Raw genomic sequence first — 44,063 nt, forward strand, 5'->3', positions numbered from 1 at the left:
TTGTACATATCTGAAAGATCTTATGGTACTCCCGCTTTGAAGTGTATACATTCGCCAAATTTTTTTTATTTTCAAGGTAGCCTTCCATATACTCAATATGTAGCAATAGTGATTCACCTTTTTTTATATAGTGGATTGCTTTTTCTACTTCATTTTTTTTGATATATATATTAGATATTTTATTTGCACAATCAACTTGAAGTTTTTCTTCCACTGTTTTTTTTGAATATTTATATATTTTTTTATAAGTATCTAATGCACCTGATAAGTTACCCATATCTGAGTAAATATCTCCTATTTTAAGAATAACCTCTACTTTTTTATTTTGATCTTCTTCATCGGATAAGATGTATAATGCTTTTTCATACTTAGAAATGGCTTCATCCATTATTCTAAGTGATTTCATTTTTTCTGCAAGTTCAATACAATATTTCACAAGCCTATCCTTATCCCTAGCTTTTTCTAAATGATATATAAGCTCTTCTTTATTTTCTCTTCCTTCTGCTTGAAATAAATTTTCAAGCACTGAAGCTGCAAACTCGTGTTTCACTTTCCGCTGCTGCTCACTTAATCTATTATATATTAGATTTTTAAGCACTTTATTGTAAAAATCAAATACAAAACCCATATCCTCAATTTTTTTAATTAAAATTCCTTTAGAGCATAATTCATCAATGTAAAGCTCTATGCTTTTTTCAGTACCGATGAAAAGATTTTCAATTACTCTTATTGAAACTGCAGTGTTAAAAATAGCTATAGTACTTAGAATTTCATAGCTGTCTTTATTAATTTCCTTAATTTGATTAAGTAATGCTTGTTCCATTGTTGATGCAATGGGCAATTCATCAACAGTTTCAAAGGGAACATGCCATCTAGCATTATTCTCGTTTATACAAAGGATTTTTTTAGCCATAAAATCTTTTAGTGTTTCCTCAACAAATAGAGGATTTCCATAGGTTTTTCCATAGACTTTTTCTCCAAAGTCACTAGGTACTCTAGGCATACTTAGTATTTCTTGAATCATTATAGCAGTTTCTTCATTATCTAAATTGTTTAAATAAAGATTCAAATTATTAGAATTTTTATTTAATAATTGCTGAAGTTTATTATTTGTAGTATATTCACTATTATTATAAGATAACATAATCATTATATTTTGCGCATTATTGTTTTGTAAGTTTATATACTCTAAAAGTTCCAGTGAAAATTCATCCAAACACTGAGCATTATCAATGATAAACACCGTAGGTTTATTATACATTGACTCTTCAATAAAGCTATACACTCTACTAATTAGCCTGAATTTTTCTTTTTCCCCTACTAAAGTTTCTGAAGCCACAATATTATTTCCCGAACCAAGTTCCGGGATGAATTTTATTAATTCACTTTGATACCTTTTTACTGTTTCCTCATCACACAATGATACTATTTTCTTTAATATATCTACAAAAGCCTTATTACTTTTACTTTGGCAATTTTCTATGGCGAAGCTAGCATATACATTAGCTTTTTTCATATAAAGTAAATGTTCAATTTCTTTTAAGAGTCTTGTTTTTCCAATGCCCTGTTCACCATGAACAAGGATAATTTTGCTTAATGCATTAGGCTTAGTTAAATTGTCATAGGCACTAAGTATTTCTTTAATTTCAGCATCTCTACCTACTATTTTTGTTTTAAAATTTAATTTCTCTATTTCATCAATTATATAGGCCACATACTCTTTATTGAAAATTTTATTAATATCCTTCACTATCATATTTATATTATTATATCGCTTGGTTAAATCTTGATGCGTCATTTTCCTAACAATGATTATTATTTTTTTGTAAAAATCTGTCATTTCATTGCTTTCGCTATATTGATTTTTAGCTTTATTCTCTAAATTTACAATAATTTGATGTATGTTTGAATTTTGAGGTAATTCAATTTTACATAAGAAGAGTAATACTACTCCCAATGAATATATGTCTGCTGCTATTGCTTTTTTATTATCTATAAGGTACTCAGGTGATTTAAATTTAAGTTGTCCTATTATATTAGGACCATAGTCTTGATTTTGAATTTCTATAGTTGGTAAATCCACAAGAGTAACTTTATATTTATTGTTTTGATGTGAAATCATTATATTATTACTATTTAATTCCCCATAAATAAAGCCTCTGATATGCAAATAATTTAAAGCCCTACAGATTTGCATAAATATATCTGAAATTTCGTTTTCATTTATATTAGTAGTTAATTCCTTTAGTTCTATAGTATCCTTGATATAATCATTTGTATAAAAGTATTCACTGCTGGTTACTTTTTTATTATCAATGGTGTGAACCAACCCAAAGTCAAATACTTTACTTATATTTGCATGATTTATAGTTGCTAGTGTTGTAAATTCATTTACATAAAAATCTATCAAATTTTCTGATGAAAATTCAGAATTAATAATATTTAATTGTATTTTTTTATGATTATTAATAACATCAGAAACAAGATAGGATGATTTCATCCTATCTTGGCTTAAATTTGTAATTATTCTATATCTGTTGTTTATTAGATTCATTATCCAACACTTCCTTACGAGCAAATATACTATTATTGACATTATAACATATGATTTGTATATACTATAGTGACCTAATGGATTTTTTAAAATATTTTCCATAAACTTTATAAGTTTAATGATTTTTTCTATTTATAGTTATTAATAGGAACTATAATTTTATCAAATAAATCACTATTTTCTTTGATTTTAATTTCGCTACCAACCACACAATGTGAATCTTGTTTTATTACGGCTTCTAGCACTTGTGCAAAGTTTCTTATATCCTCTGCCGTAGTAGATAGAACTTCATCTCGTAGCTTTTGGATATCATCTTGAGTATTTCCTGTAAAATACATATTATCTCCTAGTAACCCTTTATAGTATGGTCCTGATAAAGAATCTATACTTCCTATTGTTCCTATTATATAGTTATCCATTTCTTTCTCACTGGCTTTAAAGTTTTTTAAAAAATTCACAGCCCCATCAAAGGTTTTTAAAGTTTCCTTTAAATTGGGATCTCGGTAGGAATAGAATAAGACCTCGTTATTTGTAAAACTCATAGCGCCACCATAGGCACCACCTTTAACTCTAAGTTCCTTCCATAAATAATCACTATTTAAAACATTTTCAACAACCTTCATTTTGCCATTATAGTTAACACCTTCACTTTTAAAACTTCCAGCCTTCACCACATATTGTACTTGTGACTGAGTGATAAAAGCCTCATTTTTCTTTGAAAAATCAAATTTATATTCCTGCATTGGAAATGTTTTTTCGTTAATTTTCTCTGCCAAACAAGTAAGACCGCTTGCAAAGTTACTATAATATTTCTCATCACCTGTATAACTTACAACTAATCCTTCTTTGTTAAATACAAAATCTTTTACAAGGTGTAAATTCTTCACTATATCATCAAATTTAGTCTCAAAATTCTTGTCTAAATCACATATAAAATTATAATAAGGTAGATATCCCAAATCATTGTATTTACCACTATCTGATAAGTAAGATAGAGTACGCTCTATTGCAAGGCTATTGCCTCCATTAACAAACATGGATTCATAATTTGCCTTTGAAGAACTAATTAAACTCTTTATACGTTTCTTATCTTCAAATTTACTATTACTCATTATTTCTTCTAGAAGTTCCAAGGCTTTTGGTAAGGTACTATTAAGAGCATTTACTGAAATACTCATTTTAGGATAGTATTTATTACTGTCCTTATAGTCTTTAAATTGTGTTGAACTAAAAGTAATACCTCCAGTAACCGACCTTATTTTATTTGAAAGTTCTTTGAAATCATATTTTTCCGTGCTAACATTTCCTAAAACATTAGCTAGCAATTTTAAGTATAATATTTTATTTTGAGGTACCTTTGAACTATCAAAATATAAATTAGAATAAATAATTCCATCAGTAAATACAGGATGACACAATACTTTTATGCCACCTTCAATTTTCTCTAATGTTATTATTTTTTCTGATTTTAAGTTTAAATCGCCTCGATCTAGTGTTGGTATTCTAGATAAATTTTCACTGGTATCCCCTGTATCTTGCCACTTTTTCAACTCTTCTGCATCTTTTTTAATTTTAGCTAGCTCAATTTCGGATAATGATGCCTTATAAGCTGCAAGTTTGTTTTTTGTGAGTTCTTCACTCTTTTCATTTAATCCATTAATAGGCTTTAACACAACTAATGAATTATGCTTATTTTCCAATAAATACTTTTGGATTAATTTTTCAAAATATCTATGAGATATCTTAGATTTTATTTTGTTAAGTGAGGGAGTTGTCTCCAGATATTCTGTAGGGCACACATCATTATTCCAGGAGTTTAGGGTAGCAGACATGTAATTCATGCCTCTACTGGCCTCAGAATTTTCACTGTGCAAACTGAATTCTACAGCCGTAAATACAGATCTTATTAACTCTTCATCAAAACCCTCTTTTACTATTTGCTTTAGAGTAGTCTCTACAACATTTTTGAATTTATACTTTTCTGATTCATTTGCATTTGTTGCAATTATACTGAAAATCGGTTGTTTTGTCGAAGTATTAAAACTTGCATAGCTATTAGCCCCAATACCACTACTTAATAGTGCCTTCCTTAGAGGTGAATCTTCAGTATTCAAAAGAATGGCCTGTAACATTTCAAACCCTAAAACAGTTTCTACGTCAGAAACTTTATCTATTACATAGTTAGTTGATAAGTAAGTCATTTTTGCTGCCTTCGCATCCTTAGCTATTGGATAAAATCCTTTTGTTTCAACATTTTTTTCGTAGTTTTTTTGTAATTTAATTTCACTATCCACAGTTTTATTCTTTATTTTACTAAGATAATTATCATCTATAAATTTTAATGTATTTTCAATATTCAATTTCCCATATAAATATATAGAACTATTTGATGGGACATAATATTTTTTATAAGTTTCAATAAATTTTTCATAGCTTAGTTCAGGGATATTTTCCGGATTACCACCAGATTCAAAACTATATGAAGTGTCTTTAAAAAGCGATTTATTAATAGTATTTGAAAGTCTTACCTGTGGTGAGGAGTAAGCACCTTTCATTTCGTTATATACTATACCATTATAGTTTAGTTCACCTGACTCTTTATTAACTTCATAATGCCAACCTTCTTGTTTAAGTATTCTTGGATCTTTAGAAATGTTCGGATAAAACACTGCATCCAAATACACACTCATCAAATTCTCAAAATCCTTGTCATTCTTACTTGCCACTGGATACATTGTAAAGTCTGGTCCTGTAAACGCATTTATAAATGTGCTCAATGATTGCTTAGTCATAATTAAAAATGGATCTTTAACAGGATATTTCTGGGAACCACACAAAACTGAATGCTCAATTATATGATTAACACCAGTGTTATCATGTACTGGTGTGCGGAAACTTATTGAAAATACCTTGTTTTCATCCTGGTTTTGTAAGTAAATTAGTTTAGCTCCACTTTTTACATGTTTAAATATCATAGCAGTAGAGTGTATATCTTCAATCCATTTTTTAGACTCTAACTTAAAGCCTGATAGGTTTTTATCTGTTTTAAAGATATTCACAGCACTTGTAGTGGATGTATAATTACTTAATTGTACCTGTTTACCTTGTACAAGGCTAATGGAGCTATTTAGTAATAATCCAATTACCACTACTATAGAAGTTATTTTTGTGAGCTTTTTCATTTTATTCCCCCTCAAATATATATTTTTTGCTGCTATGTTTTTCATTATATAACTAGTATGTTTTATTTTAGATTAACTATTCAGTTACTATTTTAAACATTCCATAAAGGCAAGCTCAAAAAAAACACCTTACATTTAAATACACTATGTATATGAATGTAAGGTGTTAACTTAATCCAATAGAATAAAAAAATCCAGTAGAATAAATCTTCTACTGGATTTTTTTTTTGCACACTTATTGTTTAACAATTAATTAAACGGATTCTCCATTTAACATATTCAGCATATCTTGTTTTTCTTTTGTAAACCTATTGTATACACTTTGTTTTACCGCTTGCGAACTACTTCTAAAATAAACATCAACCTTTTGACGTTCATTATATAAATCGTTTATGACATTACCATCATTATTATTCAAATTCAGCTTTGAGAAAACAGATAAAGTTCCACCTACCCCATGTTGAACTACTGTAGACAGTAGACTTTCCTTTAATGCATCGCCTTTTTTACTTATATCAAAACCATATTTCGACTTTAAAGCTTGCGCCGCTGTATCGTAATAATTTTCTTTAATACAATTTTGTTGAAGTTTCAAAAATTTATCTCTATCAGATAGTGCAATACTAATCCATGCAGTATCAAAGTTTGTACCATATCTATTGCCATCTTTTGCTTTTGCTTGTGAAAGTTTTGAATAAATTTCATTTTCTTTTGTTTGTAGTGATCCGATAAAAGAATCTAAAGATCCTGTTTTAGAAGAAAACTGCCAAGCACCATAGGACTTTCCGCCATAATCTCCAGGTGTGTTACTTATCGTCCCTGGATTCGCATTAGATTCATATTTAGCAGATATATTACCCAAGCCGGTAAATTTATTATCTACGCTTTGGCCATCATTATTTAATAATGACTGCGATGCGCCCCTCATATTTGAATTGAAATTACTCATTGAACCTAATGAATCATTTAAATTTAAAGAATCTTGATTTGATAATGCAGTAGACATAAACTCTGCCATCATTGAATTACCTGTACTTTCCATAATTTGGATAAGCATTGTTTGAAAAGCTGCTTCCTGCATTGCTTTTTCATCCTCAAAATTTTTTGTGCTTTTATCAGAAATTTTATTATTGTTTTTTATTTGCTCTGCATATTGCTTTAATAGTGTATTATTAATTATATTTGTAGATAATGCCATGCTTATCACCCGTTTTACATAAATTATTTCCCTACATTATCTATATCGTATATTATAAAAAAAACTTTACATACTTTATTTAAAAAAATCACTGTATTACATAGAATGTTATGAAGTAAAGTACTAGAATAGAAAAAATAAAATTACACATAATAAAGAAATCAATTATTTTTGTTAAAATTGATGCTTTTACAAAATATTTCCAATGTATAATATGAATTGTGTGCAGTGGGCTTATTTATATATTGAAGGTTTTTATGTAGAATTATATAGGGTTATTAATATATAAGGTTATAGAGGATGGGTAATATGAATAATGAAATTAATTACGTAGAAATTGGAAACCGAATAAGGTTGGAACGAGAAAAATTTGATATGACCAGAGAAAAATTAGCAGAGATCTTAAACCTTTCCCCCTACTTTCTAGGACAAATTGAAAGAGGCGAGAGGAAAATGAGCATTAGTACATTAATAAATATTTCTGAATGTTTACACATTTCAATAGATTATTTGTTTTTTGAACAAGTAAACATAAATACTAATAATGATGTTTTGCATTCATTAATTGACAAATGTTCAGAAAAGGAAGTTAATGTAATTGAAGGTCTTATAAAGTTATTATTACCACACCTTGCAAGGTAATAAGTATTGATAACCCAAGTTTTATATCTTAAATAAAAAATATGCTAACAATATTTATAGGCTGTTAGCATATTTTTTATTTGCTTTTATTAATATATAATAAATTATGGATAATACTACATTTTATGAAGTTACTAATCTCATAAAATGGATTGAGAGGGTGTTTATGGAGGAAGCAATAGTTAGGAGTTTATATGAAGATAAACTTGAAACCTGCATTGATACATTGAGAGACGTTCTAAATGAAATGTGTTGTACCCTTGATGAGCATGAAATGAGTATAGAAAAGTTAATTGTAAGCAGGAAACTGGATAAACTTATAGTTGAATATATGGTACTTAAAAAAAATAAATATACTGACGAGGTAGAAATTATAACACATAAGCCTTTTACTATATAGTAAAAGGCTTTTTAATTTCAACTTGACACTTGTAACGCTAGAAGTTCTTAAGATAGCTTGTACCCCTTATGTTCTTAACTTAACTTGCCACCTGCCATGTGGATGGCACTTTACTTGAATTCTCTTAAAATAGTATTAATCTTAGTATTAAATAAAATTCTAGAGCATGTCCTACTTAATCTTAATCTCAAATCTAATTCAAATTCTTCGAATAGACACTCCATTTTTTGTTTGATTCTATTATGCAGAACGTCATGAGTATAGTCCAAATCATCATAAGGAATATTATCTATAAGAAGAAACTCCAACTCTTCTCCTGCAACACCTTTAAGTTGAAAATGGCTAGCCATTTTATTAATCAAGAACCATTTTTTTATATTTTCATACTCTTGTATCATTTTTTCTAAGGACATATTATATAGGGCTTCTTCCAAAAATGGGATCTCTTGCAAACAATTCACATTCATAACACTTTCTTCGATGTCTTTCACGAAATAAAACATTTACTTTCGCCTCCAAAACTGTAATTATATTTATTTATGTATTCTTTTTCACAACTTTAAATTTCATAAATATTATAACAAATTTTCATTGTATTTTCTATTAATAACTAGACCCAATTGTTGCAAATATTGCTAATAAATATTTGTTTTCCCTCTTGCAAAGTGATATTATTAAAGTATATATATATCGTATGAAAGGAGAGTTAAAATGAACACAATGAAAGAATTTATTTTTGAACCTCGTTTTCTCAGTTTAGCTGTAATAAAAGACATAAATGTAGGAAATAAACTACTAAATGAGCTTATTATAGATGATGAAAGTTGCTTAGGTCACAGACAAGTAGGTACTAGAAGTTATCATATCTTTTATTTCAAGAATGAGCGTTTTTCAGTTTATTATCATAAAGGTGGTACAGACGCAATGTACTCCTCTAATTCACTAGATGTAGTTTTAGATTATGTGAATGCTTTAAAACCAGAGGATTTTGAATAACTAAATAAAATGAAGTACCCTTGGAGATGAAATAATGGCAATAACAAATATTACAACACTAGCGGATACAAAATATTTAAAACTTTATAATGCAGAATATATCAATAAAAACGGGAAACCTAAAGATTGGACCATAGCTTCTAGAAAAGATTTAGATACATTAAAAAGTAATTACTTTAATGGAACAGAAGACAATATTGATGCTGTTATAATAGTAGCTACGCACGTAGATAAAGCTACACATGTAGATAAAGCTACCCATGCATATGAGGATAAATTAGTGGTTATAAAGCAATTTAGGGTTCCTCTTAATGATTATGTTTATGAAATTCCTGCTGGACTTATAGATGCGGGTGAAGACTTTGAAACTACAGTTAAGCGTGAACTAAAGGAAGAAACAGGACTTGATTTGATTAAAATTGATTATAATAAGACCAAATCTAAGGCGTACATATCTACAGGTATGACAGATGAATCTGCAGCCTTAGTTTATTGCACTTGCCAGGGTGAAATATCAAAAGCCTATTTAGAACCAGATGAAGATATTGAGATTATGCTATTATCAAAGCAAGAAGCTAAAAGTTTGATCACTTCTAAGGAAAAAATAGATATTAAAGCATTTCTTGCCATACAAAACTTTATAGGTTAGAATGTTACACCTTGAGCACAATACCCTATGGAGTAGAACCTAAAAGAAAGTCTACTCCATAGGGTATTTAAATTTCAGTGAAATTCTATAAGTCCAACGTCCTATTCTTTACTATTCATTATAATAAATTTCCTATTTCAAAATATTTTTTTATTCTACAAAAATTAATTGTCCGAATTTTTCTGGCATATGAAAGTTAATTTCACCTGTTACTGACCAAGCTGAGTATTCCACCACCTTATCTTCTTTTCTATCAATTCTATAGAAATTTATACCCCAAACGTCACCTGTTAGAGGTGGATTATTTACTGCAGTTATAAATTCTTCCATGGGTATAGCAATTTCAGTATGCCATTCCTGTATATCTTCATAATAAATTGTAGCAGTTTCTAAAGTTTTATATACCTTAGCATATAAAAATTTTTCACCCTTTAAATTATTATTAACAATATAATGCAATACTGTATTCAATGGATTTACCTCAATTTCTACATAAGTTTTCAAATCCCTATTATCATCAATAAACACTTCCACTACATCCTCTTCATATAACTTGTCATTATATTCTGTCATAGTAGCTTTAATATAATCGTCTTTGCATTTAAATGAGATGTACAAATAGTTTTCATTCCATAAAGCTTTACACTCTGACTTGAGCTTAGCCTCTCTTCCACTTTCAGTTTCCACTAAAAAATCTCCTTGAGCCTCTTGCCAAGCTTGCTTGTTCAAATTTCCGTCGATTTTAATACTTGCAGGAGTTTTTTTGCAATAATATTGTTTAGACATACATGTACCTCCAATTAATTAACTATACTTTTGAACAATAGCCTTCATTTCATCAGCCTTCCCTTCCATATCTGCAACCATTTTAAACTGAGTTCTCGCTCTATCTAAATTATGGTTTTCTCTATGAATTTTAAAATAAGTGTCCCCATTTATATGATCTGTTAAAAATCTTATTCCACATTCAAAGGTCATAATCTTAGCCGCAAAAGGTAAATATTCTAATTCGGCTTGGGTTAAAGAATGATTAGTTCCATCTAGAAAGCCATGAGTAAAATACTCATAAAGCTCTAAATCCATGCAAACCTTGGATAAATCTTTTTCATCCTCCTCTGCTGGATTAGCACCTGAGCGAATAGAATCACCAAAGTCATATAGGGACAGCCCCGGCATAATTGTATCTAAATCTATAACACAAATGCCCTCTCCAGTTTCATCATCTATCATAACATTGTTAAATTTTGTATCATTATGAGTAACTCTAAGTGGTAGCTTACCTTCCTTTAGAAGATTTATTAAAATAGAAGTTTCCTTCTCACGTGACAACACAAAATCTATTTCCATTTGAACATCCTTAGCTCTATTCATTACGTTCACAGATAAAGCTTCTAAAAATGCTTCATACCTTTTTCTTGTATTATGAAAATCAGGTATAGTTTCATGTAATTTTTCTGCTGGAAAATCAGCTAATAATTGTTGAAAGCTTCCTACAGCCTTTCCTGCATTGTAAAAATGTCTTAAGCTTTCAACTACCTGATATGTTTGAGCTCCCTCAATAAAAGCATAGCTTCTCCAATAGTCACCTGAAGAACTCACATAAAAGGTTTTTTCATTAACAGTATCAATTAAATTTAAGGTTTCGCGTTTTGGGTCTCCCTTAGCAGCTTTTATTTTCTCTTTTAAATATATTGTTACATTTTCAATATTTTCCATAAGATTTTCAGGTGATTTAAAAATACTTGTGTTGATTCTTTGTAATATATATCTTATAGCTTTGCCACTAGTCTTACTACAAGTTACTAAGAAGGTATCATTTATATGACCTAAACCATAAGACTTTATCTGAGTAAAGCTGCCTTCATAATTAAACTGAGCTATTATTTCATCAAAATTAAATTCATTTTTCATTTTCTTTCCCCCACAATTTTACTGGATATACCCCATTATTTACTAAATTTGTAATCGCAGCCTTTACAATCGGTTTATCATCTTTATAAGTAACCCCATACCATTGTTCTTCTGAAGTAAGAACCTTTACCTTAACCTTATCTTCAGCAATTAAGCTATCAACTACACTTGGTAAGAAGTATTCTGCTTTTAGAATATTATTTTTATTTTCTTCCAAAAATACAGGAAATTTCTTTTCTAATTCTTCAAAAATGCTAGGTGTCAGTCCCCAGGTGTTCATAGAAACAGTGCTGCCTTCTGGAATATCAACCCATTCTTCTCCATTTTCACAATACTTAGCCCCATCCTCAAACTTCCTAATTTCAGTTCTTTCTTTTATTCCAGTCAAATATCCTGAGCTATCAACTTCGCATACACCTCTAGCAACATGCCCGTGGTCTGTAAGTGTATTTTCTAGTTTAAATCCTACCATGGAGTATTCATAAAACTCCTTATTATCTTTTAAATTAACTAAATAATCATGGATAAGTTTGAAGGTAGATGAGCCATAAAAATCATCCGCATTTATTACTAAAAAAGGTGTGTCTACATCATTTTTGCAGCACATTATTGCATGAGCTGTGCCCCAAGGCTTAGTTCTTTCACTTGGCACACTACATCCTGCTGGAACTATGTCTACCTTTTGAAATACATAAGCAGTTTCCACTAGACCCTCTACTCTTCTCCCTATACTATCCTTAAAATTCTCTAGCATTTCCTCCTTTATTATAAATACAACCTTTCCAAAACCTGCCTTTAAAGCATCATGAATTGAATAATCAATAATAATTTCTCCATTTGGTCCCACTGGGTCAATCTGTTTTAACCCTCCATATCTACTTCCCATTCCAGCAGCCATTACAACTAATGTTGGTTTAATCATAATAGTTTTCTCCCTTTCTCTGCATATCCATTTGGGTTGTTATATTGCCAGCGCCAGGCATCTGCACACATATCATCTATAGTTTTTTTAGCCTTGAAACCTAGTTCACTTTCAGCCTTTATTGGATCTGAATAACATTCCGCAATATCTCCTGGTCTTCTGTCAACTAGTTTATATGCTATTTCTTTTCCTGATGCCTTTGCAAAAGCAGCTATCATTTCTATAACACTATATCCTTTTCCAGTTCCAAGATTATAAGTTACAACCCCCGGCTTAGATTCCAATTTTTCTAAGGCTTTTATATGACCCAGTGCTAAGTCAACTACGTGGATAAAATCTCTTACACCAGTGCCATCAACAGTTTCATAGTCACTGCCAAAGACTCTTAATTCCTTAAGCTTTCCAACAGCTACTTGAGAAATATAAGGTACTAGATTGTTCGGAATGCCATTTGGATCTTCTCCAATTCTTCCACTAACATGAGCACCCACTGGATTGAAGTATCTAAGTATAGCAATATTAAAGCTTCTATCCGACAGGTATAAATCTCTTAAAATATCTTCTATAAATAATTTAGTACGTCCATAGGGGTTTGTACAACTTAGTGGAAATTCTTCTGTAATTGGCACTGTATGTGGATTTCCATAAACTGTTGCCGAAGAACTAAAGACCAAATTACTTACATTAAAGGCTTTCATAACTTCGCAAAGAACTAGTGTATTAAGAATGTTATTATGGTAGTATCTCAATGGTACTGATACAGATTCGCCTACAGCCTTAAACCCAGCAAAGTGAATAACTGAGTCTATCTCATTTTCTTCAAAAACCTTTTCTAAAGCTTTCTTATCTATTAAATCTATGTTGTAAAATTTTAAATCCTTTCCTGTTATTTCTTTAACCCTATTCAAAGACTCTTTGCTACTATTACTAAGATTGTCAACCACAACTACTTCGTAGCCAGCTTCTAAAAGTTCTACACAGGTATGACTTCCAATATAACCTGCTCCTCCAGTTACTAATATTTTCATTTCATATCCTCCAATTATTATAATTTTAGTCCTCTTATGAATGTTATAACTATAGAATATTCCTATTATTGAGTTAAATTACTACTATTTAATTTTATTTACCAGTTTAAATTTACCTTTTAGCTATATCTAAATTATAACTTTCAAAAGCTATTTTATAATTATCAAAAAAGTCTTTTAATTTGCACAAAAGGACGAATAGGTTGCATTAAAAAAATCCAGTAGCATATTAATTTATACTACTGGATTTATTATTCCATTTTATGTGTCTAAGTTATCTTATAATCTAAGGTGATACGATCCTATAAATCTAATTTTGGTAGTACCTCTGTTTCAAAAAAATTTCTGGAAGTACTTCCTGAAACACTATACACCTCGCTATCATCTATTTTTACAGATACTCCCTTTGTACAATGACCTAAGCAGAATATTGCTTTTAGCTGCACCTTATCTGCCAGTTTATATTCTTCAATAATTTGTTGAAAGTTATTAATAACATTGTAAGAGCCTTTAATATGGCATGCACTTCCTACACAAACACTTAAATCTATCACAAAAATCACTCCTTCCCTTTATACTCTACATGTAATAGCTTGTGGCCCTTACCTTTTAGTAGTCCTTGGTACAAGGACATCATCACTGGATTTTCCTCTGAACGCTTTATGCTACTCATTCGGTCTGCTTCATACAGTCCAGCACCACGTTTTAATTTTCCCTCGTTTTTTGCAAATGGCTGTCCGGCCCCACAAATACATCCTCCTGGACACGCCATAACTTCAATGAAATCATAGTGAGCCTCTCCAGCCTCAATTCTTTTTACAAGATCATCTGCATTTTTAAGTCCACTTACCACTGCTATGTTTATTACGCGATTATCCACAGTAATACTAGTTTCTTTAACTCCCTCCATGCCACGTACTCCATTAAACGCAAGAGCACGTAATGTGGAAGTCGATTTATCATCTAAAACTCTACGTATAACAGCTTCAGTAACACCACCTGTTACTCCAAATATAACGCCAGCCCCACTACTAACGCCAAATGGCATATCAACTGCCTCGGGCTCTACTTCTGAGAATACAATTCCTGATTCTTTTATCATTTGGATAAGCTCTTGCGTAGTTATTACATAATCTACACTAGAAACCCCATCCTCTATAAATTCATTCCTTTTTGCTTCGGATTTTTTTGCTGTACAAGGCATAATTGCCACAGACACAATTCTTTTATTAGAATGTTTGTAGTGTTCCTTGATTACTGAAGACAACATTTGCATAGGTGAACGACAAGTAGATACATTTTTCATTAAACTTGGATATGTATTTTCTACATAGTTTACCCAAGCAGGGCAGCAAGATGTAAATAGTGGCAATTTCTCATTTTTTTCAAGTCTTGAAAGAAATTCCTTGGTTTCCTCGAGCACTGTAAGATCTGCTCCTGTAGAAGTATCAAATACTTCATCAAAGCCCATTTTCCTAAGAGCACTTACTATTTTCCCCATTACATTTTCCCCATCTTTTTGTCCCAGCTCCTGGCTAATTCCCACCCTTACTGCAGGGGCAATCTGAACTACAACCTTTGTGTCCTTGTCACTAATGTCTTCCCAAAGCTTAGCTGTATCATTTTTGATTACAATAGCACCCGTAGGACAAACTGCGGCGCACTGTCCACAGCCAACACAATTAGACTCTGATAGTGGTTCATCAAAAGCAGTACCTACACTCATTTTGGAACCCCTCTTAACAAAATCAATAGCTCCAACATTTTGTACCTCATCACACACACGTACACAGTCACCACATAAAATGCACTTACTTTTATCCCGTACTATGCATAAAGAAGAATTGTCTATTTCTCTATTTTCAGAAGTATTATCAAATCTTATATTCTTTATGCCAAATCGTTGTGCTAAGTCCTGGAGCTTACAATGACCATTTTTTTCACAGGTAGTGCAATCTCTACAGTGATTTGAAAGTAATAGTTCAAGATTCATTTTTCTATATTTTCTAAGTCTAGGAGTATTGGTGTGTATTTCCACACCAGCCCTTGGAGGAGTAGAGCACGCAGCTTCCATGTCTCCCCATTTGTTCTCTACCATACACATACGACAAGCGCCATAAACTGAAAGCTCAGAATAATAACAAAAGGTAGGTAAATCTATACCAGCTTTTCTAACTAATTCAAGAATATTTTTTTCTCCATTTATTTCTACAGGTATATTATCTATAATCATAAACTTACCATTCATTGTCTTAATCCTCCTTTATAGCTTTAAATGGGCAGCTTTCAATGCAGGCACCACATTTAATGCACTTAGCTTCATCAATTTCAAAAGGCTCTTTAATCTTGCCTGAAATTGCATTAACAGGGCAAATTCTAGCACACTTTGAGCACCCTTTGCAAAGTTCGCCCTCAATAAATATTGTCTTGAGTGCCACACAGGTTTTAGAGGGACATTTCTTTTGAATTATATGAGTTTCATACTCATCTCGGAAATTTTTAATAGTACTAACAACTGGTAATGCAGCTGTTTTGCCAAGACCACATAAAGCTGTTGAGGAAATAGTATCTGCAAGTTCTAGTAGCAAATCTATATCTGAGAGCACTCCTTTACCTGAGACGATTCTTTCAAGAATTTCTAGCATTCTTTTAGTCCCCTCGCGGCAAGGCACACATTTCCCACAAGATTCATTTTGTGTGAAATCCATAAAGAATTTTGCAACCTCAACCATACAAGTATCTTCATCCATAACCACAAGACCACCAGAGCCTATCATTGCCCCTGCTTTTTTTAACGAATCGAAATCTAGCAGCAAATCAAGGTCTGTGGTTATAAGACATCCACCTGAGGGACCGCCTATTTGTACAGCCTTAAAGTTTTTGCCACCTTTGATTCCTCCACCTATATCGTATATTATTTCTCTTAAGGTTGTACCCATTGGTACCTCAATAAGTCCTGTGTTTTCAATATTTCCTGTTAATGCAAAAGCCTTTGTCCCTGGACTTTTTTCCGGTCCAATAGATTTATACCAATCTGCACCTCTATTAATAATTGCTGGTACATTTGCAAAGGTTTCAACATTATTAAGTACTGTTGGTTTGCCAAAAAGTCCTTGCTCAACTGTTCTTGGAGGTTTTACCCTGGGCATACCCCTTTTTCCTTCGATAGACGCCGTAAGGGCACTTCCCTCCCCACATACGAATGCACCTGCTCCTTTATTTATTTTTATATCAAAATTAAAGTTTGTGCCAAGAATATTTTCACCTAAAATCCCATAACTTCTTGCTTGGATAATAGCATTTTTGAGCCTACTTACAGCCAGAGGGTACTCGGCTCTCACATATATATAACCTTCTTGTGCACCACAAGCAACCGCTGCAATCATCATTCCTTGAATTACTCTATGAGGGTCACCTTCCATTAAACTTCTGTCCATAAATGCACCGGGGTCACCTTCGTCACCATTGCACACAATATATTTAGTTGGTTCCTTTTGTAATTTTACTTGAGACCATTTACGACCTGTAGGAAATCCACCGCCTCCACGCCCTCTTAAATTTGATTCTTCTATTTGCTTAATGATTTCATCAGAACTCATATCAAATAATACTTTTTCAAGGGCCCTATATCCTCCAACAGCAAAATATTCTTCTATTGAAGTTGCATCAATATGTCCACAATGTTCAAGTGCAAGCCTAGTTTGCTTTTCATAGAAAGGAATTTCCTCTTGTTTATTATATATTTTCCCCTCTTTAGTGTAAGCAAGTCTCTCAACGCACTCATTATTAAGTATAGTTTTTTCTAATATTTCTTCGCAATCTTCAATCTTTACTTTTATGTATAAATATCCCCAAGGCTCAATTCTTACAAGTGGGCCCATTTCGCAGAATCCATGACATCCACTTTTTTTAATTCCAACTGATTCATCGTGTGGTTCTTTTTCAAGGCTTATTCCACAATTTATTCCCTTTTCTGCCATTAACCTAACAAGTTCATCGTAAATCTCTAAGGCACCACCTGCAATACAACCAGTACCAGCACATATAAGAATTTTCTTGTTTTGCATATTAAGGCTGGCTTTATACTCATTTCTAATATTAATTAAATCATTTCTACTAAGAAGCATATTAATTCTCCTCCTTAAGTGTGTTTAAAAGTAGCCTTGCTTTTTCTGGAGTCATAGCACCATGTACCTTTTCATTAATAGTTATAACCGGTGCAAGCCCACAAGCACCAAGACATGAGACTGTTTCTACAGTAAACATTAAATCATCAGTTGTAACTTTAGATTCAGAAAGTCCGAGTTCTGCTCGAAGCTTATTTAATATAGGAATAGACTTTCTTACATGACAGGCGGTCCCATCACATATTTTTATAACATATCTACCTTTAGGTTCTAAAGAAAAGTTGTCATAAAAAGTTGCTACACTATATATTTTGGCCCTGCTCATTCCAAGCTTTTCTGACAAATATGCAAATATTTCCTTAGGTAAATACCTATAGATTTCCTGAGTATCCTGTAGTATTGCAATAATATTACAGGATTTAAATTCATGCTCACTTAATATGCTATCCAACTTGCTATAATCAAAGGCTGCATTCATTGTACTTCCCCCTTAAACATTGTTAATTTAATATCATAAGTATATATTATAATAATCTTTGGAATATTGCAATAATAAAATCAAATTTTATAAAACTTTTGAATAAAAACTTGCAAAAGCGGTGCCACCCACGTGGCAAGTGGCATAAAAAAGATCCAGCAGAATATTCTACTGGATCTTTTCTTTGAATTTTATTAATTACTTTCTGGTTTTATTACCTCTTTAACTATTACATTTTCTATAGATTTTGATACTATTGTATTTTTTTCACTTGCCATATTTGCTAGCACCATACTCAAGATCCCTTCCATTGCGTTAGGTGTTTTTCCATCAGCACCACCCATTATTACAGTTTGTGGTACAAGTGGAGACTTGCTTACCTTTAAGGCCTCTGCAAATGCCATCATTACACTTTGTTGTACTTGTAACTCTGGGCCACCATATGCATCAACTAAAGCTCTAGCCGCTGCTCCCTTCGCAATACCTACCTTTGTTTCTTGCTCCGCTGTAGCATCTGCAACTGCTTTAATATTGAGTGCTGTTGCGTTACCTACTTTTTCAAGCTTGAAAGCCTCTGCAGTTGCTTGCAATTCTACTTGCTTAGCACTGGCCGCAGCGGTTAATTCTATAGTTTTCGCTTGTGCCGCAGCTTGAGCTTCTCTAGTATATCTTTCAGCATCTGCCTCTTGTGTTCTCTTATATTTGTCAGCTTCTGCAAGTTTCTGAGTTTTGAATGCTAACTGTTCTGCCAGTCTCAATTCTGATTTACCTTTATTATCAGCTACCTCTATGTCAATACTTGATTGTGTAAGAGCTGATTGCGCTGTGGCTTTTGCTTGAGCTTCATTTAATTCCCTTTGCTTTTCAGCAGATTTCTGTTTAGCTTCATTAGTCTTAATTTCTTCCATAGCCACTTGTCTGTCTCTTAGCTGCGTAAGAATTTTTTCGATTCTTGTATCACTAGCTGAAGCAGCTGGGGTTCCAATTAATACTTCTTGCAGCTCTAAATCATATAATTTAAACTTACCTTTCATTTCATCTGATGCCTGCTGTTGAATTTGGCTTCTATCTTGTACGAGTTCTATAAGAGTTTTTGTTTGCCCAATATTCTTGAAGTAACCAGCTATCATTGGGTCAAGAGATTGTTCAATAAGCATTTTAATATCCCCAAACCTTTGTATAACTGATGACGCTTTTCTATAATCAATGTTAAATACTACGGTTAGTGGTAAATTAGGTTCGAACGCATCCTTAGTTATTAAACTAATCTCTTTTAAATTATCATCTAGTCTGTGTACTCCAGATTGACCACTAATCCATTTTAATATTACATTAGTAGTAGGAACTGGAACAACTTTACCAGCATAAGTATTAAATGCATATTTTCCTGGCATCATTGAATCTCTCCAAATACCCTTTTTACCTTGTTCTACAAGTTCTCCATGAGAGTATCCTGTACCTGAAACATCCTCACCTTTATCACCAAAATAGCTTACAACAACTCCTACATAGCCAATATCTATTATACTTTTAGGTACTATATCCACACTTGCAAACATTCTATTAATGAAGTAAACTCCATCAGTAAGTACTTGCATCTGCTTACCTTTTCTACCATCTGCTGCTAAAAACTTTTCTGGTTCTTGGAAGTTATTGTGATAGAACTCATTATTTATACCATCACCAACAATAGGTGCTATAATTGCTCCATTGTCTGGTGTAGGGCCCTCATTGATAGTAACGATACCTATAGTATCGCGACTATTGGACTTGTTACCCATTTTATTAATAACCACGGGTATTTCACTACCATCATCCTCTGGAGTATATTGTTCAATAGCTTTTGCATTTGATATAAGTACAGGATTAAATCCACCAACTCTAGCTAAGTCACTTCTCATTGTTTCTATTTGAGCAGTTTCATCCTTTGAAGTAAATATTGAATGTACCTTGTCCTTAGTGATTATAATGAATTGTGCTAAGTTAAATGCATAAGTACCCTCACGAAGAATCTGTCTCTGTGGTCCCTTTTGCCCAGCATTATTTAAAAATGCTACAACATCTTGAAATGATTTACTTTCTGGTATTACTTTACCTAGTGTTTGACCGTCACCTAAGCTCTCGCCTGACCTTGAAAATACATAAGCTATTTGACCTTGTGGTATAGTTACGAGCCTTACCTTCTTAATCTTATACTTGAAAGGTGTTTTAAAGTGAACCCCAGCTCTTAGTACTTCAGGTTGATAACCAGCTTCCCCTTTAAGTGCTATAAGTCCATCAGCAGGTACTGAACCACTCATACTCCACCACTTCTCGACAATACCTACTTCATCTGTTCCAATGCTTGTAAACCCTATACCGTATGCAAATAAAAATAATCCTACTAACACTAAACCTGGTATAATTAAAAATGTGTAAGAACTTAAATCCATAATTTTCCCCCTTTTATTACAATTTTTGTTTTGTTTTATAAATACTGTCACAATTTAATTATATCACAAATATCACACTACTAGTACATTTAGTTGTATATATTTAGTTTTATATATTTTCCCGCTTATTATTTTACGATATTTGCATTTCATGAATTTACTTTATAAATTAATCTATAAAAAAAACATCAAGTTCAAAGATCTTGATGTTTCATAATAACCAAATATATCATTGGTATAATAATTTCTTAAGTTAATTTTTCCCCTAAAATCATATCCACTGCGAACACTATTAATGCTACTACAAGTAACATATGGAGCATACTTCCACCGAAACTAAATATAAGCCCTAATACCCAAAAACATACTACTATTCCGCCTATCCAACGTAAAAGCCCCACATAAAGCACTCCTTTCATATTTATTATATTAGTATTCACTTAGTATTTTATAAAAAAATAGCAAAAAATAGATGCTTCAAATTAATGAAACATCTGTTTTTTATAATGGTGCTACATCAGGGATTCGAACCCTGGGCACCCTGATTAAGAGTCAGGTACTCTAGCCAACTGAGCTAATGAAGCACATTAAGGAACTACTTTAGTATATACTACATTTATGTATTTGTAAATACCTATAGCAATTTCCAATAGATGGCTTCTTATCTATTAGTTTACATCAATTGACTAAGCCATTACTTCGATATTTTCCCAATTCTTCTGGATTTAGTATTATTATTTTACATAATTAACTGTGTTCTCTTTTCTTCTTGGTGCATTAGTTATCTGAATTTTTTTATATCCAAGGCAAAATGCATGTATTTGTCTAAAGCCTTCTGGTATTCCAAGCTCCTTAACCCATTCTGCTCCTTGTTCACTATTTAATAAGTACGCAATAAGACCTATCCAACAAGAGCCAATTTCTAGTGATTCTGCTGCCAAAAGCATGTTTTCTACTGCTACTGCACAATCAACTGAGGCAGCCTCATTACTTTTATCTCCAGATACCAACACTATTGTTGGTGCGTTATAAAACACATGGAATTTTTCATTATCAGTAAATCTTCTAATGTATTCATTATCTGATTTACTGGCAATCTCTTTAAAATCATCATTTAATCTATCTATAATATCTTTCCTTTGTATTACTGTAAAATGCCATGGTTGCTTATTTGTAGCACTTGGAGCATAAATACCTGCATCTATTATATCTTGCACATCTGTATCATTAAGTTGTTCTGGTAAAAAAGCCCTAACACTTCTTCTATTTTTAATATTTCTTAAAGTTTCATTCATGTTAAAATCCTCCGTCTTCTTATTTTTGAATATTTATTATTATACTACTATATTGCTGTAATGTAAGTACGCACTTTTAAAACTCTTAGTCACAAATATAATACCATAATAATAACACATATTAGCTGATTATAATAAAAACAGATAAAACACTAATATCCCCCCATTATCACAAAATATAAGGTATAATTAGAGTTATTAAATTAAAACATAAGAGGCAAAATAATTAATAATTGTTTTGTGCCCCAGCGAACTACAGGAGGGAAACAAATGATAGAAATAAATGATACAGTGGCAGCTCTCTTAGAGAGCCTGAAAACCGCAGATGATAAACAGAGATCTGCAATAGTAAATAAGCTTTCCTTAGATTATAATAATGCAATTCCAATGTTATGGTCAAAAATAATAACGCAGGAAGATCCAAGAGCAATTCTTTCTGTTATGAGAGATATTCTAAAAAAGGAAAAACCAAAAGGAATGTTCAAAAGAACTATTGGTAATTCCAAAGAAAAGCTTAGCGCTCTTCTTGTGCATTCAGATCCAAAAGTTAGAAAGAATGTTTGTGGCGTTATTGGAGAACTGGGAGATCCTGAATATTTAGAAGCATTATATAATGCCTATAACTCCGAGGATAAACTTTTTGTAAGATATTCTTATGTGCTTGCCATAGGAAACTGCGGCAGTGCTGCTGATGCAGAAAAGTTAAGAAAAATGTTTGAAGATGTCGTAATGAATGAAAAAGCTTGCAAAGAAGATGATTCATTAATAACTACTAATAAGCATATTAATGAGGAAAAACTTGCACTTACAAGAGCAATAGATAAATTATCTCCCCCTGTACGCCATGATTTTAAGGGATTTAATGAATTTGAAAATGCAGTACCAATGATTCTAACAGTTATGAATTATCAGTATCAGCAAACTTTAAAGGAACTTGAAGTAAAATCAATAGACGGCAGACTTGTAGATGACGGTATTCTTATTTACGAGAATGATATAGATAAGATTTACACCTGCAGAACCTTCTATGAACTTTTATTTCCACTAGATGAGTGTGACAACCTGCAGTTTGATTATAAAACAATAGCAGCTGCAATAATGGATGCAAATATCGTTGATTTTTTAAATCAGTGTCATGAAGGTGATTCTAATTCTCCTTTTTGGTACAGAGTTGAATTTAAAACTATGGATGCCAGCCGCGAAAGGTCAGAGTTTGTAAAAAATTTAGCTAGAGAGTTAGACGAAATTTCTGGTGGTAATTTAAAAAATAGTCCTTCCTCTTATGAAGTTGAACTTCGAATAGTTGAAAGAAATAATCTCTGCAGTGTATTTATAAAACTATATTCCTTTAAAGATAATAGGTTTGATTATAGAAAAAATGAAATAGCTACCTCCATAAATCCTGTAACAGCAGCTATTGTAATGAAAGCTATCGAAAAATGGATAAAACCTAATTCATCTGTCATAGATCCTTTTTGTGGAACTGGAACAATGCTTATTGAAAGAGCTAAATTAGAAAAAGTTCAATCATTAACTGGAGTTGATATTTATAGAACAGCTATATCCGCTGCGGAGATAAATTCTAAATTAGCTAATGTTAATATAGAATTAATAGATGAAGATATACTAGAATTCTCTACTAACTACCTTTTTGATGAACTTATAACAAATATGCCTTTTGACAATAAGTCCACCACCCATAACAAATATGCTGAACTTTATAGTTCATTTGTAAATAAGATTCCTACTCTTGTAAGACCAGGTGGCATGGCTTTTGTTTACACAATAGAAAAGCAATTATTTAGGGAAGTTCTAACTGAAAACCTTCAGCTTGAGCTTCTTCAAGAGATAAAAATTGAAAGTGGTAGACTTACACCTCATATTTTTGTATTAAAAGTAAAATAAATATCAAGTCAAAAATAGTATAAAGAAATAGGGCACCTAGATTTAGGAGCCCTATTTCTTTTACAATTCTATGCGAACCACCAAGAATCCTTTGGCGTCACCGGCGAATGTCTTTTATGTTCAGAGGTTGTATACAAACTAACGATTTCATTCTCGAATTCTTCTGAAATGTCATCGCCTCTTAAATACATGCAAACCTGATGATTTATCTCGGTTACTTCTTTTTGATTGGCTTCATTATCCCAGGTACCAGTGGTAGACATTTTATCAATTATGGATTGAGGGGCACCAAATATTTTAGCCATCTCATAAATTATGCCTTTTGACAATCCGGCAATTGGTTGTATATCTGACGCATCGTCACCATATTTAGTTACCATTCCTAGAGTTAGCTCGGACACATTTGTTGCTCCAGCTACTAAAACATCATAAACTTCAGCTACTCTATAAACCACTGTCATCCTTATTCTAGCTTTTGTATTTCCTATATCTACTTTTGAAGGGGGTAGATCACGAAGAAGTTCAATGGATTCAATTACAGGTCCCATTATGTCATAGGTTTTAAATACATCCGGCTTTATAATATCTTTTGCAAGTTGTACATCAGCCATGTCTGGTTTGATCCCAAAAGGAAGAGATAGATTAATTAAAAATAGCCCTGCTTTTTTTATGAGCATACTTGTAACAAAGGTATCCACTCCCCCTGAAAGATGACAAACATAACCTTTTTTTCCAGTATGCTTTGCATAGTTCTTTAAAAAAGTACAAGCTTCTTCAATCATTCTAATTGCATAATTCTTATCTGACTCATTTTCAAGAGGACAGGGTATACCAATCTCATTCATTATTTGCTGTTGTTTAATTTTGTTCATATCGCGCCTCCTTAAACTTGTTTCTAAGTATATTGTAACATATATTATACTATTTTTCCCATAAAACCAACACTAGTTGGTGATTGAATTTTTAATTGCACCCGTGGGGCATTTATATAAGCAAGTAGATTCACTACACTCTGAAATACAAATGGCGCTATCTACTATAGCTAGATTATCCTCAATTTTTATTGCACCATGCTTACAATTTTTAACACAGATTCCACACCCAATACAGCCTATGCTGCAAAGTTTACGCACTATAACACCTTTGTCCTTTGAATTACAATTCACAGCTATAGGAACTCCAATGGGAACTAATTCAATAACTTTTTTCGGACAAACTACTTCACATTTTCCACAACCTGTGCATTTTTTGTGATCAATAATTGGTAGTCCCTCTTCACTCATTGTCATTGCATCAAATGGGCAATTTCTAACACAAGTTCCAAAACCAAGACAACCATATTGGCATCCCTTGGGTCCGCCTTGTAGTAGCGTTGCTGCAACACATTCTTCTACACCTTTGTATTTATAAGCCTTAACAGCTTTATCATGATTTCCAGCACATTTTACAAAAGCCACTCTTGGCTGCATTTCCACTGCTGCTTTGCCAGTTAGTTCTCCTACCATCTTTGCAACTGCCGCTTTACCTGGGATGCAAAGATTCGGCTGCACGTCTGGATTTATAACCACAGCTTCTGCATATGCCATACAACCAGCATAGCCACATGCTCCACATTGACCCTTCGGTAATATATCTTCAACAATATGAATCAAGGGATTTACTTCAATGGCGAATTTTTTATTGGCAACCGCCAAAATTAAACCAAACACTAGTCCAACTGATGTCATTACAACTAAAACTGCAATTGCAATACTCATATTACTCATATTAATTCCTCAGCTCCTTTCTATACTGGTATCATTCCAGAGAACCCTAAAAACGCCAAAGCGAGCATTCCAGCTAAAATAAACGCAATGCCGAGACCCTCCAGTGATTTAGGTACATCTGCGAGTCTTAATTTTTCTCTTAAACTTGCCATAAGGATAATTGCCAAAGCAAAACCTAGTCCAGAACCAACGGCAGAAACCGCACTTTTCATAAATGAAAAATTAGACTCTGCATTTAAAAGTGGCACGCCAAGTACAACGCAATTTGTAGCAATTAGTAATAAATAAATACCCCACATATTATATAGTGTAGGCGCATATTTTTTAATTATCATCTCTAAAAGTTGCACAAAACTAGCAATCAAAAGTACAAATACCGCTGTTGTTAAAAATGTTAAATGAAAGGGAGTCAATATAAAATGGAACACCATCCATGCTAGCATAGAGCTCAGGGTCATAACAGAAGTTACAGCCATTCCCATGCCAATAGAAGCATTTAAACTGTTAGACACTCCGAAGAAGATACAAAGTCCTAGAAACCTTGTTAAAACGAAATTATTTACAACTACCGCAGAGATAAACAGCGTTAGATATTCGCCCATTATACTTCACCTCTCTCAAGTTTAACTTTTTCCATATGCTGCGTCAGCATCTTAAAACCAGCTACCATATAACCAATAAGTATAAATGCTCCTGGTGGTAAAATCATTATAAGTGCAGGATTATACCAAGAGCCAAGCACTTGTATTCCAAATATGGCTCCGCTGCCAAGAAGTTCACGAATTATTCCAATTGATAAGAGTGCAAGTGCAAAACCACATCCCATTCCTAGTCCATCGAAAAAGGATGGAATCACTGAATTTTTCGAAGCAAAAACTTCTGCTCTAGCTAAAATAATTGCAAAAACAACAATCAATGCTAAATATATACCTAAGGCCTTATAAAGTAGTGGCGCATATGCCTGCAATACTAGCTGTACTACCGTAACAATGGTTGCTACAGATGTAATATACACCGGTACACGAACCTTAGGATTTACCACCTTTCTAGAAATAGATACAATAGTATTATTTGCAGTAATAACAAACATTACTGCAAGGCCCATAGTTAATGAATTTATGGAGTTACTGGTTACTGCTAAAGCAGGGCAAAGACTAAGTGCAAGAACAAAAATTGGATTTTCTGCAATAATCCCCTTTTTAAATATATTCCATAACTCTTTCATATTATCTCCCCCCTACAAACTGCGTAACTTGCTGCACAGCTTCTTTTATACCTTTGGTTACAGCCTTTGAAGAAATGGTAGCTCCAGTCATAGCTTGAATATTATTTTCTTTTGATTTGTCCTTTACCACTTCTAAATCTCCAGTTGTTTTGCCTTTAAACTGGCTTTTAAAGGGATCTTTACTTGCATTATCTCCGAGTCCTGGTGTTTCTTTACTGTCTAATATATTAAAATCAATAATTTTACCTTCTGGTGTAACTGATACAAGCATTTTTATTGCTCCCGCATATCCTTTACTTTCTGCTGGTACAACATATGCAATTATTTTTCCGTTTTTTTCTGCAGTAAACCATTCTTTTTTGTTTTTTACTGGTATAAACTTTTGTGCATCTGCCACCAATGACTTCATTGCCTCTGTCTTCATCTCAGCCGCTTTTTTTGCTGCAACTGGTGCTGTTATAAAGTAGGTCCCAGCAATAATTGCACCTGATATGAAACACGCAATTGTTAAATTCATAGCAATTTGAAAAACACTATATTCTTTTTCATGCTTAACATTATTCTCATCTGACATTTTTCACTACCTCCTTGCCCCAAATTTAACCGGCTTTGCCACGCGATCAATAAGAGGTGTAACTGCATTCATTAACAAAATAGAGTAACAAACCCCTTCAGGATAACCGCCCTTAAGCCTAATTAGGACCGTAAGTGCTCCAACACCCATAGCAAAAATTATCTGCCCTTTTTTTGTAATGGGAATAGTAACCATATCTGTAGCCATAAAAAAAGCTCCTATAATAAGTCCTCCAGCCATCATATGAAAGAGTGGGTCTCCGCTAAATAAACCTGCTGGCCCAAACACCCAAGTTAAAATACCTACTGTTCCAATCATAAATACAGGCACTACCCAATTTGCATACCCTTTATAAATTAAATATATACCTCCAATAAGTAATAGAATTGTAGAGGTTTCACCAATACTTCCATTTCGAGTACCAATGAACATCGCTTTATACATTTGAGGTGCACTTCCAAAAGTATCAATGAGTGATCTATACCCTTGTTGTTTTAAAATATTTAAAGGTGTTGCAGTAGTTACTACATCTACACTTGTAGAAAGTTTTGTCCAAGTTGTCATTGCCACAGGCCATGACACCATAAGAGCAGCGCGACCAATATGAGCCGGGTTAAAAATATTATACCCAAGACCACCCATAGAATGCTTTGCTATTACAATAGCAATAAATGAACCAACTATTGCCATGTAAGCGGGAATTGCTGGTGGCAAGCACATTGCAAGCAATAGTCCTGTTAAAAATGCACTTCCATCAGAAATAGTTATTGGCTTTTTTCTAAGCTTTTGTACTATAAACTCAAACCCTACCGCTGACAAACTTCCTACAAGTAGTGTAATCAGTGCAGGAATCCCAAAATTATAAATAGCAAAAAGCGCAGCTGGCGCTAAAGCCAAATTTACAGTCCACATTATTTTAGAAATAGATTCCCCTCCACGTATATGTGGAGATGTTGAAACTGTAAAGAGATTATCTTGTAATTTTATTTCACTATTCATTTAACTTGCACCCCTATTTTTTTGCTGCATATGCTGCATTTATTTTTGCAGTCTGCGCTGCATTTTGCATCTTACAATATCTAATGTATTGTACGATATTCCGCTTAGCAGGGCATACATAAACACAGCTCCCACATTCCGCACAGTCTAATAGATTTTGTTCTTCCTTCGCTTCTACAAAAAGGTTTTTCTGCCCCAAAATACTTAACATACTTGGGTTAAGACCACAGGGGCAAACATTCACACATTTTCCACAACGAATGCAAGGAGACTCCGTGCCATTATTAAGATCTTTTTTAGTTAAACCTAAAATACCAGAAACTCCTTTAATAATCGAAACCTTTAAATTTGATTGAGCAAATCCCATCATAGGACCACCCATAATAATTTTAGCTGGTGTTTCTTTAAATCCACCACAATTTTCAATAGCCTCTTCAAAGGTTGTCCCAATTCTAAGTAAAAGATTTTTAGGTTCTTTAACAGCACCTCCACTTATAGTTGTAACTCTTTCTATTAGTGGAATTCCTTTTACCACCGCATCATAAATTGCAATAACTGTCCCTACATTTTGAACCACAACCCCTACATCCATTGGTAAACTACCAGATGGAACCTCGCGATTTGCCAGTACTTTAATGAGCATTTTTTCCGAACCCTGTGGATATTTGGTTGGAATTTCCACAACTTGTACTGTAGTTCCTTCAAATACTCTTTTCATTGCAATTACTGCATCTGGTTTATTGTCCTCAATTCCCACATAGGCCTTTTGAACACCAAGAAGCTTCATCACTATTTTTACCCCAGTTTGAATTTGATGTGAATACTCTAACATCATTCTGTGGTCTGCTGTTAAAAAAGGCTCGCACTCCGATGCATTCAAGATAAAAACATCAATTTTCTTTTCCTTTGGTGGAGATAATTTTACGTGAGTTGGAAAGGTCGCACCCCCCATTCCAACAATACCTGCCTCCTTAATAATATCTCTTATTTCATTATCATCTAACTTTTCCCAATCTCTTTCACAAGGAATTCCTTCTATCCACTGGTCTTTGCCATCATTTTCAATTACAATAGAAAGACACTTCCCAAATACCGCATGAGGGTATTCTGCCACATCTTTAACCATGCCAGATATTGATGCATGGACAGGACTAGAAACAAAAGCATTACTATTTGCTATAACTTGCCCCTTTTTTACAAAATCACCCTTGGCTACTATTGGTGAGCAAGGCGCACCAATATGCTGCCTTACAGGAATAACAACCCTACTTGATGGTAGAGCTATTTCTATAGGCTTATCTGCAGTAAAACTTTTATAATCATTTGGATGTATTCCTCCGCGAAAACTTTTCATAAATTTTTCACACCTCTTTTAAAATATTTAAAGTATATTTATTTGTATATACATACTATAGCTCAAAAAAAAAATAATTTAAGATAAGCTTCGAGTAATAGTCGGTTGCATCTTCTTATTATTATGAGCAAATTTATCGAAAATTTTTATATTCAATATTGATAATATAAATGCTAGTATTCCGCCTGAAATTTGAAAACCTCTCACGGAATAACCAAATTCCACTGCTATTGCCTGACCAATAGCGACACCTATTAAAATAGCAACAAGTGGTGCTATGTATACAACAAAAGCTGCCATTAGCATATTTGTTTCTTTCATTTCAAAGGCAACCCTTTTTCCTGCTTTAGCCCCAATTAAATTTTGAGCTTCAATGACTAGTGCACTATCACCTGGGCACGCGCCACAATTTTTACATTCGCCATGCCTACCTACCTTAACTTTGGCCATATTATTCTCAAATATTTCAATTATAATTCCTTCTTCTTCTTTTACCACCGATGCATTACCCCCATTACTACAGTATTAATTAAGTTCATAATCCTCCCATACACTTCACATATGTGCTTACTGGCGAGTTATATATCAACCTGTACTTCATTAACTTGAACTTCCATTACTTAAGATAGTTTCAAATCAGATTAAAGTCAAGAATAATTATATTTTTAACATATAGCCCTGTAATAACATGAATATATTAAATAAAAAAATACTCTTTTAAAAATGCATACAGCATATTTTGTCTAAATTTGATATTTAGAATTTCTTCATTACTTACTAATGTTATCAACATTACTTGAAAATATTAATCTATTGTCGTTTCCATGTATTGAAGACCTCTGTAACATTTCCTTTTTTCAGTACTATAACAGTTTCCTCCAAAAGTTTTTTTTATTTTCATGTTTTTTTAATATTATTGATATACTTCGTTAAAATAGTAACTATTCAACGACCGCCTGTGTTTATGCTGTTAGCCTTGTGTTTTCACCGTGTAAAGGCTATTAGTTATCATATAATCCACCCTTTAAAACCACATTGCAAAATATATTATGAACGCAAAAAATCCAGCGGAATGTTATTCTACTGGATTTCTTATTTAGCTTTAAATTATACTTAGATATTTTTTTAACAAAAAAATTCTATACACCATGTGTTTTAAAATCATTTCATCAATTGTATGTGAGTTTATAGTTTTGCATCATCAACACTACTCAGCCAATTCTCAATATCATCTATAACTGATTCTATGCAACCATCATCAAATGGTGACTTTAAATTAGCAAGTTCAACCAGGCCTAAGAATGATTTACTTCCACCCGCAGAGCAAAGATTCATATAATCCTCCATTGCTTTTTCTCTATTATCATTAGCTTTTTTAAAGAATTGGAATGCGCAAACTTGAGCTAGTGTATAATCTATATAATAAAATGGTGAACCAAAAATATGTCCTTGTTGATACCAAAATCCGCCTCTTTCTAAATAGTCATTTCCAGCATAGTCTCTATGTGGTAGATATTTCTTTTCAATTTCTCTCCAAGCACTCTTTCTTTCAGTTGGAGTAGCTTCAGGATTATTATAAACAAAGTGTTGAAACTCATCAACAGTTACTCCATAAGGTAAGAATAAAAGTGCTTGGCTTAAATGGTTAAACTTATATTTCTGTTCTTCTTCTTCAAAAAATAAATTCATCCATGGCCAAGTTAAAAATTCCATACTCATAGAGTGAATTTCAGCAGCCTCATAGGTTGGAAAGTTATACTCAGGTACTTCATAGTTTCTACTGCAATAAGCTTGAAAAGCATGCCCGGCTTCATGGGTTAACACATCTACATCCCCTGATGTGCCATTGAAGTTTGAAAATATAAATGGTGATTTGTAATTTGCTATAAATGTACAATAGCCACCACCAGCTTTACCTTTTTTACTTTCTAAGTTCATAAGTTGGTTATCAATCATGAAATTAAAAAATTCTCCAGTTTCCTGAGACAATTCCTCATACATTTTTTTTGCATTATCAACTATCCACTGTGGATTACCATGTGGTTTTGCATTTCCGTTTTTAAAGCTTATTCCTTCATCGTAATAATATAAATGATCTAAGCCTAGACGTGTGCATTGTCTTGTTTTTAATTTACTAGCAATAGGAACTATGACTTCCTTAACCTGTTTTCTGTAATTCGCAACCATTTCAGAATTGTAATCTGAACGAAGCATACGATCATATCCAAGTTGTACAAAATTCTCATAGCCTAATTTTTTAGCAATTTTAGTTCTTACTTTTACTAGACCATCATAAATCTCATCTAATTTTGTTTCATTTTCAGAAAAGAAAGCATATTTAGCTTCATTTGCTCTTTTTCTCATGTCTCTATCAGTAGATACTCCGAAGGGAGTTAATTGAGATAGAGTTCTTTCTTCACCTTCAAACATTATTTTTGCAGAAGCGATTAGTTTAGTATATTCACTAGATAACTTATTTTCCATCTGCAAATCTTCAATTATTTCTGGTGAAAAAGTTTTAATATTCAAAGTAGCCATATTAAAAAGTTGATTTCCCCATTTTTCTTCGAGTTTAGGTCTAAATTGTGAATTAATAAGAGCATCGTAATACTTGGCAATTAAGCCTTGGTATATAGGCATGTTTTCATCAATGAAATCTTGTTCACCTTCATAAAAAGTATCAGTTGTATCAATAGTATGACGTATGCCCACAAGCTCTGACATTGACTCTATATCACCCCTTAGCTCATTGATCTCAACCATTATTGAATTTGCTTCCTCAAAACTAGCACAGTTATTAAATTTAGTTAATAATTCATTAAACTTTACTTCCAGATCCTTCATATCTGGTCTTTTATACTTCATTTCTGTAAATTTCATAATTTATTCCCCTTCCCAATTTAAATGCTATATTTTTATAGTATTTATATTATATTCTCTAAAACCTAATTACTTCCTTCAAAATAAGAAAATAATTATTGCTAGCTCCAAATTTAAACATTATTAATCACCTCTCTCATTTATAATATTTAATTATATCGTCTATATAAAAGCTTATAAAAAAGACACAATGCATATTTTCATTGTGTCTTATAATTCTATTGTTTTATATTGAATATCCTATTTTAAATTTGTGTTTAACTCTTACTTTATAATTATTATCTCGTATAGCTCCAATATCCCCTTATCTTTCTCTGCATAAAATAATCTTACTTTGTCTCCAGCTTGTACCTTACTAAATGATACTATATTATCCATTTCCTCACTTACAAATGTCATCTCTACACCTTCTACCGCTGCTTTGATTGAGTTATTACCTACCTTACTTATAAACTCTGCACTCTCAATAGATTGTATATTGGGTCTGTTTATTTTTCCAGCAGGATTTGATGATTCAGGTTTTAATTCATTTAATATTAGTTTATCAACTGTTGTAACCTCTATATTGGGAGTTCCCCCTAATACTTTTACAAATATTGAAGGATACATCAATTGCATTGTGGAAAACTGAGTTGGTGCTGGTTTAACTTCTTCAATTACTACTTTAGTTATACCTTCTACATCTTTAATGCTTTTAACTACAATTCCATGACCTCCAGACGCCTTTTCTCCTGTTGCTATGCGTACCAAATTACTTCCATCCGAATTTTTTATTAACACAAAACCTCTTTGTGTTCTTATATCTTTTACGGAATCTATTATACTTGCAGGTACTGATGATTCCTTTACAATCTCATACTTCAAAATATTAGTCGTAATACCTTGATTTCCATTAGATGGTTTAGTTTTTGGAAGGCTTATACCCTTTAATACTAGCTTATCAACTGTTGTAACTTGCACTTTTGGTAATAACCCTTTTATATTTATAGTTATTGATGGATACATTAGTTGCATAGTTGAAAACTGAGTTGGTGCCGGTTTAACTTCTTCTATTACTATATTAGTAATACCCTTAGCATTTGTAATACTTTTAATTTTTATGCTATTTCCACCTGATGGTTTTTCTCCTGTTGCTATACGTACTGTGCTTATTCCCTCTGTAGCCTTTATTACTACAAATCCACGTACATTTCGTACTGTACTTATTAACCCTAATAAATCGGGTGGTAATGACTCCTCATTTATAATTGTATATTCTAGTTTTCTCTCTTTAACTGGAAGTGTACCTTTTACTGGTGTTGGTGCAACTTTTTCACTTATCTTAGCTACTGACTTAACTATTGGCTTAGCCACTGGCTTAGCTATTGGCTTAGCTATTGGCTTAGCTACTGGCTTACTTACTGTGTTAACTGTTACTACTTTTGCTGGTGCTGCACTACCTGTCTTCAAATTACTTGAACACCCAGTCACTGCTCCAGCTGCTAATATAGCTAGCATAATCATTGATACTATTTTACTACTCTTTTTCATGATTAATTCCCCCTCATATTCCCCTTTTTTAATACTTTACCTACTATACGGATTTTTCAACCTATTAGTTACCCTATTTTTATATTGTGTTCTACAATTAAACCCTCTACTGCTTTATGATTAACCATATTTGCTAGAATCATGCTTAAAATACCCTCCATAATCATTTACATAACCTTGGATAGTTAAAGTATAATATTAAGTTTATACCCGCACTTTGGACATATACTATCACTAATATTAACATGAATATGGTATCTATCTCTTATAATAACCTTATATCCGCACTTTGGACAGTATGTTGAGTTATCACTGTCAGCTACATTACCCAAATATACATAATTAAGATGTTTTTTTGCTATATCTCTATCTCCTCGCATTACCTCAATCTCTGTAGCAGGATTTTTCATCTTGTAGTTCGGAAAATATCTTGATAAATGAAGTGGAATATCTTTATTTAATGAAGCTATAAAATTTGCAATTCCCTCAATTTCTGTAGCAGAATCATTTTCTCCATTTACGAGTAGAGTAGTTACCTCTACATGACACTGTTTTAATGCTATTTTAATAGTATCCATAACAGGTGTCACACTTCCTCCGCATATATCATTATAATACTTATTATTAAAGGCTTTTAAATCAATATTCATTGCATCCACAAGGGGCAGGAGCATCTTTAAGGGTTCTTCTTTTATATAACCATTAGTGACCATAACTATATTTATATCTTTAATGCCCTCTTTTAATAGCCTTGATGCATTGTATACATATTCATACCAAATGGAAGGCTCATTATATGTAAATGCTACTCCAATATTGTCTTTAAGGTTTTTACATATTTCTACTAATTTTTCTGGCGGTATATATTCACTTTTTGCTTTCCCTTGTGATATGGAGTGATTTTGACAAAAGCCACAACTGAAATTGCAGCCAAAACTCCCTACCGAAAATATATTGCTACCTGGTTTAAAATGATATAGTGGTTTTTTTTCTATGGGATCTTGGGCCATAGAAGTTATTTCTCCATAATTTATGGTATAAAGTTTTCCTTCTCTATTTAACCGTACATTACATTTGCCATAAGCGCTAGCTGGGATAAGGCAGTTATGAGGACAAAGTTTGCACCTTACTTTATCTCCACGATTTTCATAAAACAGTGCTTCTTTTTCCATGATTTCAACTCCTATTTGTGCCTAATAACTTCAAACTTTTCTATAGAATAATTTTCACTGGTGGAAATCCCTGCTTTATTTAGAACAATACTTATTTGCTCTTCTATAGTATTAACACCCGCAAGATCTGGTAATAGTAGTCCACTCTTTCTACCACTTCTTACAATCACTCCATATATACTAGGGTCTAGTTGTTCTTTTAAAGCTGCTACAGGCTCTGTTAAGACATCTACTGAAAATACAATATCCTCAAGCTCCCCCTCCAACACTGGACTAAACCTTGGGTCCCCTTCTCCTGCTTCAATAGCGTTTCGCATTATCTCACTTGCAATACTGTCTGTCACTGGAAAAATGGTACCTATGCAGCCTCTTAGCTGCCCAAATTTTTTAAGAGACACAAATACCCCTCTTTTATTATTTGTCATTTCCTCTGTTACATAGCTCGGCTCAACCAAGAAATCTCCCTCTATTAGATAATGAGTAAGACTTTCCCTAGCAAGCCTAACATAGACATCTTCATTATTTACTCTTTCCATGTATTTTTTTCTTTTTCCCACCGTAATTTCTGATAATATATCTCTGTCACTGCTTTTAAGTTGGAATTTCATTACCGCATATCCAACTCCGAAGGTGCCTTCATAGGAAAGAAGCTCTCCCTTTATTTCATTGCCCTCCATTGCTCCAAGCATTATATAATAAGACCTTAACCCGCATTCTCCAGCGTTTTCAACCATTTCTGGATTTATATCAAATACTCCTGCTACATCACCCTTTGTTAATAGACTTATTATATCGCGATCAAATTTTTCTCCATAGGGATTATAATCATAAGGTCCTTCATCTTTAAGATGATGTGAAAGATCACCACTTCCAATAAACACAGCATTCTCATTACCTTCCTCTACTGCCTCTTTAATGAGTTTACCAAATTTATACAATTGAATTGGGCTAAGTCCCCCATATGTAATATGAACAAGCTTAAAAGAATCATATTTATTTACTACAAAATACAGTGGAACTATGGTACCATGATCTAATTCATATTTTCTATCGTATTTTTTAAGAAAACTTGTACTTACTCCTACTGTTGGAATATTATTTTTGTGTGACTTATCCATAATTTTTCCTGTTAAATCCATGTCTATTTCAAAATTCATAGAAATATTTAACGCCCCAAATTGCTTTAAACTTCCTGAAATAGAACTTTCAAAAGATAGCGCTATTGCATCTGAAAACATAGTCCCATGTGGTGTCACTACTATTATTACCTCTGGTTTTAAATCAGCTATTTCACCTCCGATACGCTGGCAGGCATCATATGTATTTTTTATCTTTTTTTCCTCTCCACGGCCCACCTCTGGAATTATTATAGGGGGATGTGGCATTGTAACATAAGCTATTATTTTTCCCATTATAATCACCTCTCCTATTTATTACTTTAAGTCTCATTTAAATATATATGAAATCAGTATGCTAGTCTATTCTAGCCTAGTCTATTCTAGCATGGTCTATTTTCATGTACCTAAATATTTTACCCACTACTTAATGTTCATATCCATAAAAATTAATTCTGGATATTCTTTGAATTTTATGCTATAAAAAAGAATTTAGCAGTAAGTTAAATAGAATAAATTTATATCAAACTAAAAATTGTAATATTACAACAATTCGAATACCGTTTAAACCGTATCTACAGTAAGCATAGAAAAGCATGAAGAGTAAAATATCGTAATTATATTAATAAATCCATGAATTCACTTGTATTTTAACTTAAATGAATGAATTTCAAATTGAAGTCCTCGATGCAATACTATATAATAGATAAATATTGTAATGATAAATTCTATTATAGAGGTGTATTTATGTTTTCAAAATTAAGAGAACTACTAATAGGGAAGACACTAAAAACAGAAGAATTAGAGGGAGAAAAATTAAATGTTTTTTGGGGACTACCTATATTATCAAGTGATGCCGTTTCTTCTGTTGCATATGCAGGGGAAGAAGTTTTAATTGTGTTAATTGGCGTTATAGGTCTTATAGCATATCAATATATGTTTTATGCCGCGCTGTGTATTGTAATACTATTATTTATACTTGTTTTTTCCTACAGGCAGACTATTGATAGCTACCCCTGTGGTGGAGGCTCATATATAGTTGCAAAGGATAATCTCGGTACAATACCTGGACTTACTGCCGGAGCAGCACTTTCTGTAGATTATATACTGACAGTTGCTGTTAGTATATGTGCTGGAACTGCTGCAATAACTTCAGCACTACCCTCCTTGCTTCCCCATAAAGTAGCTATAGCTCTTGCTATGTTATTCTTCATAACAATTGGTAACTTAAGAGGAGTGAAAGAATCATCCAAACTTTTTGGAGTTCCAACATACTTATTTATTTTTTCTTGCGTAGTGCTTATTATCACTGGCATTGTAAAGCACTTTATTTTTGGAATTACACCAGCACCACTTTATCCAATACCACAACAAGTAGGTGACCTTACACTGTTCCTGTTTCTTAGAGCATTTGCTTCAGGTTGTACTGCATTATCGGGAGTTGAAGCGGTAAGTAATGGTATACCTAATTTTAAAGAACCATCACAAAAGAATGCAAAAGCTGTTTTGGGTTTGCTAGCTTTTTTAGTTCTATTTATTTTTGGTGGGTTATCTTTTCTAGCAACAATTTATCATCCAGTACCTCATGCAGATGTGACAGTATTTGCTCAAATTGCCGAGCAAGTTTTCGGAAAAAGCATTATGTTTTACATTATGCAAATTGCCACTGCATTAATATTAGTAATGGCTGCAAATACAGCCTATGCAGGTCTACCACTTTTACTTTCTATAATGGCAAAGGATGGATATGCGCCAAGGCAATTTTCTCAAAGAGGAAAGCGACTAAGTTTCTCAAATGGAATAATACTATTAGGATCAGCTGCTGCTATTTTAATTATTGTGTTTCAAGGCGATACTCATTTACTTCTGCCTTTATACGCAGTAGGTGTATTTTTATCTTTTACACTTTCACAAGTTGGAATGTTCCTAAAGTGGGAAAGAAGCAGAACACCTGGTTATAGACATAAGGCATTTATAAATGGATTAGGTGCTCTAATAACTTTTATTACAGTAATACTCATAGGTATAACAAAGTTTTTCCACGGTGCTTGGATAGTTTGTATTGTAATACCTGTACTTGTTTATCTTATGGTTAAGGTTAAGCAACATTATACCAAGATTGCAGCACAACTTAAATTATCCTTAGAACAAAGACCTAATGAAGGCGCTACAACGAATAACAATCAACATGTAATAATACTTGTAGGGTCCTTAAATAAATCAACTTTAAAAGCATTAAACTGTGCTAGGTGTTTATCAAAAAACGTTGTTGCCTTTCATGTATCAACTGATGATGACGTTACCGAAAAATTAGAAAGAAAATGGAAAGAGTATAATCCTGGAATCCCATTAATAATAAAACATTCTTCTTATAGGGACATAATGAAACCATTAATGACTTTTATAGAATCTGAAGAACGTGCTTCAAAACATGGAGAAACTGTTACAGTTGTAATATCACAATTTGTTATTACTAAGTGGTGGCATAATATACTTCATAACCAAACATCATATTTTATAAAGAGTATGCTATATAAAAATAGGAATGTGGCAGTGCTTACTGTCCCATATATAATAGAAGAGTAGAAACTCCAAAATATACAAAAATGGATTCCTTGGAATTCACTTTTGTATTTAAGAACATAAAGAGCTATCTTACTCTGGAAATTAATTTCTAGAGTAAGATAGCTCTTTATGTTTTATTTGATATTAGTCTTAAACTTCCCTTGTTGCCTGCTTTAAGTATTCTAATTCCTCTCCTTGTAGATAGATAGAAAGTTTTTCAAATACAGTTTTGTGATAATCATTTAACCATGCCTTTTCTTCAAATGTTAATAGTGAAACATCTATAACATCTAAGTCTATAGGACATAGTGTTAAAGTCTCAAACTTCATAAATTGTCCACCATATAATGTGTTTTCGATTTCTTGAACAACAACTAAGTTTTCTATTCTTATACCATGTTTTCCTGCCTTATAAACTCCTGGTTCGTTGGACACTACCATTCCCTTTTCAAGCTTAATTACATTTGGTACCACAGATATTCTATGTGGGCCTTCATGAACATTTAAAAAGAAGCCTACTCCATGTCCTGTTCCATGTTTATAATCCATGCCTGCATTCCAAAGTGGTATTCTAGCAATAATATCTAAATTTGAACCAGTAGTTCCATATAAAAATCTTTGCAATGTTAAATCGATCATTCCTCTTAATACTAAGGTGAAATCTGTTTTTTCTTCATCAGTTAATGGTCCTACAGCTAGTGTTCTTGTAATATCAGTTGTTCCATCTAAGTATTGAGCGCCAGAATCTAATAAATATAGACTCTCTTGCATAATAGTAGCCTGATCCTTTTGCGTAGCAGAGTAGTGAGGCATAGAAGCATTTGCCCGGTAAGCTGAAATAGATGCAAAGCTTAAGTCATAGAAATTTTCTCCTGCTCTTCTTATTTCTTCAATTTTATCCGATGCTTCTATTTCTGTAATATTACGGGTCTTTATGGTTTTCTTTAGCCAACTAATAAATTTAACCATAGCCACACCATCGCGTACCATTGCTTTCCTGACATTTTCAATTTGAATATCATTCTTTATAGCCTTAAATCTTGTAGTTATATCCATAGCCTCTATAATTTTAATCTTTACAGCGCTGTATATCCAAGTGCTAGTTCTTGCTGCATCAAGTAATATTGCTCCAGCTTTAATTCCTCTTAAAAATTCCCCTATGCTATCGTAAGGTATTATTTCTACATTAGCCTTTTCAAGCTCTGCTCTAACAACTGAATTGATTTTTTTATCATCTATAAATAGATAATATTTTCCCTCTGAAATCAATGCATAAGCTATAGTTAGTGGGTTACATTTTACATCTCTTGCTCTAATGTTTAATAGCCATGCTATGTCATCAAGGCCAGATATAACATAATAGTCTGCCCCCATAGTCTTCATTTCAAGAACTACCTTAGCAAGTTTTGATTCTCTAGACTCCCCTGCAAAGGCTACATCATGCAAAACTACCTGACTACAAGGTCTTTGAGGTCTATCCTTCCATATTATATCTATTAAATCTTCATTAACCTCATAGGTAAATTCACTACTTTCTAAAGCCTTCTTAAGGCTTCTAAAATACTCTACTGAAATAACCTTACCATCAAAAGCAATCTTTGCTTCCTTATTAAGATTTTGTTTCAAAAATGCCTCAACAGTTGGAACGCCATTCTCTCCCATTCTAAATAGAGTTACTCCAGTACCAATCAATTGATTTTCTGCTTGTATAAAATATCTTCCATCTGTCCATAAGCCGGCCTCAGTTAAAGTGATAATTGCAGTTCCAGCAGAACCAGTAAATCCTGTTATAAAAGTTCTAGCAGTATAGTGTTCTGCTACGTATTCACTTTGATGTGGATCTGAACTAGGTACAATGCATGCATCTATGCCTCTTTTTCTCATCTCAACTCTTAACTCTTCAACTCTTTCTTTAACGCCCATTACCTTCACCTCATTAAATTGTAAACGTTTATTTACAATATTTTTTTATTACAGACATTATTATAACATAAAAAGACAGTATTATTATATGATGTCTTTTATTAAAACTATCCTAGCAGGAGCACCGTCTACTCCTTTAATCTTAAGTGGCAACGCACACATGAAATACTCATCCTCTTTTATTTCTTTTAGTCTAACGCCTTCTATGATAGTTATCCCATTTCTAAAAAGAATTTTATGAGTTTCATGCTCTGGCTGAGCCCTTTCTATTCCAAGGGAATCTATTGCCACACCAATTATGCCCTTTTCTGCTAAATACTCTGCTCCACTCTTTTCAACATAAACAAAATCAGGCTGAAATTCTTCTGAAAAGGAATTTCTAGTTTTAAGTAATAAGAATTCACCAGATTTAATATTTTTATTTACAAGATCCTCTTTTGTTATCCCGTCTACTATCTTAGTTAGATCTATTACTCTACACTTTGTAATCAATTTATTTAAATCAATAGATTCAATAGTAGCTCCCATATCATCTACGTGATATGGGGCATCAATATGAGTTCCTGTATGCACGTTCATGTACATACTAGATTCATTAATGCTATCCTTTGGAATTTTCCTCTCGAATTTAATTACTGGCCTTTTTTCCTCTATATTCTTGTACACTCCCATAGTTTTTTCAATAGTCATAGATATATCATATATAACCATGTTTTCCCTCCTTAATCAGACGCGGTATTCCACCACTGTCTACCATCTTTTTCAATTAAATCTATTGCTCCCTGGGGTCCCGAGGTCCCTGCTTGATAATTAGGACACGTAGAAATATTATTCTCATATTGCTTTTCAATGCTTTCAATAAATTCCCAAGAATATTGGAGTTCATCCCATCTAGTAAATAGTGATGAGTTATTTCTAATCGCTTCAAGTATTAGCCTCTCATAGGCCTCAGGTGAGTCGTTTAAACACCTACAACTTTGACAATAATCTAGTTGAACCTTTTCCATCTTAAATTCACTACCAGGCTTCTTTGCATTTATCTGAAAGAAAAACCCCTCTTCTGGCTGAATTTTTAAAACTAAAAGATTATGAGGAATATTATTAAACTCCTTATAATAATTAATGCCAGGAAGTTTTTTAAACTGAATAACTATCTCAGTACTTTTATTATTCATCCTTTTTCCTGCTCTTATATATATGGGGACTCCTCCCCATCGAAAATTATCTATATAAGTCTTAAGTGCTATAAAAGTATCCGTATTAGACGTTGCGGAAACTCTATCTTCTTCTCTATACCCCACAACTTTCGCTCCTTCAACTTCTCCCGCTCCGTATTGGCCACGAACAATATTTTCTTTAAAAGACTCAGCGGTAAAAGGTCTGAGTGATCTTAGTGCCTTCACTTTTTCGTCCCTTATAGATTCAGGTTCAAAGTCTATTGGAGGTTCCATGGCAATCATAGTTAGCATTTGTAATATATGATTTTGAAGCATATCTTTTAATATACCTGCATTCTCATAATATGCACCTCTGCTCTCTACGCCTAAAAGCTCACTCGCGGTAATTTGAATATTATCTATATGGTTTGCATTCCATAATGGTTCAAATAATGAGTTCCCAAATCTAATTGCCAATATGTTTTGAATCATTTCCTTTCCCAAATAGTGATCTATTCTAAATAAATCTTCTTCTGGTATAAGCTTTGATATATTATGATTTAATATCCTAGCTGTTTCAAGGCTTGATCCAAAAGGCTTTTCAATCATTATCCTCTGCCAGCCAATGGCTTTTGAAACCATAGCATTGCTTTTTAAATTTCTAATTATACCTTCAAAAAACTCTGGCGCAACGGCTAAATAATATAATCTTTTGCCTCCAGTTGAATATTTTTTCTCCATTGTTTCCAAAAACATATCCAAATCGGCATAACCTTGATTATCAGAGGTAAAATCAAAGTTTTTATAGAAAATCCGATTACTGAATTTAACCCATAACTCTTCATTTAGTGAAAATCTAGAGAATTTTTCTACAGATTCATGCATTTCTTCTCTATATTGCTCATTTGTTTTTTCACGTCTTCCTATAGCTACAATTGTAAAATTTTCAGGTAATTTTTCTTCGTACATTAAACTGAAAATAGCGGGAATAAGTTTTCTTTTTGTCAAATCACCGGTTCCACCAAAAATTACAAATATACTAGAAAGCTCTTTATCAATATTTGTCTCCATTAAAAGTGCCCCTTCCTAATATTCTTTATTAACGCACTATTCACTATATATAACAGGCTTTAATCATATAATTAATATAACATAAAGTAATGATTGTTAGCAAATATAACTTGTCCATTACGCTATCACTTTAAATCTTTATTCTTCAATAATAAAGAACTTTAGCTTATTAGGTTAATCATATTCTTTTTCTCTCATTAATGCAATATTTTACAGACTTCTTGCTATTTTTTAGGTAAAACAACCATAAGGTTATTTCATTTGATATTTAATTTCAATATATCAATAATATGGCAACATGCTATATTCAGACAGTGAAATATGCTATACTTCAATTATCAGTAACTAAAGGAGGTAATGTCCTATGAGATTCGGTTTTATAATTTCTTTGATCTTTGCTATTTTAGTGGCTTTATTCGGTATTCAGAATGCCGCAGTGATATCTGTTAGTTTCTTTTACACAACATTTAATATTTCTTTGGCTCTTGTAATTTTTATATCTACAATTATAGGTGCTATAGTGGTGACTTTATTAGGACTACAAAAGGAGTTTAAACTAAGTCGTGGCAATAAGCAACTAACAAAAGAAGCTAAGAATTTTGAAGCTGACATTGAAACCGCTAAAAATGAAAAAGCAGTTTTAAAAATCGAGAATGAAACTTTTAAAGGCAAAACGGAAGCGCTAGAAACTAAAATACAAGATTTAGAAGCTAAAATTCAAGATTTGGAAACTAAAGTAGAGGTTTTAGGGACTACAAATAATACATTGAGTAATGAAATAAATACATTAAACTTAGAAAATACTAGGCTTAATACGCTATCTACAAATGAGTCAAATAATTTAAATAAGGAACTATAAAGACTTTTCTGCTTACCATAAAAAAATAAGCATCAGTAGCTATTTATAAAATGGACCCTATAAGGTAGACAGTTAAAAAAAGAGGCATAGTTGTCTCAAAATTAACTGATTCTACTTTGTAGGGTCTTTTTTGTTATACTTAATACATTAAGTT

At 32.6% G+C, this 44,063-nt stretch carries 37 protein-coding genes and 1 tRNA gene (1 of these 38 running past the window's edge); 7 read left to right on the forward strand and 31 right to left on the reverse strand.

Annotated features, from left to right (window positions below; translation table 11 throughout):
- From KPL50_RS07490 to KPL50_RS07500, 3 genes are all read right to left on the reverse strand, one after another.
- On the reverse strand, positions 1–2,554 hold the beginning of the coding sequence (locus tag KPL50_RS07490) for a diguanylate cyclase (protein ID WP_216297836.1). It extends 2,888 nt beyond the left edge of the window; only the first 2,554 of its 5,442 coding nucleotides appear in the window; its start codon is at positions 2,552–2,554; the stop codon falls past the left edge of the window.
- A 128-nt stretch (positions 2,555–2,682) separates the two neighbouring features.
- Positions 2,683–5,736, reverse strand: coding sequence for an insulinase family protein (locus tag KPL50_RS07495; protein WP_216297837.1), 3,054 nt, complete (start codon positions 5,734–5,736; stop codon positions 2,683–2,685).
- A 253-nt stretch (positions 5,737–5,989) separates the two neighbouring features.
- Positions 5,990–6,934: a vgrg protein gene (locus tag KPL50_RS07500; protein WP_216297838.1), complete on the reverse strand. Its 945-nt coding sequence runs from the start codon at positions 6,932–6,934 to the stop codon at positions 5,990–5,992.
- A 309-nt stretch (positions 6,935–7,243) separates the two neighbouring features.
- Here KPL50_RS07500 and KPL50_RS07505 point away from each other — a divergent pair, with 309 nt between their 5' ends.
- Positions 7,244–7,576 carry a helix-turn-helix domain-containing protein gene (locus KPL50_RS07505; protein ID WP_253200500.1) on the forward strand — a complete coding sequence of 111 codons (333 nt, stop codon included), beginning with the start codon at positions 7,244–7,246 and terminating at the stop codon, positions 7,574–7,576.
- A 106-nt stretch (positions 7,577–7,682) separates the two neighbouring features.
- A complete protein-coding gene (locus KPL50_RS07510) occupies positions 7,683–7,976 on the forward strand; it encodes a Spo0E family sporulation regulatory protein-aspartic acid phosphatase (protein ID WP_216297839.1) in 294 nt (97 codons plus the stop codon).
- A gap of 110 nt (positions 7,977–8,086) precedes the next feature.
- On the opposite strand, the gene KPL50_RS07515 is transcribed toward KPL50_RS07510, so the two are convergent.
- A complete protein-coding gene (locus KPL50_RS07515) occupies positions 8,087–8,479 on the reverse strand; it encodes a hypothetical protein (protein ID WP_216297840.1) in 393 nt (130 codons plus the stop codon).
- Positions 8,480–8,687: 208 nt separating this feature from the next.
- On the opposite strand from KPL50_RS07515, the gene KPL50_RS07520 reads away from it, so the two are divergent.
- Together KPL50_RS07520 and KPL50_RS07525 are read left to right on the forward strand one after the other, a co-directional pair.
- Positions 8,688–8,972 (forward strand): hypothetical protein, encoded by a 285-nt coding sequence (locus KPL50_RS07520; protein WP_216297841.1) that lies wholly within the window; start codon positions 8,688–8,690, stop codon positions 8,970–8,972.
- 34 nt (positions 8,973–9,006) lie between these two features.
- A complete protein-coding gene (locus KPL50_RS07525) occupies positions 9,007–9,621 on the forward strand; it encodes an NUDIX hydrolase (protein WP_216297842.1) in 615 nt (204 codons plus the stop codon).
- 150 nt (positions 9,622–9,771) lie between these two features.
- On the opposite strand, the gene KPL50_RS07530 is transcribed toward KPL50_RS07525, so the two are convergent.
- From KPL50_RS07530 to KPL50_RS07585, 12 genes are all read right to left on the reverse strand, one after another.
- Positions 9,772–10,407, reverse strand: coding sequence for a carbohydrate-binding family 9-like protein (locus KPL50_RS07530; RefSeq protein ID WP_216297843.1), 636 nt, complete (start codon positions 10,405–10,407; stop codon positions 9,772–9,774).
- Positions 10,408–10,425: 18 nt separating this feature from the next.
- Positions 10,426–11,532 (reverse strand): phosphotransferase enzyme family protein, encoded by a 1,107-nt coding sequence (locus KPL50_RS07535; protein WP_216297844.1) that lies wholly within the window; start codon positions 11,530–11,532, stop codon positions 10,426–10,428.
- Positions 11,522–12,454 carry a sugar phosphate nucleotidyltransferase gene (locus tag KPL50_RS07540; protein ID WP_216297845.1) on the reverse strand — a complete coding sequence of 311 codons (933 nt, stop codon included), beginning with the start codon at positions 12,452–12,454 and terminating at the stop codon, positions 11,522–11,524. The genes KPL50_RS07535 and KPL50_RS07540 overlap by 11 nt, the downstream gene beginning before the upstream one ends.
- On the reverse strand, positions 12,451–13,482 hold the full coding sequence (galE, locus tag KPL50_RS07545) for a UDP-glucose 4-epimerase GalE (RefSeq protein ID WP_216297846.1): 1,032 nt from the start codon (positions 13,480–13,482) through the stop codon (positions 12,451–12,453). Before galE ends, KPL50_RS07540 begins: the two co-directional genes overlap by 4 nt.
- A 302-nt stretch (positions 13,483–13,784) precedes the next feature.
- Positions 13,785–14,036 (reverse strand): (2Fe-2S) ferredoxin domain-containing protein, encoded by a 252-nt coding sequence (locus KPL50_RS07550; RefSeq protein WP_216297847.1) that lies wholly within the window; start codon positions 14,034–14,036, stop codon positions 13,785–13,787.
- 5 nt (positions 14,037–14,041) lie between these two features.
- Positions 14,042–15,730, reverse strand: coding sequence for a [FeFe] hydrogenase, group A (locus KPL50_RS07555; RefSeq protein WP_216297848.1), 1,689 nt, complete (start codon positions 15,728–15,730; stop codon positions 14,042–14,044).
- Positions 15,731–15,734: 4 nt separating this feature from the next.
- Positions 15,735–17,609 carry an NADH-quinone oxidoreductase subunit NuoF gene (nuoF, locus tag KPL50_RS07560; RefSeq protein ID WP_216297849.1) on the reverse strand — a complete coding sequence of 625 codons (1,875 nt, stop codon included), beginning with the start codon at positions 17,607–17,609 and terminating at the stop codon, positions 15,735–15,737.
- Position 17,610: 1 nt separating this feature from the next.
- Entirely contained in the window at positions 17,611–18,087 is a 477-nt protein-coding gene (locus KPL50_RS07565; RefSeq protein WP_216297850.1) for an NAD(P)H-dependent oxidoreductase subunit E, read from the reverse strand.
- 194 nt (positions 18,088–18,281) lie between these two features.
- Complete coding sequence (locus KPL50_RS07570; protein ID WP_216297851.1) at positions 18,282–20,519, reverse strand: SPFH domain-containing protein; 2,238 nt, start codon at positions 20,517–20,519, stop codon at positions 18,282–18,284.
- Positions 20,520–20,767: 248 nt separating this feature from the next.
- The gene (locus tag KPL50_RS07575; protein ID WP_309245146.1) at positions 20,768–20,959 is read right to left on the reverse strand and encodes a lmo0937 family membrane protein; all 192 of its coding nucleotides are present in this window, start codon (positions 20,957–20,959) and stop codon (positions 20,768–20,770) included.
- Between the two features lie 67 nt (positions 20,960–21,026).
- Positions 21,027–21,103 (reverse strand) — tRNA-Lys (locus KPL50_RS07580).
- 150 nt (positions 21,104–21,253) lie between these two features.
- Positions 21,254–21,814 (reverse strand): nitroreductase family protein, encoded by a 561-nt coding sequence (locus KPL50_RS07585; RefSeq protein WP_216297852.1) that lies wholly within the window; start codon positions 21,812–21,814, stop codon positions 21,254–21,256.
- A gap of 270 nt (positions 21,815–22,084) precedes the next feature.
- Here KPL50_RS07585 and KPL50_RS07590 point away from each other — a divergent pair, with 270 nt between their 5' ends.
- Positions 22,085–23,719: a HEAT repeat domain-containing protein gene (locus KPL50_RS07590; protein WP_216297853.1), complete on the forward strand. Its 1,635-nt coding sequence runs from the start codon at positions 22,085–22,087 to the stop codon at positions 23,717–23,719.
- A gap of 68 nt (positions 23,720–23,787) precedes the next feature.
- On the opposite strand, the gene nadE is transcribed toward KPL50_RS07590, so the two are convergent.
- The 12 genes from nadE to amrA form a co-directional block, all read right to left on the reverse strand.
- A complete protein-coding gene (gene nadE / locus KPL50_RS07595; protein WP_164956148.1) occupies positions 23,788–24,591 on the reverse strand; it encodes an NAD(+) synthase in 804 nt (267 codons plus the stop codon).
- Positions 24,592–24,663: 72 nt separating this feature from the next.
- Positions 24,664–25,476, reverse strand: a complete 813-nt coding sequence (gene rnfB / locus KPL50_RS07600; RefSeq protein ID WP_216297877.1) for an RnfABCDGE type electron transport complex subunit B — start codon at positions 25,474–25,476, stop codon at positions 24,664–24,666.
- A gap of 29 nt (positions 25,477–25,505) precedes the next feature.
- Positions 25,506–26,087: an electron transport complex protein RnfA gene (locus KPL50_RS07605; protein ID WP_216297854.1), complete on the reverse strand. Its 582-nt coding sequence runs from the start codon at positions 26,085–26,087 to the stop codon at positions 25,506–25,508.
- Positions 26,087–26,710 carry an electron transport complex subunit RsxE gene (rsxE, locus tag KPL50_RS07610; protein WP_216297855.1) on the reverse strand — a complete coding sequence of 208 codons (624 nt, stop codon included), beginning with the start codon at positions 26,708–26,710 and terminating at the stop codon, positions 26,087–26,089. The genes KPL50_RS07605 and rsxE overlap by 1 nt, the downstream gene beginning before the upstream one ends.
- A gap of 1 nt (position 26,711) precedes the next feature.
- Complete coding sequence (locus KPL50_RS07615; protein WP_216297856.1) at positions 26,712–27,284, reverse strand: RnfABCDGE type electron transport complex subunit G; 573 nt, start codon at positions 27,282–27,284, stop codon at positions 26,712–26,714.
- Positions 27,285–27,290: 6 nt separating this feature from the next.
- Positions 27,291–28,283, reverse strand: a complete 993-nt coding sequence (locus KPL50_RS07620; RefSeq protein WP_216297857.1) for an RnfABCDGE type electron transport complex subunit D — start codon at positions 28,281–28,283, stop codon at positions 27,291–27,293.
- A gap of 13 nt (positions 28,284–28,296) precedes the next feature.
- Positions 28,297–29,637: an electron transport complex subunit RsxC gene (rsxC, locus tag KPL50_RS07625; RefSeq protein ID WP_216297858.1), complete on the reverse strand. Its 1,341-nt coding sequence runs from the start codon at positions 29,635–29,637 to the stop codon at positions 28,297–28,299.
- Positions 29,638–29,715: 78 nt separating this feature from the next.
- Positions 29,716–30,135: a SoxR reducing system RseC family protein gene (locus KPL50_RS07630; protein ID WP_309245147.1), complete on the reverse strand. Its 420-nt coding sequence runs from the start codon at positions 30,133–30,135 to the stop codon at positions 29,716–29,718.
- A 687-nt stretch (positions 30,136–30,822) separates the two neighbouring features.
- Positions 30,823–32,517 (reverse strand): M3 family oligoendopeptidase, encoded by a 1,695-nt coding sequence (locus KPL50_RS07635; RefSeq protein WP_216297859.1) that lies wholly within the window; start codon positions 32,515–32,517, stop codon positions 30,823–30,825.
- A gap of 264 nt (positions 32,518–32,781) precedes the next feature.
- On the reverse strand, positions 32,782–34,047 hold the full coding sequence (locus KPL50_RS07640) for a protease complex subunit PrcB family protein (RefSeq protein ID WP_216297860.1): 1,266 nt from the start codon (positions 34,045–34,047) through the stop codon (positions 32,782–32,784).
- Positions 34,048–34,232: 185 nt separating this feature from the next.
- The gene (gene amrS / locus KPL50_RS07645) at positions 34,233–35,219 is read right to left on the reverse strand and encodes an AmmeMemoRadiSam system radical SAM enzyme (protein ID WP_216297861.1); all 987 of its coding nucleotides are present in this window, start codon (positions 35,217–35,219) and stop codon (positions 34,233–34,235) included.
- Between the two features lie 11 nt (positions 35,220–35,230).
- Entirely contained in the window at positions 35,231–36,631 is a 1,401-nt protein-coding gene (amrA, locus tag KPL50_RS07650) for an AmmeMemoRadiSam system protein A (protein WP_216297862.1), read from the reverse strand.
- 450 nt (positions 36,632–37,081) lie between these two features.
- Between amrA and KPL50_RS07655 the strand changes: the two genes are divergently transcribed.
- Positions 37,082–38,920 (forward strand): APC family permease, encoded by a 1,839-nt coding sequence (locus tag KPL50_RS07655; protein WP_216297863.1) that lies wholly within the window; start codon positions 37,082–37,084, stop codon positions 38,918–38,920.
- A 129-nt stretch (positions 38,921–39,049) separates the two neighbouring features.
- Here KPL50_RS07655 and KPL50_RS07660 read toward each other — a convergent pair whose 3' ends face one another.
- The 3 genes from KPL50_RS07660 to zwf all read right to left on the reverse strand — a co-directional run bounded on the left by KPL50_RS07660 (position 39,050) and on the right by zwf (position 43,050).
- Entirely contained in the window at positions 39,050–40,822 is a 1,773-nt protein-coding gene (locus KPL50_RS07660; RefSeq protein WP_216297864.1) for an aminopeptidase P family protein, read from the reverse strand.
- 84 nt (positions 40,823–40,906) lie between these two features.
- Positions 40,907–41,533 carry a cyclase family protein gene (locus tag KPL50_RS07665; RefSeq protein ID WP_216297865.1) on the reverse strand — a complete coding sequence of 209 codons (627 nt, stop codon included), beginning with the start codon at positions 41,531–41,533 and terminating at the stop codon, positions 40,907–40,909.
- 11 nt (positions 41,534–41,544) lie between these two features.
- On the reverse strand, positions 41,545–43,050 hold the full coding sequence (gene zwf, locus KPL50_RS07670) for a glucose-6-phosphate dehydrogenase (protein ID WP_216297866.1): 1,506 nt from the start codon (positions 43,048–43,050) through the stop codon (positions 41,545–41,547).
- Between the two features lie 364 nt (positions 43,051–43,414).
- On the opposite strand from zwf, the gene KPL50_RS07675 reads away from it, so the two are divergent.
- Positions 43,415–43,909, forward strand: a complete 495-nt coding sequence (locus tag KPL50_RS07675) for a lipopolysaccharide assembly LapA domain-containing protein (RefSeq protein WP_216297867.1) — start codon at positions 43,415–43,417, stop codon at positions 43,907–43,909.
- Positions 43,910–44,063 lie beyond the last annotated feature (154 nt).

Origin of the sequence: Clostridium sp. CF012 (genome assembly GCF_018861755.1) — a bacterium.
In the GTDB taxonomy this organism is placed as follows: Bacteria; Bacillota; Clostridia; order Clostridiales; family Clostridiaceae; genus Clostridium_AD.

What these genes read in the sequence shown, in the direction of transcription:
- KPL50_RS07495 (WP_216297837.1), bottom strand. Translation starts at nt 5,736, where the DNA reads ATGAAAAAGCTCACAAAAATAACTTCTATAGTAGTGGTAATTGGATTA.
- KPL50_RS07500 (WP_216297838.1), bottom strand. Translation starts at nt 6,934, where the DNA reads ATGGCATTATCTACAAATATAATTAATAATACACTATTAAAGCAATAT.
- KPL50_RS07505 (WP_253200500.1), top strand. Translation starts at nt 7,244, where the DNA reads ATGAATAATGAAATTAATTACGTAGAAATTGGAAACCGAATAAGGTTG.
- KPL50_RS07510 (WP_216297839.1), top strand. Translation starts at nt 7,683, where the DNA reads ATGGATAATACTACATTTTATGAAGTTACTAATCTCATAAAATGGATT.
- KPL50_RS07515 (WP_216297840.1), bottom strand. Translation starts at nt 8,479, where the DNA reads ATGTTTTATTTCGTGAAAGACATCGAAGAAAGTGTTATGAATGTGAAT.
- KPL50_RS07520 (WP_216297841.1), top strand. Translation starts at nt 8,688, where the DNA reads ATGAACACAATGAAAGAATTTATTTTTGAACCTCGTTTTCTCAGTTTA.
- KPL50_RS07525 (WP_216297842.1), top strand. Translation starts at nt 9,007, where the DNA reads ATGGCAATAACAAATATTACAACACTAGCGGATACAAAATATTTAAAA.
- KPL50_RS07530 (WP_216297843.1), bottom strand. Translation starts at nt 10,407, where the DNA reads ATGTCTAAACAATATTATTGCAAAAAAACTCCTGCAAGTATTAAAATC.
- KPL50_RS07535 (WP_216297844.1), bottom strand. Translation starts at nt 11,532, where the DNA reads ATGAAAAATGAATTTAATTTTGATGAAATAATAGCTCAGTTTAATTAT.
- KPL50_RS07540 (WP_216297845.1), bottom strand. Translation starts at nt 12,454, where the DNA reads ATGATTAAACCAACATTAGTTGTAATGGCTGCTGGAATGGGAAGTAGA.
- galE (WP_216297846.1), bottom strand. Translation starts at nt 13,482, where the DNA reads ATGAAAATATTAGTAACTGGAGGAGCAGGTTATATTGGAAGTCATACC.
- KPL50_RS07555 (WP_216297848.1), bottom strand. Translation starts at nt 15,730, where the DNA reads ATGAATGGTAAGTTTATGATTATAGATAATATACCTGTAGAAATAAAT.
- nuoF (WP_216297849.1), bottom strand. Translation starts at nt 17,609, where the DNA reads ATGCTTCTTAGTAGAAATGATTTAATTAATATTAGAAATGAGTATAAA.
- KPL50_RS07565 (WP_216297850.1), bottom strand. Translation starts at nt 18,087, where the DNA reads ATGAATGCAGCCTTTGATTATAGCAAGTTGGATAGCATATTAAGTGAG.
- KPL50_RS07570 (WP_216297851.1), bottom strand. Translation starts at nt 20,519, where the DNA reads ATGGATTTAAGTTCTTACACATTTTTAATTATACCAGGTTTAGTGTTA.
- KPL50_RS07585 (WP_216297852.1), bottom strand. Translation starts at nt 21,814, where the DNA reads ATGAATGAAACTTTAAGAAATATTAAAAATAGAAGAAGTGTTAGGGCT.
- KPL50_RS07590 (WP_216297853.1), top strand. Translation starts at nt 22,085, where the DNA reads ATGATAGAAATAAATGATACAGTGGCAGCTCTCTTAGAGAGCCTGAAA.
- nadE (WP_164956148.1), bottom strand. Translation starts at nt 24,591, where the DNA reads ATGAACAAAATTAAACAACAGCAAATAATGAATGAGATTGGTATACCC.
- rnfB (WP_216297877.1), bottom strand. Translation starts at nt 25,476, where the DNA reads ATGAGTATTGCAATTGCAGTTTTAGTTGTAATGACATCAGTTGGACTA.
- KPL50_RS07605 (WP_216297854.1), bottom strand. Translation starts at nt 26,087, where the DNA reads ATGGGCGAATATCTAACGCTGTTTATCTCTGCGGTAGTTGTAAATAAT.
- rsxE (WP_216297855.1), bottom strand. Translation starts at nt 26,710, where the DNA reads ATGAAAGAGTTATGGAATATATTTAAAAAGGGGATTATTGCAGAAAAT.
- KPL50_RS07615 (WP_216297856.1), bottom strand. Translation starts at nt 27,284, where the DNA reads ATGTCAGATGAGAATAATGTTAAGCATGAAAAAGAATATAGTGTTTTT.
- KPL50_RS07620 (WP_216297857.1), bottom strand. Translation starts at nt 28,283, where the DNA reads ATGAATAGTGAAATAAAATTACAAGATAATCTCTTTACAGTTTCAACA.
- rsxC (WP_216297858.1), bottom strand. Translation starts at nt 29,637, where the DNA reads ATGAAAAGTTTTCGCGGAGGAATACATCCAAATGATTATAAAAGTTTT.
- KPL50_RS07635 (WP_216297859.1), bottom strand. Translation starts at nt 32,517, where the DNA reads ATGAAATTTACAGAAATGAAGTATAAAAGACCAGATATGAAGGATCTG.
- KPL50_RS07640 (WP_216297860.1), bottom strand. Translation starts at nt 34,047, where the DNA reads ATGAAAAAGAGTAGTAAAATAGTATCAATGATTATGCTAGCTATATTA.
- amrS (WP_216297861.1), bottom strand. Translation starts at nt 35,219, where the DNA reads ATGGAAAAAGAAGCACTGTTTTATGAAAATCGTGGAGATAAAGTAAGG.
- amrA (WP_216297862.1), bottom strand. Translation starts at nt 36,631, where the DNA reads ATGGGAAAAATAATAGCTTATGTTACAATGCCACATCCCCCTATAATA.
- KPL50_RS07655 (WP_216297863.1), top strand. Translation starts at nt 37,082, where the DNA reads ATGTTTTCAAAATTAAGAGAACTACTAATAGGGAAGACACTAAAAACA.
- KPL50_RS07660 (WP_216297864.1), bottom strand. Translation starts at nt 40,822, where the DNA reads ATGGGCGTTAAAGAAAGAGTTGAAGAGTTAAGAGTTGAGATGAGAAAA.
- KPL50_RS07665 (WP_216297865.1), bottom strand. Translation starts at nt 41,533, where the DNA reads ATGGTTATATATGATATATCTATGACTATTGAAAAAACTATGGGAGTG.
- zwf (WP_216297866.1), bottom strand. Translation starts at nt 43,050, where the DNA reads ATGGAGACAAATATTGATAAAGAGCTTTCTAGTATATTTGTAATTTTT.
- KPL50_RS07675 (WP_216297867.1), top strand. Translation starts at nt 43,415, where the DNA reads ATGAGATTCGGTTTTATAATTTCTTTGATCTTTGCTATTTTAGTGGCT.